The following is a 57,671-nucleotide window of genomic DNA, read 5'->3' as shown; positions in this document are numbered from 1 at the left end:
CAAGCGGAATACTGTAACTTAACGACAACGAATCCTGGCTGTCTTCGCTGTTATTAAGGTTGTTCCATGAATAATAAGCATTAAAAATATCATTAAGACCTGCGATGTCCTTTAGGGTGGCACTGCCATAATACTGCTGCCAGCCACTGGATTTTGAGCCGGAGTTATTCAAGCCTGTCGCTAAAGATAATGGAAAGACAGGTTGGGTAATAAGGTTTAAATCGGAACTGGCATTAACAACAGATGGGATCAACTGAATGTTATCCCGACCAGAGACGCGCATCAGGTTTTCAACGGCCTGGTCAATATCCTGCATATTGAGAACATTTCCTTTTGCAAAAGGATATGCGGTAAATAAACGTGTACGCTGGCGAAATCCCGGCTCTTTACCATTAGCTTTGAGCGTATCAATTTTTCCCCACAGGACGCGCAGGGTTAACGTACCTTCCTTTAAATTACCCGGCTCAATGCCAACCAGGGTAGTGACATAGCCACGTGCAATATAAAAGTTAGTCAGTTCGCGGACCAGATTAAAGATATCGGCTTTACCTAATTCTTTACCCTGATAGCGCTCAATGATGGCAACACGCTGAGGCGCATCTTCAAAAAGATCATCGTCAAGGATAACGATTTTATCAATTTTGAATTTCCACGACGACGAGTCTTCCTCTTTCGCCGGCTGCTCGCCCTGGCTTATGGTGCGTTGCTGTTGTAATCGTTGTTCTGTGCGTTTCGCATCTTCGATTAATGCCTGATTATTTTGCCTTTCAAGACGGTCAAGCTCTTGTTTATTTTGCTGTCCTGGCGGTAACTCAATAGCGTAGGCTGTTGAAATAAAGGGCAGCGCTAAAAGCAGTTTTTTATAGTGTTGAATAGACATAATTTCCTTATTATTGAATCAACATAGTATATTGGATGGCGCCGACGATATTTCCTGCGCCTAATTCTGTCTTACGATTTATTCCGCCAGGGACATAAATTTGCGCTTCGTATGTTTTAGTTAAACTGGAAGGAACGTTATATTCATAGACCTTGTCGAGAACGAGCAATGTAGAATATCCTGACAATTTCTCATAAAGCCTGATAGCAAAATTAGTGGCATAGCCATCGCCTTTTTCCACACCAATTATCCCTTTTCCGGTGCCAAAAGGTATTTTAGCAGTAGAGGTGAAGGTCAATAAAACGTCGGCAGGAGTAGGGCATGAAATAGTAATATTGAATGTTTTTTTCTCTCCTTGACTTGAGGCGCTGTTGGAAAAATAAGCCAGGTCATATGAACCCAGATCGATACTATTGCTGGATGGATAAATAGCACATGAGCGGGTCACGACCTTAATCGATGAGCCAAAATTAATTGCCATGATCTGTAATTTATCATTGGTATTGGCGGTCGGCGATACAGTAGCTTTCGCTATCTCCCCTGCCGGAATATAACTTTCACCCTGATTTAACGTTCCGGTTTGCACAAATTCAATCAGCACTGTATTTCCTGTTATGGAGCAGCCGGTTTTACACACCAGCGAAGTGGAGTTGCCGGGGATCCAGACGCCTGCGCCGTTTGCTGGCCATTTAATTCGTATGCCGATCCCAGGGATTTCAGTCGCGTATACGTTATCCTGGGCGGTGCTAATATAATTACGACTGTATGTCGAGTGCCATATTGTTGAATTATCCGTATCACAGATATATTTAACATCAGGCATCGGAAACGTTTTTGACCATAAGACTGTACCCGCCGCGCCTTTATCAGCAGGGTTAAGCGTAATGTCGTCAGCAATGTTTAAGATAGACTCTGCAGAATTAAGCCTACAGGTTGCTGCCTTTACTACTGAGCAGGCCAGCAGCATAATTAATAGTGCTGAGGATATATGTTGTAAAATCTTACTCATTTTTTAACCCCGGAGTCGTAGCATGGAATGGTGAGCGCATTGATATCGTCCTGCGCTGACTCTTCTGCTTTCTCTTTAGCTTTATATTGATAGTTCACGGTACATTGTCTTTTCTGCTTGTCTTTATTCCATTGAATAACAAAGGTATTGCTTCCATTATTTAATGGAATCATGGCCATACCACCTTGTCCGACAATGCCAATATTTTTTAATTCGGCATCATTGATCGATGCGCCAAAAGGAATAGACTCATTTTGATCATGTTGGAAATAAACCAGCATCTGCTTATTTTGTTGCGTCCCCATTTTTATTAAAACTGCCGAGCCTGCGGTTGGAACGATTTTACGGCGTGTGTCATCAACATCTACACTCATCGCTGTACCTTTCGGATCGAGGAATACATCATTATATTTGTATGGCGTCAGGTAACTGACGATGCCATAACCATTGTCTTTAATGACGGCTCTCGAATCAGGGTAGATGTGCGAACCTTCCGCTCCTTTCGCTTCAACGATACCGATAGTGTCGCTTAATAAAGGCGCAAAGTTAATCCCGCCTGGGTGCGCGACAATACCGCCATTTATATTAATGCCGCCCATAAATGAATCACGAGACTGGCTATAGGACATTCCTGTTGTCGCGCTGTCACCGGTCCATGAAAGATTCATACCAAAGTTGGTGTCAGGAGTATTTGACTGGCTGAAATAGCCACCAAAACCTAACTGTGAATACTCTCCGGCAGAGCCGTTCAGTGCCGTACGGAAATTTGCCTCATCGCTGTTATAGCTAAGATTGGCCGTCAGGTGTGCTTTCTTCTCATAACGGTGACCCAGAGGTAAGGAGACGTTGAGATAAATCGTATCATCATGTCCTCCTTCATCATTGTCCGTTCGGCTGACTGAGATCCCCCAGTTGGTGCTACCAAACTGATTGTTATAACCCAGGGTGAAGTTGGATTTATCAGTGTGAGACAGCTTCTCATTCCAGACATTACCTACGAAGCCGCTGACATAAAAACTTCCCCAACCGTCCGGCAGCATCTGGTTAATGTTGGCTTCCAGCCTTTCACGATAACGATCCGGATTAGCATCCTGTTGCCCCGATTCAATCGCCTGTTTCAGGTTGATAGCATCACTTAATGAGTAATAATTTTTGCTGGAATAGCGATAACCAATCAGGCTGAAATTGGTGCCGGTTTCCACCATATTTCGGGAAAGACTAATTCGCAGGCTCATATCGCAGAACCGGCCGCAACTTCCTGTTTCTGGCATATCGTCGAAGTCGACAAATGAACGCGTAACGTCGATACCCACCGCGCCCAGCCAGGTATTCACCGCGAGACCGCCCATCAGGGCCATATAATCGCCGTCAAAAGCGTTTTGTCCGCCTATATAGCCGGTCAGATTATTCATCAGGCCATATTGCAGGGTGCTTTCTATTAGCGATGGGTCCTCAGAAAGATTAGTATTACGAATATTACCTGCGACAAAGGAATAGCGATAATAGCCTTCACGTAATAGCTGAGGCACGCTGGAGTACGGGACAACAAACGATGTCTGTTTACCATCAGTTTCCTTAACCGTGACTTCAAGATCGCCGCTATAGCCGGTTGCGTACAGATCGCTAATGGCGAATTCACCCGGTGGCACAACTTTCTCATAAATCGTATTACCGGCTTGCTTAATGGTCACCGTGGCGTTGCTGTTTGCCATGCCGCGGACAATCGGCGCATAGTTGCGTACGGAATCAGGTAGCATACGATCGTCAGTTGACAGGCGAACGCCGCGGATGCCGGTGGTATCAAAAAAATCACCTGTGGTGCTGAGATCGCCGAGCGTTATCTGAGATTGCCAGGACGCAATCGCACGCTCCGCATAAGCCTGGATATGCTCATAATCATTTCCCTGGCCATTATTCTGCATGTGCGCGCTGTCATAGGTTGTAAAACGCCATGCGCCTAAGTCCAGAGAGGTGAGAAGGTTGCCATAGCCGTAATTAGCCGTCTCCTGCTGCGGTTCACGGTAGTGCGTGCTGGAGGCGCTTATCGAATAAGATGCGGTCAGTGCTGGAACACCGTTATCCCACAACTCCGGGCTGATATATCCTTCGGGTGTATTCAGCAGCATGGCCTGTGGGACCGTTACATCCAGCCTTTCATCTTCCTGATTGTACTTGACCGTTGCGCCCGGGATCAGGTCGGGCAGAATCAGACACGGTGTTGATTGCCAGTTTTCCGGCAATTTTGATGTGTCAACATCAAAGCGAATCACCATTTCTGGCGTTAAACACGCGTTTACCCCTTGCTCATTGTTTGCCGCAACAAAGCGAACAGGCCAGCTATCGACTTTTTTCTGGTTGCTGTAGATCTCAAGTTTGTACTGACCGGGAAGAATTTTCTCTGCGCCATCAAACTGCGAAAGATCGATGCCGCTATCGTAATAGTGCATAAAACCCTGAGAAAAAGAGACGCTTTTTTTCTCATTGGCTGCATAGCTATTTGAGTGACATAAAAGCAGGCTTATGCATTGTAAAATAACCAGACGTCGTAGCCTGGGACGACATCTTTTTTTTCCATTGGCGCTCATTTAACCATCCTGGTTGGCTATCCATCTTAGAAGTTATATGTTTTTTTAATGTATGCACCGAGGTCAGTGATGTAGTTATATTTAAAAATGCCTTTACCGCTTATCGAACCGACCTGCGGAAAGTGATAAGTCAATGTGCTATATGGAAGAACCATATTGCCTACGATTTGAACGTCTTTACCCTGTCCATCTGTTAACCATACATTAGTCATACTGACGTGGTAGGGGGAATTATTTGTACCTATAACATCATATCCCCTGGCAACTTTGCGTAATTCCCAATGTAAATTATCGGCAGCTTCTTGAGGATTACTTTTCAAACCGGCTGGGCGGTAAAAAAACTTAATCATGGTGCGAAAAGCCATTTTTAACTGGTTTTTGTCAGCACCTTCGGGCATGTCTGGCGGAATATCCAGTACGTTAAGCCACAGCAGCGTTTCCCGGTCTTTAGGATATTTACTTATTGCTCCTTTGGTCTGGAAAATACGGAATACCTTACCTTTCTGCGCATTTACCCTTGCTGCGGGTGGATTAATAAAAAAAGGTAAAGCTTCCTTTGTCATGCCATCGCTCTTTTCATCGCTGGATAACCAGACCTGAACTAATTCCGGGGCATTTCCAATATTATTTATTCTAATGGTTTGCTCTTTTTCTGCCGCATTAAAGGCGATGCGGGTTGATAATATTTGTATAGTGGCATTAGCACTGCCTATGCACATGAAAGCGCATAGCGGTATAGCTTTCAATAAATTACTTAACATATTCTTAGACTCTAAAAAGGAGGGGCGGATAACGCTCCCGCCCCGTTTTGATTACTGATATTTAATAGAATAAACAACGTCTGTATTCACTGTACCCGCCGTTGCTGCACCGCCTACGGCAACATATTGCGCCCAGTAATCGAAGCGTGCAGTATTTGATGCAACGGTAACGCTTTTGGCGGTATTGTTGGCAGTATTCAGATTCAGGATAGCCTTGTCTGAATCCAGTAAGCCAATTTGTACTTTTTCAGCGCCGCCGCTACTTTTTGCCGTGCTGTTTTTCAAATAGCCAGTGGTTGCATCAATATTGGTGCTCTGTGCCACTTCAAAAAATACGTTTGCCACTTTACCATCCGCACATTGGGTGCCGCTTAGCGTAATATGGAACGGCGTATCTCCCGCGCGCTCACCTTCTTTGCTGAGTGCGGTAGTGCTTATTGATGGTAAAGTCACAGTGAAATCTGGTGTTGTTGATTCACTGGTGCTACCACCGGTTATAACACAGGTGGCATCGCTAATTGTCCCTGTAAACGTGATGGTGCCATCTTCTGCGGCAGCGACATTCCCTGCGCTAATAAGCACAGCCAACAAGGTGGCTTTACAAATATAATTCATGCTTGTTTCCCTTTTTGTATCCGATGTGATGTAAAAATATTTAACTAATATTAAATGGGAAGTCATTATATTAAATGCGTAGATTGCTGCACATTATTATTTACTAAATATTAATTTAGTTTTATTAAAAGTATCACTAATTGAAATCGCATTATTTAAATGAATGATTATTTATAAATCATATGTTATTTGTATTTTTGTATAATTAATAGATACGGGTGATGATATTGACGTCTGAAATTACAAGGGTGAATGAAAAAAGGGGGCCGGAGAGCAGGGCACTCTCCGGCTTTAATGTCCGTACTATTTGATTCCGTCTGCGCTCATGCGATCGCGGATATGCTGGGCGCGGGCTTCAGATGCGGGGTGATCGTCGAACATTGAGCTTTGGCGGCCGGCTTCCAGTTTTGCCAGCTTCTCAAAGCTGGTGGCCAGACCCGCCGGGCTGATCCCGCGTTTGCGCAGCAAATCATAGGAATAGTCGTCCGCTTCTGATTCCTGACGCTGAGAGAATTGCGAATTAACCAGTTTTTCGCCTAAGTCGCCCAGCTGGGATTGGGAGAGGCTACCCACTATACCGCCAGCTGAAGTTGCGGCCCCACGCACGGCGTTGGTACCAAGAGCAACCTGCATTCCTTTCTTCACGTGACCCAGTGCAACGTGGCCCATTTCATGACCGATAACCGCTTCGACCTCATTATCGTTCATCATGTCCATCAGGCCGCTATAGACGCGGATACAGCCGTTTGCCATCGCAAAGGCATTGACGTCTTTAGTCTGATAAACCTTATAATTTACCGGCTGACCATTAATATTATCGCCCAGCGCATCGGCGATTTTTACCAGACGCTTGCTGTAATCGCTGCTGGATGGCGCGATAGAAGCTTTGCCGTCCATTTCTTTACAGGCTTCATCACTCAGTTGCTTTACTTGCGCGTCACTGAGGGTATAAGCCTGAAACGCCTCTGCACCCGAACTTAAAAAACCATTAGAGTCCATATTTTGACAGCCGGTCAGGGCGGTCGCGATCCCAAGAGCAAGTAAGGTTGAGCGAATTTTCATTTATTCTCTTCCACATGAGTGAGGTATTTATTCTGATAATGTACTGGTTCGATATAAATCAGTATCTGAAAATGAGTATAAAGAAAAATTTAGCTGGCAGGCGAGGAGATTGCGCAACCTGCACGGACGATCCGGAGATTTCTGAATCCATGCAAGGATGCTCCATGTACATGGCTTGTCGCTTGGGTTACATTGTTGGCACTTTTTTCCGGCGTAGCCCAAAACGCGCTGTCGTCAAGTCGTTACGGGCATGGCCTTCATTTATCCGATCTGGAGTCAAAATGTCCTCACGTAAAGAGCTTGCCAATGCTATTCGTGCGCTGAGCATGGATGCCGTACAGAAAGCCAAATCCGGTCATCCGGGTGCCCCAATGGGTATGGCTGACATTGCCGAAGTCCTGTGGCGTGATTTCATGAACCACAACCCATCTAACCCATCCTGGGCCGACCGCGACCGCTTTGTGCTGTCTAATGGTCATGGCTCCATGCTGATTTATAGCCTGTTACACCTCACAGGTTATGATCTGCCAATCGATGAACTGAAAAACTTCCGTCAGCTGCACTCGAAAACGCCGGGCCACCCGGAAGTGGGTTATACCGCAGGTGTAGAAACCACCACTGGTCCGCTGGGGCAGGGGATTGCAAACGCGGTAGGTATGGCGATTGCTGAAAAAACGCTGGCCGCCCAGTTCAACCGTCCGGGCCACGACATCGTCGACCACCATACCTATGCCTTTATGGGCGATGGCTGCATGATGGAAGGCATCTCTCACGAAGTATGCTCCCTGGCAGGCACGTTAAAGTTAGGCAAACTGGTCGCGTTCTATGACGACAACGGCATCTCCATCGACGGTCATGTTGAAGGCTGGTTCACCGATGACACCGCGAAGCGTTTTGAAGCCTACGGCTGGCACGTAGTGCGCGGTGTTGACGGTCATGATGCTGACGCGATTAAACGCGCAGTAGAAGAAGCTCGTGCGGTCACCGATAAACCGTCACTGCTGCTGTGCAAAACCATTATCGGTTTTGGTTCGCCGAATAAAGCCGGCACACACGATTCTCACGGTGCGCCGCTGGGTGATGCCGAAATCGCCCTGACCCGTGAACAGCTGGGCTGGAAGTACGCGCCGTTTGAAATCCCGTCTGAAATTTATGCGCAGTGGGATGCCAAAGAAATGGGTCAGGCTAAAGAGTCTGCGTGGAATGAGAAGTTTGCCGCGTATGCTAAAGCTTTCCCACAGGAAGCCGCTGAGTTCACCCGTCGTATGAAAGGCGACATGCCTGCCGATTTCGATGCTAAAGCCAGCGAGTTCATCGCTAAATTGCAAGCTAATCCGTCTAAGATTGCCAGCCGTAAAGCATCGCAGAATGCGATTGAAGCCTTTGGTCCGCTGCTGCCTGAATTCCTCGGTGGCTCTGCCGACCTCGCACCGTCTAACCTGACAATCTGGTCAGGCTCTAAAGCGATCAACGAAGATACCGCAGGTAATTATATTCATTACGGCGTGCGCGAATTCGGTATGACTGCGATTGCTAACGGGATCTCCCTGCACGGTGGTTTTCTGCCGTACACCTCAACCTTCCTGATGTTCGTTGAGTATGCCCGTAATGCAGTACGTATGGCGGCGCTGATGAAACAGCGTCAGGTCATGGTGTATACCCACGACTCTATTGGTCTTGGCGAAGATGGCCCGACTCACCAGCCGGTAGAGCAGGTTGCCTCCCTGCGTTTAACGCCAAACATGTCGACATGGCGTCCGTGCGATCAGGTTGAATCTGCCATCGCGTGGAAGTACGGTGTTGAGCGTCAGGACGGCCCGACGGCGCTGATCCTGTCTCGTCAGAATCTGGCGCAGCAGGAACGTAGCGAAGAACAGCTGGCAAACGTTGCGCGCGGCGGTTACGTACTGAAAGAGTGTGACGGGCAGCCGCAGCTGATCTTCATCGCAACCGGTTCTGAAGTTGAACTGGCGGTGGCAGCCTATGAAAAACTGACTGCTGAAGGCGTGAAAGCGCGCGTGGTTTCCATGCCGTCTACCGATGCATTCGACAAGCAGGATGCTGCTTACCGTGAGGCCGTACTGCCGAAAGCTGTTTCTGCACGTGTTGCTATCGAAGCAGGTATCGCTGACTACTGGTTCAAGTACGTGGGTCTGAACGGTGCTGTGGTTGGCATGACCACGTTCGGTGAGTCTGCACCGGCAGAGCTACTGTTTGAAGAGTTTGGCTTCACCGTGGACAACGTTCTGGCGAAAGCGAAAGAACTGCTGTAATTAAGATATAATTGCACGGTATCTTCTGCAACGGGTCGCGTAATGCGGCCCGTTTTTTTATCCGTAAACCACTATCACTCGTTGCTGATAAGCGACCCCTGATCCAGGCGCACCACGCGCGCAAAATGGCGGCGAGTGAATGCTGGATCGTGGCTTATCGCCAGTACGGTGGTCCCGCGCTGGCGACAGGTGATTAGCCAGCGCTCAAAAATATCCAGCCAGCGATCGTCAAAATCACGGCTGGGTTCGTCCAGCAGAATGATCGGCGGCGCCAGGGCTTCCAGCGAGGCAACGGCCACCATCCGACGCCGGGCCGTGTGTAGATCCAGCGGGTGTGCCTGCGCCACGTCTTCTAAACCACACAGCGCCAGGGCGTCAGCCGTACGCTGAGCAATTTCCGCAGCGGGTCGTTTTTGCAGATGCAAACCGAATGCGACCTCTTTCTCTACCTGGCTGTGAAAAATTTGGTTTTCTGCTTCCTGAAATAAGACTCCAATTGCGGCGGCGCGCTGTTGGTTTTTGAGGTGTGCCAGCGGGCGACCATGAAGCGTAACGCTTCCTGAGTCAGGAGTAAGCAGTCCGGCCATCAGCCGCAGCAAGGTTGATTTTCCCGCGCCATTGTCTCCCGTCAGCGCCAGCCACTCGCCCTGTTTTATCGTTAGCGATAGCGCCCGCAGGCAATCATCGTCAGCACCCGGCCAGCGATAAGAAACGTTAGTAAGCGCTAACATACTAACTCCAGCTGCCCGTCGAAAAGCTGCCATATTTGCTGACAATAATGACTAAACGGTTCATTTTTTCGCTCCAGAAGGATGACCAGCGCCTGTCTTTGCGCTGCCCAGTGTTGCAGACGTGCCAGTAACATTTGCGTAGCCTGCGTGGTCAGGCGACTAAAGGCCTCATCGAGGATCAGGATCTGCGGCTGCATCGCCAGCGCACAGGCAATGACTACGCGCTGCGTCTCACCGCCGGAAAGCGTAATCGGATGACGTTTGCGCAGAGACTGGCAGTCGGTCAGCGTTAGCGCAGCGTCAATGCGCTGAAGAATATCCGCAGGGGACAGGCAAAGATTTTCCGGACCAAAAGCGACTTCCTCCTCCACGCTGAACGTGCAGCCGGAAAGTTGCAAATAGGGTGATTGCTGGACAAGTTGGATGGTTTGCGCCTGTTCGACCAGCGAACATTGACCTATTGGCATGCCGAGCAGGCTGCCATTCCCGCTCACCGTGCCGGGAAGAAAGTCGGGATACCAGCCGGCCATCAGCTGGGCTAATGTACTTTTGCCGCTGCCGTTGCCGCCGGTGATCAACACCATGCCCGGACGGTCATAATGCCAGGTGATATAGCGCTCTGGCTGTGTGCTACCGGAAGGTCGAAAGCAAAAGCGATCTAACGTAACCATAGCCATACTCCTGCTTCAGCCACCATTGTGATGAGCATGCCGTAACGCGCCAGGCGTTGTACAACGCTGTCCGGAGGCGCCCAGAGGGTGGTGCGCCGGGGATGCAGACGGAATGCCCGCATATCAAGGGCCGCGCCGCGCACTGCTAAATCATTCAGAGCGTTATGTGTCAGCGGCACCACCAGCGCGGGGAGTGCGCTCAGCCGCTGATACCAGTGGCCATCGAGCGGCACGCCGCGCGCCCGTTGCGCCTCATGAATGGTGGTCAGCCGTTGTTTAAGCTGCTCCACCACCAGAAGCGGTCCGGCGAACAGATAAGCCATCCCCGGCGGGAGATGTGAGGCAAACAGCGCGCGAATAAAACGGTGAACCGGCACATACTGCATCCAGAATTGAGAGGTAGAGACAATTGCCATGATGCGTAGCCACAGGGTAATGGCATTTGCCCAGCGCTGCGGATCGCGCGGTTGTCCGCTCAGCCATGCGGTGATCCAGCCCCCGTGGACCAGCCACAGCCCCGCGCCCAGCGATATCATTAACCACGCGACGTAGCGCGCCCGGTGACGGGTAGCGCGACACAGCACCAGCAAGAGAAACGTGGCCGGGCTATATACCATTAGAACTATACCTGAGGGCATTAACAGCGTGGTCCAGGCCGCCAGCGCCCACAGAGTCAGCGACGTAAAAGGATGCATTTAGCGGACCGCCGTTGTTCCCGGAAAATGCCGCAGCGTCCGTTGCGGAAGCTGGCGCAGCAGCACCCAGACGACGATCGCTGTAAGGATTTTATCGACCAGATTTGCGCCCAGAACGGTAACAGCGACAGATTCAACCAGGTTTTGCCCCATCGAGTGCATCCACGCGACGAAAAGATCGGCACCGCTGCCGGTTACGCCGCCAAACAGCCAGGTGCGCAGTGGTACAGCGACTAACGTTACGGCAAGCGTAATAATCACACCGCTAGCAATGACTTTTGGCAGAGTCCGAAACCAGCCGGCTCGTGCCAGCCAGCCTGCGACCAGCCCAATGACCATGGCAACAGGGGCAAATGCGGCAGCGATAGGATCGGTCAACAGACCCCAGAGTAGATTCGTCAGCAGCCCGGTTAACATGCCGATCCACGGTCCCAGCAGAATCGCGCTAATGAATGTTCCGATTGAATCCAGAAAAATGGGCAACTTCAACATACTCGCCAGCTGCCCCCCGACCATATTGATAGCAATACACATCACGATTAGTGCCAGAGAGAGACTGGAAAAACGGCGTTGAGCCATGAAAACCTCTTATCAATAGTCTAGTTGCGTGGCGTAATAACCAGCTCGTCATAGCCAGAAATGGCGCATGGCTGGCGGCTAAACGAGAGTGATTTCAGTTCGCCAATAATCAGTTCAAGGGTGGTACGCACGGTACAGCCGGGCATCATATGTCCCCCGAGCATAACGCCGTCCGGATCGGACACCGCAAGATGCAGATGTTCGCCCGTTAGCTCCAGCGTGCCATTGAGTGAAATCACTTCATACGTCCCGGCTAATCGGGTCGTTTCTTCGCGGCCGGCATAGCGTAACGCAACATCGGTGAGGCTCCCGGTACAGCCTGCAATCCATCCGGCATGGATATGATGTGCATGAATGAAAGCATGGAGTTGAGCAAAGACTTCCTGACCAGGAAGAAGACGAAGGGCGTAAAAGTGCGCGCCAGCAGGGAGGTTTAAATGTTCCATAATAGGTTATAACTCCGGGACCCGGACGTGCGGCGGATCTTATGCGTGTAACGAGGTACGAACTCTGATTTAAATCAGTAAATGTCATTACGGACAACTAAAAAGATTCGCTATCGTTATACATAATTCCCGGTATGGAATAAAAGCCCAGACACGGTCAGGAGAAAATGTGACGCAGATCAGATAAATGTGCTTACCCATAAGGCATTCATTCCTTTTATTCCACAATTCACCTATCCTAGCTGAACCGTTTCAGTCGATTAAATGTTCGACAATTAATCAATCAGTCGCAGTTTGTGACAGGCAAGGTTTCCCTGAATGGGCTGCTGCATTATTCTGTCAGCTTCATGGAATCGGGACGTTTTGCAGGAGATCTATGACCGTACGTGTAGCGATTAATGGCTTCGGTCGCATTGGGCGCAACGTGGTTCGTGCTTTATATGAATCCGGGCGTCGGGCGGAAATGACCGTCGTGGCAATCAATGAACTGGCCGATGCAGCAGGTATCGCACATTTATTGAAATACGACACCAGCCACGGACGCTTTGCCTGGGATGTGCGCCAGGAGCGCGAGCAGCTTTTCGTCGGTGATGACGCTATCCGTCTTCTGCATGAGCGCTCAATTGAGGCGCTTCCCTGGGGTGAACTGGGTGTCGATATCGTGCTGGACTGTACCGGCGTATATGGCACTCGCGATCACGGGAACGCTCATCTGACTGCGGGAGCAAAAAAAGTTCTCTTTTCGCATCCTGGCAGTAACGATCTTGATGCGACAGTAGTCTATGGCGTTAATCATGACGCGCTACAAGCGGAAGACCGCATCGTCTCCAACGCCTCCTGTACCACAAATTGTATTATTCCGATCATTAAATTGCTGGATGATGCGTTTGCTATCGAGTCCGGCACGGTGACAACAATTCACTCTGCAATGCACGATCAACAGGTGATTGACGCTTACCATCCGGATCTGCGTCGTACACGTGCGGCGAGTCAATCCATTATCCCGGTTGATACAAAGCTGGCTGCGGGTATTGCCCGCATTCTGCCGCAGTTTGATGACTGTTTTGAAGCTATTGCCGTGCGCGTACCGACAATAAACGTGACGGCTATCGATCTTAGCGTCACCGTGAAGCAACCGGTAAAAGCCATTGAAGTCAATCAGTTGCTGCAAAAAGCAGCACGGGATGCATTTCATGGTATAGTTGACTATACGGAATTACCGTTAGTCTCAACTGATTTTAACCACGATCCGCACAGTGCTATTGTTGATGGCACACAAACGCGCGTAAGTGGTGCGCACCTGATTAAGACGCTCGTCTGGTGCGATAATGAATGGGGCTTTGCTAACCGAATGCTCGACACGACGTTAGCGATGGCAGCTATTGGTTTCAGGTAGGGCGCTTGTTGCGCCTGCAAAACTTTAAGAATCAACGAGAGGATTCACCATGTCTGTAATTAAGATGACCGATTTGGATCTTGCTGGTAAACGCGTTTTCATCCGTGCGGATTTGAACGTACCAGTTAAAGAAGGGAAAGTGACCAGCGATGCGCGTATTCGTGCTTCTCTGCCGACTATCGAACTGGCCCTGAAACAAGGTGCTAAAGTGATGGTAACTTCTCACCTGGGTCGTCCTACCGAAGGCGAGTACAATGAAGAATTCTCTCTGCTGCCGGTAGTTAACTATCTGAAAGACAAACTCTCCAGCCCGGTTCGTCTGGTAAAAGATTACCTCGACGGTGTTGAAGTGGCTGACGGCGAGCTGGTCGTTCTGGAAAATGTTCGCTTTAACAAAGGCGAGAAAAAAGACGACGAAGCACTGTCCAAAAAATATGCAGCACTGTGTGATGTATTTGTGATGGATGCTTTCGGTACGGCTCACCGTGCCCAGGCGTCAACTCACGGCATCGCAAAATTCGCTGACGTAGCCTGTGCTGGTCCGCTGCTGGCAGCTGAACTGGATGCGCTGGGTAAAGCGCTGAAAGAACCAGCTCGTCCAATGGTTGCCATTGTGGGTGGTTCTAAAGTTTCCACCAAACTGACCGTTCTGGATTCCCTGTCTAAAATCGCTGACCAGCTGATCGTGGGCGGTGGTATCGCCAACACGTTTGTGGCAGCTCAGGGCCATAACGTAGGCAAATCTCTGTACGAAGCCGATCTGGTTGATGAAGCTAAACGCCTGCTGACCACCTGCGATATCCCGGTTCCGACGGATGTTCGCGTGGCTACCGAGTTCTCTGAAACGGCAACCGCAACCCTGAAATCCGTTAGCGATATCAAAGACGAAGAGCAGATCCTCGACCTGGGTGATGCTTCCGCTGAGAAACTGGCTGAAATCCTGAAAAATGCCAAAACCATCCTGTGGAACGGCCCGGTAGGCGTGTTCGAATTTGCTAACTTCCGCAAAGGCACCGAAGTTATCGCTAACGCGATCGCTGACAGCGACGCGTTCTCTATCGCGGGCGGCGGTGACACTCTGGCGGCTATCGACCTGTTCGGTATCTCCGACAAAATTTCCTATATCTCTACTGGCGGCGGCGCGTTCCTCGAATTCGTGGAAGGTAAAGTTCTGCCAGCAGTTGCCATGCTCGAAGAGCGTGCGAAGAAGTAATCGTTACTATGGGCAGGGTTTCCTGCCCGCTGTTTTCTGGCCGCGCTGATATCGGCGCGGTAGATATTTTTCTCAGGCCCGACGATACAGGACTCCGTAACATGTCTAAAATTTTTGATTTCGTAAAACCAGGCGTCATTACTGGTGATGACGTACAGAAAGTCTTCCAGGTAGCGAAAGAAAACAACTTCGCACTGCCAGCGGTAAACTGCGTGGGTACCGACTCTATCAACGCCGTCCTTGAAGCTGCAGCGAAAGTTAAAGCCCCGGTTATTGTCCAGTTCTCTAACGGTGGTGCGCAGTTTATCGCCGGTAAAGGCGTAAAAACCGACGTTCCTCAGGGTGCTGCTATTCTTGGCGCAATCTCTGGCGCACATCATGTACATCAGATGGCTGAACACTACGGCGTGCCGGTGATCCTGCACACTGACCACTGCGCGAAAAAATTGCTGCCGTGGATTGACGGCCTGCTGGATGCGGGTGAAAAACACTTCGCTGCTACCGGCAAACCGCTGTTCTCTTCCCACATGATTGATCTGTCTGAAGAATCTCTGGAAGAAAACATCGCGCTGTGCTCTCAGTACCTGACCCGCATGGCGAAAATCGACATGACGCTGGAACTGGAACTGGGTTGCACCGGTGGTGAAGAAGATGGTGTGGACAACAGCCACATGGACGCCTCTGCGCTGTACACTCAGCCGGAAGACGTTGATTACGCGTATACCGAGCTGAGCAAAATCAGCCCGCGTTTCACCATCGCGGCGTCCTTCGGTAACGTACACGGCGTTTACAAGCCGGGTAACGTTAAACTGACCCCAACCATCCTGCGCGACTCTCAGGAATATGTTTCTAAGAAACATAACCTGCCGCACAACAGCCTGAACTTCGTATTCCACGGCGGTTCCGGTTCTACTGCTCAGGAAATCAAAGACTCCGTTAGCTATGGCGTAGTGAAAATGAACATTGATACCGATACCCAGTGGGCAACCTGGGAAGGTATCCTGAACTACTACAAAACTAACGAAGGCTATCTGCAGGGCCAGCTGGGTAACCCGAAAGGCGCAGATCAGCCGAACAAAAAATACTACGACCCGCGTGTGTGGCTGCGTGCTGCGCAGACATCCATGATTACGCGTCTGGAACAGGCTTTCAAAGAGCTGAATGCCGTAGACGTTCTGTAATTAACACGTGCTAAACGTGTCGTTTAAAGGCCCGCATCAGCGGGTCTTTTTTTATGGTTAAGCCGCATTTTTCTATTATGTATTCAACGTCCTGGTCGCCGGGTTTTGTGATCAATTTGGCATTTCTCCGCTTTGTGTTTACCCTTTACTAACTTACTTTCCCCCTTTGGGATGACCGTTCGTTTTCTTTTTGAGTAACCATAAGGATGGCTTAATGGATGATTTAAACGTCGTGGACAGTATCAATGATGCAGGCTCGTGGCTGGTAACCAATCAGGCGCTGCTGTTGAGTTATGTGGTGAATATCGTTGCGGCTATCGCGATTATCGTGGTTGGGGTGATTGTCGCGCGCGTGGTTTCAAAAGCGGTCGATCGCGTGATGATCGCCCGTCACATTGATGCCACCGTCGCGGACTTCCTCTCTGCGCTGGTACGTTACGCTATCATTGGTTTTACGCTGATCGCCGCGCTCGGCCGGGTCGGTGTCCAGACGGCGTCGGTGATTGCTGTACTGGGTGCAGCAGGTCTGGCGGTGGGTCTGGCGTTACAGGGATCGCTCTCTAACCTTGCTGCGGGCGTGCTGCTGGTCATCTTCCGCCACTTCCGCTCCGGTGAATATGTTGATTTAGGGGGCGTTGCCGGAACCGTGCTGCACGTGCAAATCTTTTCAACTACGCTGCGCTCATCCGATGGCCGCTATGTGGTTATTCCGAACGGTAAAATCATCGCCGGGAATATCATTAACTATTCGCGTGAACCGGTACGCCGTAACGAGCTGGTGATCGGCGTTTCCTATGACGCGGATATCGATCAGGTAAAAAAGATCCTGACCGATATTATCCAGTCGGACGAACGTATTATCAAAGATCGTGAAATGACGGTGCGAATGAACGAACTGGCGGCCTCCCAGGTCAACTTTGTGATCCGTATCTGGAGCCAAAGCAGCGATTTGCAGAGCGTATACTGGGATGTGCTGGAGCGCATTAAACGCGAGTTTGACGCGAAAGGTATTGAGTTCCCGTATCAGCAGATGGACGTTAACCTTAAGCGGACTAAACAAGAGAAAGAAGTCGATCTAGTGAAGCACTAAGGTGTACATGCTATTGCTCCCGTTAAAAGTGACGGGAGCAATAGCCCTATTAACGGTTTATTTCTTCAGGCATCGCGCCCACTTTTTTGCGGCATATTCCACGCCCTCGCTTTTTGCTTATCCCGCCACTGAAACTGAACCTGCGGAAGATGAATCGCCTTTTCCCAGGTGCTAATCTCTTGCTGACTCAGCACGGTCATATGCGCCGCTATGCTCCAGCGTATTAACCATCGGTGCCAGATTATTATCCAACGTAGTACTCATCGCTGGCTGCGTGATAGTAGCGGTGCTGTGTAATTATTAGATGCTCTTATAGCTTATTAAAATTTTAAATTTCCGCTAATAAAAAGGTTGATATATAGTCTGCGCCATGGGCATTCAGCATGGAATTATCAATATGTTATCTTATTATTTTCAGGGGCTTATACTAGGTGCCGCAATGATCCTGCCACTCGGGCCACAAAATGCCTTTGTGATGAATCAGGGGATCCGTCGACAGTATCACATCATGATCGCCTTTCTCTGCGCGGTAAGTGATATGGCGCTGATTTGCGCCGGCGTATTTGGCGGCAGCGCACTGCTGGTGCAATCGCCCTGGCTGCTGGCTATTGTGACCTGGGGCGGAGTGGCTTTCTTACTGTGGTACGGTTTTGGCGCACTAAAAACTGCCATGAGTCGTCATCTGGCGCTGGCCAGCGCGGAAGTTATGCGCCAGGGACGCTGGAAAATTATCGCGACCATGCTGGCAGTCACGTGGCTTAATCCGCATGTTTATCTCGACACTTTTGTCGTGCTGGGCAGTCTTGGTGGCCAGTTGGAGAGCGTGCCGCGACGCTGGTTTGCCGCGGGCACCGTCAGCGCCTCGTTCCTGTGGTTCTTTGGTCTTGCACTGCTGGCCGCATGGTTGGCCCCCCGTCTGCGCACGGCAAGGGCACAACGTACCATCAATATTGTGGTAGGCTGCGTTATGTGGTTTATCGCTTTTCAGCTGGCGAAAGAAGGCGTTAATCACATTCAGACATTGTTTAACTAAGCCTTGTCTGATGGACTTTCTGCGCGCAAAGACTAAGCTTGCTGGCATGTGCTCTCTTGGTGGGTGCTTAACGCAAATGGAGGTTCGACAGTGAAGTTTAAAGTGATGGCCCTGGCGGCACTGGTGAGTTTAGGCGCAATGTCGGCTTCGGCAAATGAACTGCCGAATGGTCCGCATATTGTCACTTCCGGCACGGCGAGCGTTGATGCTGTTCCGGATATTGCAACGCTGGCAATTGAAGTTAACATCGCGGCCAAAGATGCTGCGTCAGCCAAGAAACAAGCTGACGAGCGTGTGGCGCAATATCTCACTTTCCTTGAACAAAATGGCGTAGCGAAAAAGGACATCCGTTCCGCCAATTTGCGTACCCAGCCTGATTACGATTATCAGAACGGGAAAAGCATTCTTAAAGGGTATCAGGCGGTAAGAACGGTTGAAGTGACGCTGCGCGAGCTGGATAAGCTTAACGCCCTGTTAGACGGTGCGCTGAAAGCGGGGCTGAACGAAATTCGTTCCGTCTCGTTAGGCGTGGCAAAACCTGATACCTATAAAGATCAGGCGCGTAAAGCGGCCATTGATGATGCTGTTCGTCAGGCGCAGGAACTGGCTTCCGGCTTTAAAGGTACGCTGGGGCCGGTATATAGCGTGCGCTATCATGTTTCCAATTATCAGCCGAGCCCGATGGTGCGGATGATGAAAGCTGACGCGGCCCCGGCCTCAGCTCAGGAATCCTACGAGCAGGCAACGATTCAGTTTGACGATCAGGTCGATGTGGTATTTGAACTGCAGCCTGGACAGAACGCGAATCAGAACCAGAATGCCGCGACGCCTGAGACGGCAGAAAAAGCGCAGTAAAAGAGTCTGTGTAATGCCCCCTGTGTGCGGGGGCATATTCAAACCTGGCGCAGCACCCGGTGCCCATGTTCCAGCAGCGCATCGGTAACATTGCGCATCATCCGACTCTCTGGTGCAAAACGGTGCCAGTACAGCATTCGACGTTGATACAGACCCGGCGTCAGATCGATAAGCTCGCCACTTTTAAGCTCTTTTTCTATTTGCAGGTGCGGGATCATACAGCATGTTGTTCCCTGACGCGCCAGCTGAACGAACGCTTCCGATGAGTTAACGATGTGGCAGGGCACGCTGCCCGGCGGCAAATCAAAATTCTGCTGTAAAAATGCCTGATGCATATCATCCAGATGATCAAACGCGACGGCAGGGGCCTTTAATAGCGCCGAGCGGGTAACCCCGTTAGGAAAATATCGCGCTGCAAACTCTTTCGACGCCACAAATAGATAATCCAGCGCACCAAGGGGATCGACCAGACAGCTTGGCAGCGCCTGCGGCTGAATACTTACCGCACCCACCACTTCACCACGCCGTAAACGCTCCTGCGTACGCGTTTCATCTTCCACCTGTAGATTCAGGCGTATTGGCGAATCGACCAGAACCGGGGCCAGGGCAGGCAGCAGCCAGGTGGCCAGACTGTCGGCGTTTACCGCCAGCGACAGCAGCAGCGGGGTAGAGCCGGTCTGCTCATCGCCCAGCCATTCCTCTTCCAGCATCTCAACTTGACGTAATAATGCCAGCAGCTTTTGTCCCTGCTCGGTTGGACGTGGTGGAACAGTACGTACCAGTAGCGGTTGTCCAAACATATTTTCTAACTGTTTAATACGCTGTGAGACGGCGGACTGGGTAATGCATAGCTTCTGCGCTGCGCGTTCAAATCCACGTTCACGGATCACTGCATCCAGCGCCTGTAACGTTCTGTAGTCCGGACGTTTCATGTAATTGTGTGGCTCCCTGGTAGTTTCTGTATAGCACTATGACATAAATCCGACGCGGATACAGACGAAATTGTCTGTCTGATTCGGTCACGCGCGTGGCAGGGACATTCGGGGGGCAGATGTTCTATAATGCGCACAGGATTATCACTCCACAGGTAAATATGATGACGCAGGATGAACTGAAAAAAGCAGTAGGCTGGGCCGCCCTTCAGTATGTCGTACCGGGCACAATTGTTGGGGTAGGGACCGGTTCGACTGCCGCCCATTTTATTGATGCGCTGGGTACCATGAAAGGGCAAATTGAGGGGGCGGTATCCAGTTCCGATGCGTCTACCGCTAAACTGAAAAGTCTCGGCATCACGGTATTTGATCTCAATGAAGTGGATCGCCTGGGCATCTATGTTGATGGCGCAGACGAGATTAATGGCCAGATGCAAATGATCAAAGGCGGCGGCGCGGCGCTGACCCGGGAAAAAATTATTGCCTCGGTCGCAGATAAGTTCATCTGCATTGCCGATGCATCAAAACAGGTCGATATCCTCGGCACCTTTCCGCTGCCTGTGGAAGTGATCCCGATGGCGCGCAGCGCGGTGGCGCGTGAGCTGGTCAAGCTGGGTGGGCGCCCGGAATATCGCCAGGGTGTATTAACCGACAACGGCAACGTTATCCTTGACGTCTGGGGAATGGAGATTATCGACCCTGTTGCCACCGAAAACGCGATTAATGGCATTCCGGGTGTTGTGACGGTGGGCCTGTTTGCCAATCGTGGCGCTGATGTTGCGCTCATCGGAACTGCTGATGGCGTGAAAACTATCGTGAAATGATCTGACGGGGGATTAGCTCCCCCGTTTAAAAAAATTCCGATCGCCAAATTTAGTGACATGTATCACGTTTTGCTGTCCGCTCTGATAATTCCCCCACGCAATCTTCTTAGTCCAGCATTTTATGCTGCTATTTTCCGCAGTATGACATTCCCTCAATTTACCGACGCAAACGTTCATATTGCCGCGATAGTTTTTTTTGATATGTTGCTTAGAGAGAGTGGCGTTTAGCTCAATATCCGTTAAGACAAAGACAGGGTCGGGGAAATGGCAAAGGTATCACTGGAAAAAGATAAAATTAAGTTTCTGCTGGTTGAAGGTGTTCACCAGAAAGCGCTGGATAGCCTGCGTGCTGCGGGTTATACCAACATTGAATATCACAAAGGCGCGCTGAGCACCGAACAGCTGAAGGAATCGATCCGTGACGCCCATTTCATCGGTCTGCGTTCCCGTACAAATCTGACAGAAGAGGTGCTGGCCGCGGCTGAGAAGCTGGTGGCGGTAGGCTGCTTCTGCATCGGTACTAATCAGGTCGATCTGGATGCCGCAGCCAAACGCGGTGTGCCGGTATTTAACGCGCCGTTCTCTAATACGCGTTCCGTGGCTGAACTGGTGATCGGGGAACTGCTGCTGCTGTTGCGCGGAATACCGGAAGCCAATGCTAAAGCCCACCGCGGGATCTGGAACAAGCTGGCCTCAGGCTCGTTTGAAGCACGCGGCAAAAAGCTGGGCATTATTGGTTATGGTCATATCGGCACTCAGCTTGGCATTCTGGCGGAATCGCTGGGGATGTACGTGTATTTTTACGACATTGAAAATAAACTGCCCCTGGGCAATGCCACTCAGGTGCAACATCTTTCCGACCTGCTGAATATGAGTGACGTGGTTAGTCTGCACGTGCCGGAAAACGCCTCGACCAAAAATATGATGGGGCCGGAAGAACTGGCGCTGATGAAACCCGGTGCGTTGTTGATCAACGCCGCGCGTGGCACTGTGGTGGATATTCCTGCTCTGTGCGATGCGCTGTCACGTAAACATCTGGCCGGAGCGGCTATCGACGTCTTCCCGACTGAGCCTGCAACAAACACCGACCCGTTTACTTCGCCGCTGTGCGAGTTCGACAATGTGATACTGACGCCGCATATTGGCGGCTCCACCCAGGAAGCGCAGGAAAACATCGGCCTTGAAGTTGCTGGTAAACTGGCTAAATATTCCGACAATGGCTCTACGCTGTCAGCCGTCAACTTCCCGGAAGTGTCGCTGCCGTTACACGGCGGCCGCCGTCTGCTGCACATCCATGAAAACCGTCCTGGCGTATTAACCGCGATTAACCAAATCTTTGCCGCGCAGGGCATTAACATTGCCGCGCAGTTCTTGCAGACCTCATCAATGATGGGATATGTGGTTATTGATATTGAAGCTGAGGAAGATGTGGCCCAGCGCGCACTGCAAAGTATGAAAGCGATCCCGGGAACGATTCGCGCCCGGTTACTGTACTGAGTCTGTTGCCCGGTGGCGCTGCGCTTACCGGGCCTGCGGATGAGATGGCGCAGAAACGTGCAACGAGTACGGACAGCACCCTCTCCCTCAGGGAGAGGGCAGGGGTGAGGGTAGTTTACCACTCCCGGACAACAGACGGTGTTACCACCGCCGGTAGCGGAATATCCCACTCTTCAACCGGTATCGCGTCCACCTGCTGGCAGTCATGCGCGTAACCGACCGGCTGTAAGCGATACTGTTGCCAGTGCTGCAATGTCCGATCGTAAAATCCACCGCCCATCCCCAGACGCTGGCCCTGAGCGTCAAACGCCACCAGCGGGACGATCAGAACATCCAGCTGTGCCAGCGGCAATACCTCACGCACGTCCAGCCTGGGTTCCTGAATTTTCAGACGATTCATTACCAGCTCACTTTGCGGATGATAACGTAAAAACAGCAAATTGCCGGCGCTAAACGGATGCAAAACCGGAAGATAAACGCGTTTGCCCGCGCGCCAGAGCTGGTCGATCAGCGGTCGGGTATCAAGTTCGCCATCAAAAGAGAGAAACAGCGCCACAGAATGCGCCATGACTACGGGCGGATACGCCATCATACGGGCAGCGGCCTGCTGGGCCATATCGGTTTGTTGTTCAATCGAGAGAGAACGACGGCGCTGCCGGATAAGGCGGCGAATTTCCTGACGCTGAAGTGATGTGACGGAAGATACTGTCATGATAGTCGCAGGTAGAAGAAGGGGAATCTCCGAGATGCCGCCGCAGGCTGTAACCCTTGAACCCTTGGTTCAAGGTGAATATGTCGTCACAGTTTTAAGGCTTCTCGGACGAACCGAGCATGCTCACCAACCGTGGAGCGCCACATTCTGTTGGTATGAAATATCGGCTCAGGGGACTGGCCCGCTTGCTAACATCTCAGAGAAATTTTGTCTTCACGATAACTCTACCATAGTTAATCGCAAAGTGTTATTCAAACTTTGGCCCCGATCTTTCGGATATGCGACCTTGCTCAAGAAGTGCTTGTTCAATGGTCTGTTGCAGCATCCGAATACGTTGCTCCATGCTGGCAGCGTAATCGCGGGTTTTTGCCTTTTCCTGAGTTAACTCGTAGCTGATGTTCAACGCGGCGATGAAAACCAGCTGCTCAGTATTAGTGACTCTAGTGCGTTCTTTCAGATCTTGCAACCGCTGATTTAGATCGTCCGCAGCCTGATTCAGGGCATCCCTTTGTTCAGGCGGGCAATTCACGCGGAGTGAACGGCCAAAAATATGGATATCGACGGGTTGTGCAGACATGCCACCTTCCTGCTGAATTGACTGCGCGGCCTTCGTGCCCGAATCCGGGGCTGGCGAAGGGGCGACACTATAGCTACCCTGGTGTGCAGATACAAGCCCTTTTCTGGTATCACCAGGGTCCAAAGTGGTAGCATAACATGAATCTTCCCCTAACGATGACGAATGCGCATGTCTATAAAGAATGAAATGCCTGGTTACAACGATGTGAACCAGTTACTGAACCAACAGGGAGCAGGATTAACCCCGGCTGAAATGCACGGTTTGATTAGCGGCATTCTTTGCGGAGGCACCACAGACGCATCATGGCAACCGCTGATACACGATCTTACCAACGAAGGTCTGGCATTCGGTCATGAACTGGCGCAGGCGCTGCGCAACATGCACTCTGCCACTAGTGATTCGCTGGAAGATGACGGTTTTCTGTTCCAGCTGTATATGCCGGACGGCGATGACGTAAGCGTTTTCGACCGTGCCGACGCGCTGGCCGGCTGGGTGAATCATTTTCTGCTCGGGCTGGGCGTCACGCAGCCGAAGCTGGACAAAGTTCCTGGCGAAACCGGCGAGGCAATAGACGATCTGCGTAACATCGCTCAGCTGGGTTACGATCTGGAAGAAGATCAGGAAGAGCTGGAAATGTCGCTCGAAGAAATTATCGAGTACGTTCGCGTGGCGGCGCTGCTATGCCACGATACTTTCACGCGCCAGCAACCGACCGCGCCGGAAGTGCATAAACCGACCTTACATTAAGAATAAACTCAAGGAGGTATCATGACTCAGCAGGAGTTTCACCGTCGTCGCCAGGCACTTCTGGCTCAGATGCAACCGGGCAGTGCGGCGCTGATCTTTGCGGCACCGGAAGCGACGCGCAGTGCGGACACGGAATATCCGTATCGCCAGAGCAGTGATTTCTGGTATTTCACCGGCTTTAACGAGCCGGAAGCCGTGTTGGTGCTGATTAAAAGTGATGATACCCATAACCACAGCGTCCTGTTTAATCGCCTGCGCGATTTGACGGCAGAAGTCTGGTTTGGCCGCCGTCTGGGGCAGGATGCTGCGCCAGAGGCGCTGGGCGTTGACCGGGCGCTGGCCTTTAGTGAAATCAATACGCATCTGTACCAGCTACTGAACGGACTGGACACGGTGTGGCATGCGCAGGGCGAATATACGTATGCCGATAACATCGTCTTTAATGCGCTGGAAAAGCTGCGTAAAGGCGAGCGGCAAAATCTTGCTGCTCCCGGTAATATTGCCGACTGGCGGCCGCTGGTGCATGAGATGCGCCTGTTCAAATCCGCTGAAGAGATCGATGTGCTGCGTCGCGCCGGTGAAATCACTGCCCTTGCCCATATCCGGGCGATGGAAAAATGCCGTCCCGGCATGTTCGAGTACCAGCTTGAAGGTGAAATCCACCACGAGTTTACCCGCCACGGCGCGCGTTATCCCTCCTATAACACCATCGTTGGCGGCGGGGAAAACGGCTGCATTCTGCATTACACGGAAAACGAGAGCCTGCTGCGCGATGGCGATCTGGTTTTGATCGATGCAGGCTGCGAATACAAAGGCTATGCCGGTGACATCACGCGCACGTTCCCGGTGAACGGCAGGTTTTCCCCGGCGCAGCGTGAAATCTACGACATCGTGCTGGCGTCGCTGGAAACCGCGCTTACGCTCTATCGTCCGGGAACAACCATTCAGGACGTGACCACCGAAGTAGTGCGCATCATGATAACCAGTCTGGTAAAACTCAATATTTTGCAGGGCGATGTTGAAGAACTGATTGTCAGCAACGCGCATCGTCCGTTCTTTATGCATGGCCTGAGCCACTGGCTGGGGCTGGATGTGCATGATGTTGGCGCATATGGCACCGATCGCTCCCGACTGCTGGAGCCAGGCATGGTTTTAACCGTTGAACCGGGGCTGTATATCGCGCCTGACGCTGACGTTCCGCCACAGTACCGCGGTATTGGCATCCGCATTGAAGACGACATCGTGATTACCGCCTCAGGCAATGAAAATCTGACCGATCGGGTAGTGAAATCGGCCGATGACATTGAGGCCCTGATGGCGGCGGCGCAACACCAATGAGCGTGATTATTGTGGGCGGCGGCATGACCGGCGCAACGCTGGCGCTGGCGCTGTCACAGCTGACTCAGGGGGCGCTGGACGTACATTTAGTCGAGGCCCACGCGCCTGACGCGGCGGCCCATCCTGGGTTTGACGCACGCGCCATCGCGCTGGCTGCCGGAACCTGCGAGCAACTGGCGCGGATCGGCGTATGGCAGGCAATCGCCCCCAGTGCCACCGCGATTAATACGGTTCACGTCAGCGATCGCGGTCATGCCGGTGCAGTTATGCTGGAGGCCAAAGATTATGCTATTCCGGCCCTTGGCCAGGTCGTTGAACTTCATGACGTCGGGCAGCATCTGTTCAGGCTATTGCGTAAAGCGCCCGGCGTGACGTTGCATTGCCCGGCGAGCGTGGTTGGCGTCGAGCGCCGTCAGGAGCGGGTTAGTGTCATGCTCGATACTGGCGAAAGACTCGACGGTCAACTGCTGGTCGCCGCCGACGGCTCTCGTTCAGCGCTCGGCGCGCAGTGCGGTATCCAGTGGCAGCAGCAGCCCTACCAGCAACTGGCGGTGATTGCCAATGTCACGACCGCCGTTGCCCATCAGGGGCGTGCTTTTGAGCGCTTTACGCCGGATGGTCCTCTTGCCATGCTGCCCATGTCCGGGGGGCGCAGTTCTCTGGTCTGGTGCCATCCCCTTGCGCGTCGTGATGAGGTGATGTCGTGGTCTGACGGCCATTTTCGTGATGAGCTACAGCGGGCGTTTGGCTGGCGGCTGGGGCGTATTACCCAGATCGGTCAGCGGGCGGCCTATCCGCTTACGCTCTCCACGGCCTCAGACGTTATTTCCCATCGGCTGGCACTGGTTGGCAATGCGGCACAAACGCTGCACCCCATTGCCGGACAGGGCTTCAACCTCGGCCTGCGCGATGTCATGAGTCTGGCGGAAACCCTGGCCCGCGCGTGGGTGTCGACCGGCGACGCTGGCAGTTATGCCGCGCTGTGCCGCTATCGCGATCGCCGTCGCGCCGATAAAGCCGCAACTATAGGCGTCACCGACGGTCTGGTTCATCTGTTTGCCAATCGCTGGTGGCCGCTGGTCGTCGGGCGCAACGCAGGATTGATGGCGATGGAAACAGCGTCTCCGTTGCGTAACGCACTGGCCCGGCGCACGCTCGGCTGGGTTACGCGCTAAGCTATCTTATTCAAACCATTACGCCTGCCGAATCAGGCTTCAGGAGTAGAACTGTGCAAAGTGTTGACGTCGCGATTGTTGGCGGGGGAATGGTAGGACTGGCAATTGCCTGCGGTCTTCAGGGCAGCGGCCTGCGCGTGGCGGTACTCGAGCAAAAGACCGTCCAACCGCCGGAGGCGAATGCGCCTTACGCGCTGCGCGTCTCCGCCATTAATACCGCCAGTGAAAAACTGCTTAACCATCTCGGCGTATGGTCCGCAATCACTGAGCAACGGGCGAGCTGCTATCACGGCATGGAAGTCTGGGAGAAAGACAGCTTCGGGCATATCTCTTTTGATGACAGCAGTATGGGGCATACTCATCTCGGACATATCGTTGAAAATAACGTTATTCACCATGCGCTATGGAAAAAAGCTGAGCAGTGTCAGGATGTTACTGTTATTTCGCCAGCTGAGCTTCAGCAGGTTGCATGGGGAGAGAACGACGTCTTTCTCAATCTGAAAGACGGTACTATGATGACCGCCAGGCTGGTCATTGGCGCGGATGGGGCAAACTCATGGCTACGCGACAAAGCCGATATTCCGCTGACGTTCTGGGATTATAACCACCACGCGCTGGTGGCTACGATCCGCACTGCGGAACCGCACCAGGGCGTGGCGCGCCAGGTTTTTCATGGAGAGGGTATTTTGGCGTTCCTGCCGCTCAGCGATCCGCATTTGTGCTCTATCGTCTGGTCCCTGTCTCCGGAAGAGGCTGCACGAATGCAGCAGGCTGAAGAGGCAGAATTTAATCAGGCACTGACTGTCGCGTTCGACAATCGTCTGGGATTATGCAACGTTGAGAGCGAGCGTCAGGTCTTCCCGTTAACCGGCCGCTATGCGCGCCAGTTTGCGGCACACCGGCTGGCCCTGGTAGGCGATGCAGCCCACACTATTCATCCGCTGGCGGGGCAGGGCGTCAATCTCGGCTTTATGGATGCCGCTGAGCTTATCGGCGAACTGCGCCGTTTGAATCAGCAGGGTAAAGATATCGGACAGCATATGTACCTGCGCCGCTTTGAGCGGAGCCGCAAGCACAGTGCCGCAGTGATGCTGGCCAGTATGCAGGGTTTCCGTGAGCTGTTTGCCGGACATAACCCGGCGAAAAAGCTCCTGCGTGATATTGGCCTGAAAATGGCAGATACCTTACCCGGCGTAAAACCCCAGCTTATTCGGCAGGCCATGGGGCTTAACGATCTCCCGGACTGGTTACGTTAACTGCGTCACAGTTTTCTGCCCGGCCGCAGGGCCGGGTCAGTTTCCCTCATTTGAAAAATTCTAATTTCACCCTTCTTTTCACATTACTTTTTCTAATCCCTTCTGTTTGGCAATGAGGAAAAATCGCCGTTTTTTCCGCGTTAAATATTACTATCCTCGTAGCAGCAAGCCTGAAACATAATGTTTAGCGTGTTAAGTCGCTATTTCATGGTGCAAAATCCTGCGGCTGTTTTACGGTATTTTGGTCATAAGCTAATGTGATGACCTTCTTTAGCTTATGGTTTAGTGCCGAGTTCGGTGGTAAGTTCAGAGCTAAGAGAACGTTTGCGTCGCCACCGTTTTGCTGGCGAAGCCCGGCTTATTCAACGAGGAAAAGATGGCTCAACAAACTCCGTTGTTTGAACAACACACGCAGTGCGGCGCGCGGATGGTGGATTTTCACGGCTGGATGATGCCGCTGCATTATGGCTCCCAGATTGATGAGCACCACGCGGTTCGTAAAGATGCGGGCATGTTTGACGTTTCACATATGACCATCGTTGACCTTCACGGTATCCGTACCCGGGAATTTTTGCGCTATTTACTCGCCAACGACGTGGCAAAACTGACGACGCCGGGAAAGGCGCTTTACTCCGGTATGCTCAATGCGTCCGGCGGCGTGATTGATGACCTTATTGTTTACTATTTAACGGAAGATTTTTTTCGCCTGGTCGTAAACTCCGCTACCCGTGAAAAAGACCTCGCCTGGATCACCCAACACGCTGAACCTTATGCCATCGACATTGCAGTGCGTGATGACCTGTCGCTTATTGCCGTTCAGGGGCCGAACGCGCAGGCGAAAGCGGCTACCTTGTTGACCGACGCGCAGCGTCAGGCCGTGGCCGGGATGAAACCCTTCTTTGGCGTGCAGGCAGGCGAATTATTTATTGCTACCACCGGTTATACCGGCGAAGCGGGCTATGAAATTGCGCTGCCCGCTGAAAAAGCCGCCGGTTTCTGGCGTGAGTTGGTTGATGCCGGCGTCAAGCCTTGTGGACTGGGCGCGCGCGACACATTGCGTCTGGAAGCGGGCATGAATTTATACGGTCAGGAGATGGACGAGGGTGTTTCACCTCTGGCCGCCAACATGGGCTGGACGGTTGCGTGGGAACCTGCGGATCGTGATTTTATCGGCCGCGAGGCGCTGGAATTTCAGCGTAATAAAGGCACCGATAAGCTGGTCGGCCTGGTGATGACCGAAAAGGGCGTGCTGCGTAACGAACTGCCGGTTCACTTCACCGATGCTCAGGGTAATGCGCATGAAGGCGCGATCACCAGCGGCACATTCTCGCCTACGCTGGGCTACAGCATTGCGCTGGCGCGCGTTCCGGCAAGCATTGGCGACACGGCGATTGTGCAAATTCGTAACCGTGAAATGCCGGTTAAGGTGACCAAACCTGTTTTTGTTCGCAATGGTCATGCCGTTGCGTAATGTACTTTTTGGAGAATGAGCGATGAGCAACGTACCTGCAGAATTGAAATACAGTAAAGAACACGAGTGGCTGCGCAAAGAGGCGGACGGCACTTATACCGTCGGTATTACTGAACACGCGCAGGAGCTGCTGGGCGACATGGTATTTGTCGATCTGCCGGATGTTGGCGCAACTGTAGCCGCAGGCGATGACTGTGCCGTAGCGGAGTCGGTAAAAGCCGCTTCAGATATCTATGCGCCGATTAGCGGCGAGATCGTAGCCGTCAATGATGCGCTCAGCGACTCCCCGGAACTGGTCAACAGCGAGCCTTACACCGGCGGCTGGATTTTTAAAATCAACGCCAGCGACGATGCTGAAGTCGAGGCGCTGCTCGATGCCGCTGCCTATGACGCCTTATTAGAAGACGAATAAACCGCCCCTTTGCCGGACAGCGCCGCGGCTGTCCGGCCTGCGTCATCACAGCATCAACCCGAACACCACACCGTAGGCCCGGTAAGCATAGCGCCACCGGGCATCCGGCCAAAGACAACCACGATTCATCGAACGTTTCAGGAACTCTCGCTCATGACCCAGACGCTAAGTCAGCTTGAAAACAGCGGCGCTTTCATTGAACGCCATATTGGACCGGATGCCGCGCAGCAGCAGGCTATGTTGAACACGGTAGGTGCCGCGTCACTGGACGCGCTGATCGGCCAGATAGTGCCGAAAGACATCCAGCTTGCTACCCCGCCGCAGGTTGGCGAGGCGGCGACCGAATACGCCGCACTGGCGGAGCTGAAGAACATTGCCCGCCGTAACAAGCGCTTCACGTCTTACATCGGCATGGGATATACCGCCGTACAACTGCCGCCGGTGATCTTGCGTAATATGCTGGAAAATCCCGGCTGGTACACCGCCTATACCCCTTATCAGCCGGAAGTCTCACAGGGCCGCCTGGAGGCATTGCTAAACTTCCAGCAGGTCACGCTCGACCTCACCGGGCTGGATATGGCATCCGCTTCCCTGCTGGACGAAGCCACCGCTGCCGCAGAAGCAATGGCGATGGCAAAACGCATCAGCAAGTTGAAAAACGCCAATCGTTTTTTTGTCGCCGCCGACGTCCACCCGCAAACCCTGGACGTAGTGCGCACCCGCGCTGAAACCTTCGGTTTTGACGTTATCGTCGATGATGCTGACAAGGTTCTGGATCACCAGGACGTCTTTGGCGTGCTATTGCAACAGGTGGGTACCACCGGTGAGATCCACGATTACAGCGCGCTGACAGCCGAGCTGAAAACGCGCAAAATTGTGGTCAGCGTCGCCGCTGATTTCATGACCCTGGTTCTGCTGACCGCACCGGGCAAACAGGGCGCGGACATTGTTTTTGGTTCGGCGCAGCGCTTTGGCGTTCCGATGGGCTACGGCGGTCCTCACGCGGCATTTTTTGCGGCGAAAGATGAATTTAAGCGCTCAATGCCGGGCCGCATCATCGGCGTATCAAAAGATGCGGCGGGCAACACCGCGCTGCGCATGGCGATGCAGACCCGCGAGCAGCATATTCGTCGCGAGAAAGCGAATTCCAACATCTGTACCTCGCAGGTACTGCTGGCCAACATTGCAAGCCTGTACGCCGTTTATCACGGCCCGGTCGGCTTAAAGCGCATTGCCAGTCGCATTCATCGTCTGACCGATATCCTCGCAGCAGGCCTGCAACAGAAAGGCCTGAAACTGCGCCATGCCCACTATTTTGATACGCTCTGCGTTGATGTGGCTGACAAAGCCGCTGTCCTGGCGCGGGCTGAAGCCGCAGAAATTAACCTGCGCAGTGACATTCATAATGCCGTCGGTATGACTCTCGATGAAAGCACCACCCGCGAGAACGTGCTGGCGCTGTTTAACGTTCTTCTGGGCGACGATCACGGGCTGGACATTGACGCGCTGGACAAAGACGTAGCGCATGACAGCCGTGCGATCCCGGCTGCCATGCTGCGCGACGATGACATCCTGAGCCATCCGGTATTTAATCGCTATCACAGCGAGACCGAGATGATGCGCTATATGCATTCTCTGGAGCGCAAAGATCTGGCCCTGAACCAGGCGATGATCCCGCTTGGCTCCTGCACCATGAAGCTTAACGCGGCGGCAGAAATGATCCCCATCACCTGGCCAGAATTTGCCGAATTACACCCGTTCTGCCCGGCCGATCAGGCAGAAGGGTATCATCAGATGATCAACCAGCTTTCCGACTGGCTGGTGAAGCTGACCGGCTACGATGCGCTGTGTATGCAGCCCAACTCTGGTGCGCAGGGCGAATACGCGGGTTTGCTGGCGATCCGCCATTATCACGAAAGCCGCAATGAAGGCCATCGTGATATCTGCCTGATCCCCAGCTCCGCACACGGCACCAACCCGGCTTCTGCTCAAATGGCAGGTATGCGTGTGGTGGTAGTGTCCTGCGACAAAAATGGCAACATTGATCTTAACGATTTGCGGGCAAAAGCGGAGCATTCGAGCGAAAACCTCTCCTGCATTATGGTCACCTATCCGTCGACGCACGGGGTGTATGAAGAGACGATCCGCGAGGTTTGCGAAATCGTGCACCACTTTGGCGGTCAGGTTTATCTGGATGGCGCAAACATGAATGCGCAGGTGGGCATTACCTCACCGGGCTTTATCGGTGCGGACGTCTCCCACCTTAACCTGCACAAAACCTTTTGCATCCCGCACGGCGGCGGCGGTCCGGGCATGGGACCCATCGGCGTGAAGGCACATCTGGCCCCGTTTGTTCCGGGGCACAGCGTCGTACAAATTGAAGGGATGCTGACTCGACAGGGTGCGGTTTCCGCAGCACCCTTTGGCAGCGCATCTATTCTGCCGATTAGCTGGATGTATATCCGTATGATGGGTGCACAGGGGCTTAAGCAGGCCAGTCAGGTGGCGATCCTTAATGCCAACTATATCGCCAGCCGTCTGAAAGAGGCGTTCCCGGTGCTGTATACCGGTCGTGACGGACGCGTGGCGCACGAATGCATTCTCGACATTCGTCCGCTGAAAGAGGCAAGCGGTATTAGCGAGCTGGATATTGCCAAACGCCTGATCGACTATGGTTTCCATGCGCCGACCATGTCGTTCCCGGTAGCAGGTACATTGATGGTTGAACCGACCGAATCCGAGAGCCAGATGGAACTGGAGCGCTTTATTGAGGCTATGCTCTCCATCCGTGCGGAAATCGATCGCGTACAGAACGGCGAGTGGACGCTTGAGGATAATCCGCTGGTTAACGCTCCGCATACCCAGTATGAGCTGGCGGCGGAATGGACACACGGCTATAGCCGCGAAGAGGCCGTCTTCCCGGCAGGATCGGTGAACAAATACTGGCCGACCGTCAAGCGTCTCGACGACGTTTATGGCGACCGTAACCTGTTTTGTTCCTGCGTGCCGCTGAGCGAATATCAGTAATAACGGCTACAGTTAACCAGGCCGGGTGTGCGTCTCAGCGCTACCCGGCTTTTTTAATCCACGGGAGAAGAGATGGCTATTGCGCTGGTGACCGGCGGCAGCCGGGGAATTGGACGCGCGACTGCTTTAGCGCTGGCAACACAGGGCTTTACGGTGGCGATAAATTATCACCACAATATTCAGGCAGCGACAGAGGTGGTTGCAGCCATTACCGAACAGGGTGGACGGGCATTTTCGCTGCGCGCTGACATCAGCGATGAGTCACAGGTTATGGCCATGTTCGGGGCCATTGACCGCCAGGGCGAGCCACTGACTGCGCTGGTCAATAATGCCGGAATACTGTTTGAACAAAGCACCATTGAGACGTTAACAGCGGAGCGCATTAACCGCGTAATGGCGACCAACGTCACCGGGTATTTTCTCTGCTGCCGCGAGGCGGTGAAACGCATGGCGCACCGCCACGGCGGGCAGGGCGGGGCGATTGTTAACGTATCATCGGCCGCTGCGCGGCTGGGATCGCCCGGCGAGTATGTCGATTACGCGGCGTCGAAAGGGGCGATTGACACGCTGACGACCGGTCTGTCACTGGAGGTCGCAGCCCAGGGCATTCGGGTGAATGGTGTTCGTCCGGGATTCATTTATACCCAAATGCACGCGTCAGGCGGCGAGCCGGAACGTGTGGATCGTGTTAAATCCGCGTTGCCAATGCAGCGCGGCGGCCAGCCGGAAGAGGTCGCTCAGGCCATCGTCTGGCTACTGAGCGACAACGCATCCTATGTGACCGGCAGTTTTCTGGAGCTGGCGGGCGGAAAGTAGTCTCCGGGCGTTGGCTGGAACGGTGCGATGCACCGCTCCAGCAACCCGCGCGTCGAATGGCATTGACGCGGTTTACGGCCGGCGGCTACCCGATGTGGAAAGCAAGTCTGTCCGCAGCCGGTCAGGTCAGGCGCGCGTCCGCCATCCAGAGCCGGAGGCGCATTCCCCAGCTACTGGTCCAGCCGCTGGTTATCGACTTCACTTCGCCACGATAAATCACCACCAGCGTCGGTGTCACCTGCACATCCCATTGCCGTGAAAGCTGACCGCTGGCGTCATTGATTATTGGCAATGCTATTTTTTTATGTGCCTGCCATTTCTCCAGCGTCGCATTATCGCCGGATCGCAGCGCCACGGTAATCACATTGCCGCCATTATCGGCCAGGGTGGCCACTGTCGGCGTGGTATAACGACATACCCCGCACCACGTGGCCCAGACGTACAGCAACAGAGGGCGTTCCTGACTCATTGTCGCCAGATCGATCGTTCGGCCATCAATCGTTTGCAGTGGGGTGTTGCTGAAATTTTGCGGCAATGCGGGCGCGCGAAGATAATCCACCGCCAGGCTTATTACCGCCCCGATCAACAGCAACACGACCCCTTCGCGCAGCCAGCGCGTTACTTTACTGTGCATCCGCTTTCGCCAGCTGTTCTTTCACAAGCGCCTCCAGATCGGCTTCAGGGATCGCCCCGGCGACCATCTCATCACCGATGATAGTGGCGGGTGTCCCCTGAATATTCAGCACCTGCGATAAAATCAGGTTCATTTTCAGCGATTGCAGTGTTTTCTCATCGGTTCTCACCTGGTCAGTCCCCGTCTTCTGCTGTGCGGCGCGGATGCTGGAATCATCGTGATAGCCTTTTTTTAGCATCAGCCGCTGGTGTAGCGCCCAAAACGTATTCGGCTGCTGCTGCCAGGTGGAGAGCGCCACTTTGGCCGCGTTAACGGAACTTTCTCCCTTAAACGGCAGCAGCTTCACAATCATCAACACGTCAGGATTGTCGTGGACGATTTTCTCCAGCATCGGGTCGAACTGCTTGCAGTACGGGCAGTTGTAATCCGTAAAGGAGACGATAGTAAGTTTTGGCTGTTTGGCCCCTATCCTGGGACTTTGCGGATCATTAAAAAGCAGCTGTCCGAGCTCGTCGTCGGCAGACGATCCCGGCGCGGCCAGGCTGAATGTTGCCATGCACAGCAACAGTAATGCGGTGACGATCCTCATGATTATTGTCCTTTTGCGTCAGATAACGTGGCAAGAAGCGCTTCTCGATTTAACAGCGCGGGCAGCGTCTGGCCCTGTACCAGCGCCGGTCCGTAAATCTGATTAAACGGCACCGCAGCGCTGCCCCGAGCATTCAGAAACTGGCTAATGGTGTCCGACGGGCGGCTCCAGTCGCCGCGTAGTGCAACCACATCCGGCGCAGAAAGCGCCTCCTGGACATCGTCACGGAGCAGTACGTTGTACTTATTGGCTTTACAGGTGACACACCAGTCAGCGGTCACATCAATAAACACCCGCTGGTGCTTTGCCAGGGCATCGGTAATCGCCTGTTCGCTCAGCGGTTGCCAGTTAATACGATCGTGGCGTGTACTCTGACCTGATGGCGGCGAAACCAGTGCAACTGCCATACCCGCGACCAGTACCAGCGCCGTTGCCTGCATTGCCCTGCGCCAGTGATAGCGCCAGGCCGTCGCCAGGAGCAGTACCACAGCGAGAAGGCCGATTAGCGTCAGCACCGGCAGGCGGCCGATGTGGATCGTTAACAGACTCACCAGCCACAGCGCCGAGATAAGCATCATCAGCCCAAGCACGATCCGAACGTAATTCATCCAGCGGCCTGGTCGGGGCAGATGTCTGGCAAATCCAGGCCAGGCCACGATCAGCAGCCACGGCAGGCTCATCCCGACACCCATGGCGAAGAAGATCCCCCACAGCAGCGGCAGGGGCGCAACGAGCGCGACCGACACGGCGGTGCCGAGAAAGGGTGCAGTACACGGCGTCGCCAGAAGCGTAGCAAATGCGCCCTGCCAGAAATGGCCCATCAAACCGTTACCGCCGCGGGTAGCCAGAAAGGTACTGGTAGTTGAGGAGAGACGAAACTCAAACAGCCCCAGTAAGCTGGCGCTGAACAGCATCATTACCAGCGCCATCGCGCCAATAAACCACGGGTTCTGAAACTGGATCCCCCAGCCCAGCGCCTGATTACCCAGCCGTAGCACCGTCATCATGAGCGCCAGAGCAAGAAAAGAGACAACTATTCCGCAAACGGATGCCATGAATTGGCGTCTTATAACACCGCGCTGCTGGTCAGCACTTTGCACCAGCGTTCCCAGCTTCATGGCCAGTACCGGCAGTACGCACGGCATGACATTAAGGATCAGGCCCCCGGCGAGGGCCATCAGCAGCACCCACCACAACGATAACGCGACCGGAGCGGTGCCCGGAACAATTGCAACCTGACTCTCTTCAGCCTGACCGCCTTCGGCAAGTACCAGCGATACCGTCTTACCGCTGAGGTCTGGCGCAGCATCGCCCCAGCTATCGGTAACCGGCAGGGTGGCAGTCAGTGTATTCCCTTTGATGGTGAAAGCGGGCTTGCCAAAATCCACCTCATCCATGGTATCGATAAACAACGATGGCTGCTGCCAGCCGGCATCACGCACGGCGGTGACCGTTAACTTACCGTCGGTGTAGCTGGCGCTACGCTGCGAGGTCAGGCCATTCGCCAGCGGCAGAGTTCCCATCGCACGGGTGAAATCGTAGCCAAAGTCGCTCCCTGCGGGAGTGCGCGTATCCAGCGAGAAAGGGTAGTCGGTGAGAATACAGACGTTGCTGCACGTGGACAGCGTCAGTACCCCGCGCAGTGTGTCCGGCAACGGGCCGCGGATTTCCAGCGGGAAACTGACATTTCCGTGGTAGCCCTGAGTGGACATCCCGGCAACGTCAAAGCGCTGCGGCGTCGGCCAGTGCCAGCTGACATCAAGCGGGGTAGACCAGGCTATCGCCGGCGCAATGCCTCCTTCACCCGGCGAGCGCCAGTAGGTTTTCCAGCCCTTTTCCAGAGCGACGTCCAGCAGCAGGCGCATTTCACCGCTGCTCTCATTTTGCGCACGCAGCCTGACGCTGGCGTGTTGATTATCAGCGGCGCGCAGCCAGCCGCTGTCGGCGGCCTGACTGACGGGCAGCCATAGCCAAAGCAGGCAGACCAGCAGTCGCCTGAATACCATAAGCATAAATTTTCTCCGTAAATGAATAATTAACCTGAACCGTCAGGCCGTACTCATTCACGGAAAACGCATAATCGGAGATGCACCCGTAGCCGGGGAGGAGAGATGTCGCGGGGAGGCCAGAGTCGTTCGATACGCTCAGGTATCGCGGCCAGCACTGCCAACAGCAGGGCGATGGCAAATAACGCGCCTTCGAACAGCATCGGCGTAACCGCCATCAGAGATTTGGCGCTCAGCTCGCAGAACATTACAGGCTTATCACTGCTGCTCTGACTCTGTTGTATCGATTGAGTAGCGATAGTTGAATCCATGACAAGCGCATGTGCCCCGGCCATACGCTGCGCAGTGCATACCAGCACTACCAGACAGGCAAGGGCTACCAGAAGAATGGCGTTGCGTTGTCGCTTGATCATGTTCGCCTCAATAATTAATACAATCTATCATATCGGGGGAACGCATTTTGGCAATGTTAAAGCTGTAAAGAAATGTCGTTCGCGGGTTTTTCGCCCTCTCCCGGAGGGGAGAGGGCCGGGTATTAGCGTTTTTCACCATTGCTGGCGATAACATTTTTGTACCAGTTGAAGCTCTTCTTACGTGAGCGCGACATATCTCCGGTGCCATCATCATGTTTATTCACATAAATAAACCCGTAGCGCTTACTGTACTGCCCGGTAGTAAACGACACACAGTCAATGCAGCCCCAAGGGGTATAGCCCATCAGATCAACGCCATCATAGGTTACGGCTTCCACCATTTCGTTCACATGCGCCCGCAGATAGTCAATACGATAATCATCGTTAATGCTGCCATTTTCTTCGACTTTATCGTACGCGCCAAAGCCATTCTCGACGATAAACAGCGGCTTCTGGTAGCGTTCGTAAAGCTCGCACAACGCATAGCGCAGGCCAACCGGGTCAATCTGCCATCCCCAGTCGGAGGCCTTAACGTGCGGATTCGGCACGCTACCTTCAAACCCGGAAATCGCATCGCCGCTGCCGCCGTCGGCTTTCACCGCGTTGGTCATGTAGTAGCTAAAGCCCAGGTAAGCACAGGTGCCGTCACGCAGGATCTGCTCATCATTCGCTTCCATATGAATGGTAAATCCGCGACGTTCCCATTCGTTCAGCACGTAAGAAGGATAGTATCCACGCAGCTGCACATCGGTGAAGACATAACGCTCGCGCATGGATTCTTGCGCATACATCACATCTTCTGGCTTACAGGAGAAGGGATACAGCGGAACCATCGCTAGCATACAGCCGACCTGCATCGCCGGATTAATACGCCGCGCCGCACTCACCGCCAGGGCGCTCGCCACAAACTGATGGTGAAGCACCTGATACATGGTCTCTTCCGGGTTCTCATGTTCGGTATATACCACGCCGGAACAGCAGTAACCGAACAGCGGAGCACGCCAGTTACGCTGGTTATTGATTTCATTAAAGGTCATCCAGTATTTGACCTTGTTCTTGTAGCGCTCAAATACCACTTCAGCAAAGCGCACAAAGAAATCGACAACCTTACGGTTGGTCCAGCCGCCGTACTGCTGAACCAGATGCAGCGGCATCTCGAAGTGAGAAAGGGTGATCACCGGTTCAATATTGTATTTAAGCAACTCATCAAACACGTCGTCGTAAAACTTCAGCCCTTCTTCATTCGGCTGAGTCTCATCGCCCTGCGGGAAAATGCGTGTCCAGGCGATAGACGTACGAAAGCACTTAAAACCCATTTCAGCAAAGAGTTTGATGTCTTCTTTATAGTGGCCGTAGAAATCGACCGCTTCATGATTGGGATAGTATTTTCCCGGTACGATCTGGTCAGTGATTTCCCGCGGAACGCCGTGCGCACCACCGGTTAATACATCGCAAATGCTCGGGCCTTTGCCGCCTTTGTTCCAGCCGCCTTCAACCTGATGCGCCGCTACCGCGCCGCCCCATAAAAAGTCTTTCGGTAAGGTTAGTTTTTTCATCTGCGCTCAGTCTCAAATTAATACAATCTGATTTTGAGTCTAACAAAGGGGAAGTAAATGTCACGATATAACAAAATAGCGCTAATGTGATTTGTTACATCCGAAAAACAGACTGTTTTTTTACGCTAATTTTTTCGCCAGTTTACGGCCGATTGATTCCAGAATATAAATAACAGGAATTTGAGTAGTAATATCATAAACCCCTGCAATACGCGTTTGTGGCGCGTGCCAGGAGAGATTAAAATCCGCCAGTTTTGCCAGGCGTGACTGTTCATGGCTGGTCACGGAGAGCACTTTGCAGTTATGCAGACTAAACTGGGTGGCAAAACGCAGGATCTCTTCTGTTTCTCCGGACACGGAAAGCACAATTGCCAGGGCATTTCTGGCCATGTCATTAGTGACCGGAAAATAGGGGTCGTCGATGTGATTACTAAATTTTCCAACATTTGAGAAAAAACGCGCGCCATATTTTGCCAGCGCGCCAGATGTTCCCGCGCCAACGAATATTATGCGCTCTGAGGATAAAATAATATCAACAGCACGATCGAGTAGTTTGTCAAATTCGTCGTTATTTACACCTTTAAAAAAACTAATAATTTCACTGGCGCCGAAATTAGCCTGTTGCGGTTCTTCCTGCTCTAAATATAATTTAAAACGCAGACGAAACTCTGAATAACCTTCACACTTCAGTTTGCGACAAAAACGCAGCACGGTAGTTGTCGACACGTCCACGGCATCAGCCAGCTCGCGAATGGTCATGTACATGACTTTGTCACGGTTCTTAATCACATAGTGATAGACCAGCATCTCAAGATTGTTGAGACTGGCGACAGCGGCGTGGGAGAACATACTCACAATGGCAAAACTCACTCATCAGACTTCATCCAGGGAGAATAATAACATGCAGGCCAATGACATCACTTTTTTTCAGCGCTTTCAGCCGGACATTCTGGCCGGGCGAAAAACGATTACGCTCCGTGATGCGTCCGAATCTCATTTTAAAACGGGCGATATCCTGCGGGTCGGGCGCTTTGAAGACGATGTGTATTTCTGCACTATTCAGGTTGTCGGCACTTCAACCGTGACATTAGACACGCTGACTGAAGATCACGCCCGTCAGGAAAATATGACGCTTGATGAGCTTAGAAAGGTGATTGTCGGGATCTACCCAAATCAGACACAGTTTTATGTGATTGATTTTAAATGTGTTTGATTTAATGCTTACAAATGTTAGCTGAATAATTATGATTAATTTATTGAATTTAAAGGATTTATGTATTTAATCTAATTATTTTAGCTAACAGGTGTTCACTGGAACTATTCTCAGTTACGCTAAAAGCGCAATCACGAGCGTGTTCGCTTTTACGGAGAATTCTATGGTTCAAAAGGCAATAACCCCTCAGGGATACACACTGGCAGAGGAAATCGCCAACAGTATCAGCCACGGTATTGGGCTGGTATTTGGCATTGTCGGGCTGGTGCTACTGCTGGTTCAGGCCGTAGATAGCCATGCCGGACCTATGGCGATTACCAGCTACAGCCTGTACGGCGGCAGCATGATCCTGCTGTTTTTGGCCTCAACGCTGTATCACGCGATCCCGCATCCGCGGGCTAAGACCTGGCTGAAAAAATTTGATCACTGTGCGATTTACTTATTAATTGCCGGAACCTACACGCCTTTTTTGCTGGTTGGCCTGAATTCTCCGCTGGCGCACGGCCTGATGGTGGTTATCTGGAGTCTTGCCCTGCTGGGGATCGTCTTTAAGCTGACGATTGCCCACCGGTTCGAGATGCTGTCGGTGATAACCTATCTGACCATGGGCTGGCTATCGCTGGTGGTTATTTATGAAATGGCCGTCAAGCTGGCGGCGGGAAGCGTGGTACTGCTGGCAATTGGCGGGCTGGTCTATTCGCTGGGGGTTATTTTTTACGTTTGCGAGCGCATTCCCTGGAATCATGCTATCTGGCACGGCTTTGTTCTGGGTGGCAGCATCTGTCATTTTCTGGCGATTTATCTGTACATTGCCAGCGTCTGAACGTCCCGGCGGCGTTGCGCCGGCCGGGATGCTTTTATTCCCGTGAAGCGTTAACTTTCTTCCAGCGAATAGGGCAGCGGCTCAATGTGCAGGGTGTTTGCGTCATCGCGTACGCGGAAAACGCTGTCCGGCTCCATATCGTTATTCATGACCGCCTGAACCCGCAGACTGCCGTCATCAAGCTGCACGGCTGCCAGAATGGTGCCGGTACGACGCCAGTTCTCACCCATTTGCAGTTCCAGATCTTCTCCAGCTTCCGGTACACGACTGGCCTGGCCTGCCAGCGACCACAGCGCGCGTTTGTTAGCACCGCGGAACTTGGCGCGCGCCACCATCTCCTGCCCGGTATAGCAGCCTTTTTTAAAGCTGATACCACCCAGCGCCTGTAAATTGGTGGCCTGCGGAATAAACTGCCCGCTGTTTACCGCGTCGATAACCGGCAGACCCGCTTCAATATTCAGCGCCAGCCACTGCTGGCTATTATTCAACTGCGCTTCACCGCGCAGGGCGTCGGTCACGCGCTGCGCGGTGGCGGCATCGGTTACCAGCAGAAAGCGCTCGCCGGGGTGGGCAAACCACAGCACCGAGGTGTCGCCTTCTTTAACCATCTGCTTTTCGGCATCCGGCAGTTCGCTAAATAAATTCGCCAGCGCCGCGCGCGCCTGAAATCCGGCCACGCCGAGTAGAACGGACTCGTCGTCAGCAGCAATGGCCACTTTGGAGAAGACCGCGTACTTTTTCAGCTCGTTAAGCTGCGCATCGCGCAGGCTGCGGCGCTCAATCCAGGCGAAGCCACCGGCGTGATGAAAAATGCGCATGTTGCTCCACATCTTCCCTTTGGCATCACAATGTGCCGCCAGCAGGTGCTGATGCTCCGTAAGCGCAGCCACATCGGCGGTCACCTGGCCCTGTAAATATTTTTCACTGTCCGCGCCGGTAATGGTCGACAGCGCCCAGTCGTCAAGCGTCATAAGCGTCAGCGGCAAACGTGCAGAAGCGGAAGGCTGGCGCGGAGGAAACGGAGTAAATGACATAGTAGTGTCCTGGTTGCATAACGCGAAGTAACAATATCTCTCATGGTAAAAGAGCCTGTTGCCATTGCAAGCGCTTTTAACACGCCTTTTGTGCCGTTTCTGATGGCTGTCATGTTGCGTCATATCAGAGAAATGATTAATTTTGCAGGATTTTAAGTGGAATCCAGCTCGCAGACCGCAAGAATCCTGTAAGGTAAGTCGTCAAAACGCGTTACACTCATTGCGATATAGCGACGCAGGATTGAAAACATGGATATTACTAACAAAGCCCGTATCCACTGGGCGTGCCGCCGCGGTATGCGCGAACTCGATATTTCCATCATGCCTTTCTTCGAATACGAGTACGACACGCTGAGTGACAATGACAAACAACTGTTTATTCGTCTTTTAGAATGCGACGACCCAGACCTGTTCAACTGGTTGATGAATCACGGAAAACCCGCTGACGCTGAGCTACACCGCATGGTGCAATTAATTCAAACACGGAATCGGGAACGTGGTCCTGTGGCAATCTGATTTACGCGTCTCATGGCGCTCACAGTGGCTATCGCTTCTGCTTCATGGTGTGGTCGCCGCTTTTGTTTTACTGATGCCCTGGCCGTTAAGTTACATGCCATTATGGCTGCTGATGTTATCGCTGGTCGTGTTTGATTGCGTGCGCAGCCAACGGCGCATTAACGCACGTCAGGGTGAGATTAAACTCATGACCCGTTCCCGTTTGCGCTGGCAGGGTCAGGAGTGGGAAATTATTGGCACGCCGTGGATGCTGAAAAGCGGCATGATGCTGCGGTTGAGAAAACCCGGCGGCAGGCGGCAGCAGCATTTATGGCTGGCGGTCGATAGTATGGATCGCGGGGAGTGGCGCGATTTACGCCGGTTAATAATGCAACAACCGGCGTAACGCAAAGTCAGGCTCAGGAGAAATGCTCTGCCATTTCGATAAGGATCTGTTCGCACCACGTCTCAATGCGCTCATCGCTCAGATCATACTGGTTGGTTTCATCCAGCGCGAGACCGACAAACAGCTTACCGTCGGCAATAACCGGGATTTTGCTGGTAAATTCATAGCCGTCGGTAGGCCAGTAGCCAATAAATTTGACCTCATGGGTCGCCAGGCGATCGTGCAGCATGCCGAGTGCGTCAAGAAACCACTCGCCATAGCCCAGCTGATCGCCCATCCCATACAGGGCCACCAGTTTGCCCTTCAGATTGAGCGTGCTCAACTGATCCCAGACGGCTTCCCAGTCTTCCTGAATTTCGCCGAAATCCCAGGTAGGAATGCCCAGAATAAGGACATCATACTGCTCCATTAGCGAAGGAGAATCGTCCTTCAGGTTGTGTAACGTAATCAGTTCCGGCCCGATAATGTCGCGAATTTTCTCCGCGGCCATCTCGGTATAGCAGGTGCTGGAACCGTAAAAAAGACCGATATTCATGGCGTAAATGTCTCAATTCTTCTCATGACGTTGCGCTCAGTGTACCAGAAACGCGAATTAATCAGGCATAATGCAGCAGCAGAAGGGGGAAAGAGGCACAGATGGAAAAGGATCTCGCACGTATAGAGCAGTTTCTTGATGCGCTCTGGCTTGAACGTAACCTCGCGGAGAATACGCTTAGCGCCTATCGTCGCGATCTGACCATGCTGGTGGAGTGGTTACATCACCGGCAGTTGTCTCTTGCCCAGGTGCAGCATGACGATCTCCAGGCGCTGCTGGCCGAACGGCTGGCGGGGGGGTATAAAGCGACCAGCTCCGCCCGGCTGCTAAGCGCGATACGGCGTTTTTTCCAGCACCTGTATCGGGAAAAGGTGCGTGCGGACGACCCCAGCGCGCTGCTGGCGTCACCAAAACTGCCGCAGCGGCTGCCTAAAGATTTATCCGAGCAGCAGATTGAACGTCTGCTGCAGGCGCCGGTGACCGATCGGCCGCTGGAACTGCGCGACAAAGCGATGCTGGAAGTGCTTTATGCCACCGGCCTGCGCGTCTCTGAACTGGTCGGATTGACAATGAGTGATGTCAGCCTGCGTCAGGGCGTAGTGCGGGTGATCGGCAAAGGGAACAAAGAACGGCTGGTGCCGCTGGGAGAAGAGGCGGTCTACTGGCTGGAAACGTACCTTGAGCACGGGCGACCGTGGTTGCTAAACGGCGTCTCGATTGACGTCCTGTTTCCCAGCCAGCGCGCGCAGCAGATGACCCGCCAGACCTTCTGGCATCGCATAAAACATTACGCTCTGCTTGCCGGGATCGATAGCGAGAAGCTGTCGCCGCACGTACTGCGTCATGCTTTTGCCACTCACTTACTGAATCACGGTGCGGATTTACGCGTCGTGCAAATGCTACTGGGCCACAGCGATCTTTCCACGACGCAAATTTACACCCATGTCGCCACTGAACGTTTAAGACAATTACATCAGCAGCATCATCCGCGCGCGTAATTGCCTACTCTAAAAGGATATTGTATGAAAAAAGGTTTGTTGTTCCTCTCGCTGATGACCCCGGTATTTACCGGTCTGGCCCACGCGGACGACGCTGCCATCCAGCAGGCGCTGGCAAAACTGGGCGTGCAAAGCTCAGACATTCAGCCTGCACCTGTCGCCGGAATGAAAACCGTGCTGACCAACAGCGGCGTGCTCTATGTCTCCGACGACGGCAAGCATATGATCCAGGGGCCGCTGTATGACGTTAGCGGCGCTCAGCCGGTCAACGTGACCAATCAGATGCTAATGAAGCACCTGAATGCGCTGGAAAAAGAGATGATTATCTATAAAGCGCCGCAGCAAAAATACGTTATCACGGTCTTCACCGACATCACGTGCGGCTACTGCCACAAGCTGCACGAAGAGATGAGCGATTACAATGCGCTGGGCATCACCGTGCGCTATCTGGCCTTCCCGCGCGCGGGCCTGCAAAGCCAGCCGGAAAAAGATATGAAGGCGATCTGGTGTGCGAAAGATCGTAACAAAGCCTTTGACGATGCCATGAACAGCAAGGGCATTAAGCCAGCATCCTGTGATATCGACATTGCCAACCACTACGCGCTTGGCGTGCAGTTCGGCGTCAACGGCACACCTGCCATCGTGCTTAGCGACGGCAACGTCGTGCCAGGTTATCAGGGGCCAAAAGAGATGAAAGCCTTTCTTGACGAGCATCAGAAACAGACTGGCGGTAAATAATTCGCGTGAAACAACCGATACAACTACGCCGCCGCGAGGTGGATGATACTGCAGAGCTTCCAGCCGACCTGCCCGATTTATTACGGCGTTTGTACGCGGGCCGCGGCGTGAAAAGCGCGAAAGATCTGGAGCGTGGCGTCAAAGGGATGCTGACGTGGCAGCAACTGACCGGCATTGATAAAGCGGTCGGGATGCTCTACAACGCGCTGCGTGAAGGGCTGCGGATTGTGGTCGTCGGTGATTTTGACGCCGACGGTGCAACCAGTACCGCGCTTAGCGTACTGGCACTGCGGGCGCTGGGTTGCGAAAGCGTGGCGTATCTGGTGCCCAACCGATTTGAAGATGGCTACGGCTTAAGCCCGGAAGTGGTCGATCAGGCCCACGCCCGCGGCGCGCAGATGATCATGACCGTGGATAACGGCATCTCGTCGATTACCGGCGTTGAGCGGGCGCACGCGCTGGGGCTTCCGGTGCTGGTGACCGATCACCATCTGCCCGGTGACACGCTGCCGGATGCCGACGCGATTGTGAATCCAAATTTACGCGACTGTGATTTTCCGTCCAAGTCGCTGGCCGGCGTGGGTGTCGCATTTTATTTAATGCTGGCGTTGCGCAGTCATCTCCAGCAGCAAGGCTGGTTTGAAACCCGCGGTATTGCGCCGCCTAAACTGGCCGAGCTACTGGATTTAGTGGCGCTCGGCACGGTGGCCGATGTCGTACCGCTGGATGCTAACAACCGTATTCTCACCTGGCAGGGGCTAAACCGTATTCGGGCGGGCCAGTGCCGCCCCGGTATTAAGGCGCTGCTGGAGATCTCGCGTCGGGAGCCGCACCGTCTTGCTGCCAGCGATCTGGGTTTTGCGCTGGGCCCCCGGCTGAACGCAGCCGGACGACTGGATGACATGTCGGTGGGCGTTGCGCTGCTGCTGTGTGACAACATTGCCGAAGCCCGGGTGCTGGCCAGTGAACTTGATGCGCTAAATCAGACGCGTAAAGAGATCGAGCAGGGAATGCAAATCGAGGCGCTGGCGCTGTGTGAAAAACTGGAGCGCAGTCGTGAGGCGCTGCCCGGCGGGCTGGCGATGTACCATCCGGAATGGCATCAGGGCGTAGTGGGTATTCTGGCATCCAGAATCAAAGAGCGTTTTCACCGTCCGGTGATTGCCTTTGCGCCCGCAGGAGACGGCACGTTGAAAGGCTCTGGTCGTTCTATCGCCGGGCTGCATATGCGTGACGCGCTGGAGCGGCTGGACACGCTGTACCCGGATCTGATCATTAAATTCGGCGGTCATGCGATGGCGGCGGGGCTTTCGCTGGAGGCGTCGCGCTTCGACGAATTCCAGCAGCGCTTTGGCGAGCTAATCACTGACTGGCTCGATCCCGCTCTGCTACAAGGCGAAGTGGTTTCTGACGGTCCGCTCTCTCCTGGCGATATGACCATTGAAACTGCCGAAATGCTGCGTGACGCCGGTCCCTGGGGGCAAATGTTCCCTGAACCGTTATTTGACGGCCGCTTCCGCCTGCTGCAACAACGCATCGTCGGTGAACGCCATCTGAAAGTGATGGTCGAGCCGGTTGGCGGCGGTCCTCTGCTGGACGGTATTGCATTTAATGTCGATACCAGCTGCTGGCCGGATAACGGCGTACGGGAGGTGGAGCTGGCGTATAAACTTGATATTAATGAGTTTCGCGGCAACCGCAATTTGCAGATTATTATTGACCATATCTGGCCCGTATAGCGTTTTAAAATGCCGCCGTCCCGGCGGCATTTTTCACTGCTGGTTATTTCACTCCCGGCAGACGTTGCCAGTACATCCCGACTAATTTTGTGTGTATAAAAAAAGCCGTAAATTGGGTACAATCTCACCCTTATAACTGTATTTTGATACGTTCAATAAAAGAAACCTGACTATGTTTGAAATTAACCCGGTAAAGAACCGCATTCAGGATCTCACAGATCGCTCCGGCGTTCTTAGGGGGTATCTTTGACTATGATGCGAAGAAAGAGCGTCTCGAAGAAGTAAACGCCGAGCTGGAACAGCCGGACGTGTGGAACGAACCTGAACGTGCTCAGGCGCTGGGTAAAGAACGTTCCTCTCTCGAAGCTATTGTTGAAACCCTCGATCAAATGTCTCAGGGACTGGAAGATGTCTCCGGGCTGCTGGATCTGGCTGTCGAAGCCGAAGACGAAGAGACCTTCAACGAAGCCGTTGCAGAACTCGATGTGCTGGAAGAAAAACTGGCCCAGCTGGAGTTTCGTCGCATGTTCTCTGGCGAATATGATAGCGCCGACTGCTACCTCGATATTCAGGCCGGTTCTGGCGGTACAGAAGCGCAGGACTGGGCCAGTATGCTCACGCGCATGTATCTGCGCTGGGCCGAAGCTCGTGGTTTTAAAACCGAGATTATTGAAGAGTCTGAAGGTGAAGTCGCCGGCATCAAATCCGTGACCATCAAGATTATCGGAGATTACGCTTACGGCTGGTTGCGTACCGAAACCGGCGTTCACCGCCTGGTGCGTAAAAGCCCGTTCGACTCCGGCGGACGCCGTCATACCTCGTTCAGCTCTGCGTTTGTGTACCCGGAAGTTGACGAAGATATTGATATCGACATTAACCCGGCGGATCTGCGCATCGACGTTTATCGCGCCTCGGGTGCGGGTGGTCAGCACGTTAACCGTACCGAATCTGCGGTGCGTATTACCCACATTCCGACCAACACGGTCACCCAGTGTCAGAATGACCGTTCCCAGCATAAAAACAAAGACCAGGCCATGAAGCAGATGAAAGCGAAGCTTTATGAACTGGAAATGCAGAAGAAAAACGCTGAGAAACAGGCGATGGAAGATAACAAGTCTGACATCGGCTGGGGTAGCCAAATCCGTTCTTATGTCCTTGATGACTCCCGCATTAAAGACCTGCGCACCGGGGTTGAAACCCGCAATACGCAGGCCGTGCTGGACGGCAGCCTGGATCAATTCATCGAAGCAAGTTTGAAAGCAGGGTTATGAGGAACCAACATGTCTGAACAAAACGTACAGAGCGCTGACGCGGCGGCCGATCTTAATAATGAGCTAAAAGCGCGTCGCGAGAAGCTTGTTAGCCTGCGTGAGCAGGGCATTGCTTTTCCGAACGATTTTCGTCGCGATCGCACCTCAGACCAACTGCATGCTGAATTTGATGCGAAAGAGAATGAAGAATTAGAGGCGCTGAACATTGAGGTCTGCGTTGCCGGTCGTATGATGACCCGCCGCATTATGGGTAAAGCCTCTTTTGTCACGCTTCAGGACGTTGGCGGCCGCATTCAGCTTTATGTTTCTCGTGACGATCTGCCGGAAGGCATCTACAACGAGCAGTTCAAAAAATGGGATCTCGGCGATATCCTCGGCGCGAAAGGTAAACTGTTCAAAACCAAAACCGGTGAACTGTCTATCCATTGCACCGAGCTGCGTCTGTTAACCAAAGCGCTGCGTCCGCTGCCAGACAAATTCCATGGCTTGCAGGATCAGGAAGCACGTTACCGTCAGCGTTATCTGGATCTCATCTCTAATGATGAATCGCGTAACACATTTAAAGTGCGTTCACAGATAATGGCCGGCATTCGTCAGTTCATGGTTGGTCGCGGCTTTATGGAAGTCGAAACCCCGATGATGCAGGTGATCCCGGGTGGCGCAGCGGCACGTCCGTTTATTACCCATCACAATGCGCTGGATCTGGACATGTACCTGCGTATCGCGCCGGAACTGTACCTGAAACGTCTGGTCGTGGGCGGCTTCGAACGTGTATTCGAAATCAACCGTAACTTCCGTAACGAAGGCATTTCCGTACGCCATAACCCAGAGTTCACCATGATGGAACTCTATATGGCGTACGCAGATTATAAAGATCTGATCGAGCTGACCGAATCGCTATTCCGCACCCTGGCGCAGGACGTCCTGGGCAAAACCGAAGTGCCTTACGGCGACAACGTGTTTGATTTCGGCAAACCGTTTGAAAAACTGACCATGCGTGAAGCAATCAAAAAATACCGTCCGGAAACGGACATGGCCGAGCTGGATAACTTTGACTCTGCCAAAACGATTGCGGGATCTCTCGGCATCAAGGTTGAGAAGAGCTGGGGTCTGGGTCGCCTGGTCACTGAGATTTTTGAAGAAGTGGCGGAAGCGCATCTGATCCAGCCAACATTCATTACCGAATACCCGGCAGAAGTGTCTCCGCTGGCGCGCCGCAACGATGAAAATCCGGAAATTACCGATCGCTTTGAATTCTTTATCGGCGGTCGTGAAATCGGTAACGGCTTTAGCGAGCTGAACGACGCTGAAGATCAGGCCCAGCGCTTCCAGGATCAGGTTGACGCGAAAGCGGCTGGCGATGACGAAGCGATGTTCTTCGACGAAGACTACGTGACCGCGCTGGAACACGGTCTGCCGCCGACGGCGGGTCTGGGTATTGGTATCGACCGTATGGTAATGCTGTTCACCAACAGCCATACCATTCGTGACGTGATCCTGTTCCCGGCAATGCGCCCGGTTAAGTAAGTCATGCTATGCCGGATGAGGCTTCTTATCCGGCATTTCCTCAACGCAGACTGTATTCTTGCAGTAATATACGCATAGAATCGTTAGCCGATTGCTGCACCATCCACGGACTGAACGCCCACGGCGTCGCGGCAAGCGCGCTGAATAACGCATCCAGCGTGACCCACTGGTAATCCATTACCTCATCAGCATTGACGTTGATATCACTGGCGACCTGCGCGGCATAAACCGGGCACACCTCATTTTCGATAATACCGGACGGATCGGTTTCACAGTAACGAAAGGTGGGATGAACCGGAACCAGATGGGTAATTTCAAGGCCCAGCTCAAAGTGACAACGGCGAGAAATCGCCTGCTCAAACGTCTCTCCCTGCTGAGGATGACCACAAACTGAGTTGGTCCACACGCCGGGCCAGGCTTTCTTCGCCAGGGCGCGACGCGTAACCAGTAGCCGCCCCTCGGTATTAAACAACCATGAAGAAAAGGCGAGATGCAATGGCGTTGAAGTGGTGTGTGCAGCATACTTTTCCAGCGTGCCGGCGGGGTTTCCCTGCGCATCCAGTAAAATGACGTGTTCCCTGAACATAACTGCTCCTGACGATAAAAATAACCCGTTTGTTTCTGCGGGCCACTGTTTCTTCAGACACCAAGGGTAGCGCATCAGTAAGAGAAAGGCATTATCAAAATAAGCCTGACGCCGATCGAATCCAGGAAAATCCTTATGAACATATGCCGCTGGCAGCGGCTGTTTGTGCCAGATATAGTTACCGGCAATGATGCAGAGAATAGCGCGGGATATCCTTTCCCGGTGCAATAGATTGGGCATATGGCTTAGGACTGCTATGATAAAGCGTCTTACAATACCGCGAGGATCTGTTTTGAGAGCAGGACGCCTGAATAAGAAATGTTTACGTATGGCGATGTTGCTGTGCGCAGGTCTGCTGCTGGCGGGCTGTTCGAGCCAGTCTGATTCAGACGGCAACGTATATACCGTTAAGCGCGGCGATACGCTTTCCCGCATTGCACGTCTGACCGGAACCAGCGTGCAGGATCTGGCGCGAATGAACGACATCTCTCCGCCCTATACCATTGAAATTGGGCAGAAGCTTAAGTTTAACAGCCGTGCCACCGCCGGGAAAAAAGCGACCAGAAGCACAAAGACCGCTTCCCGTCCGTCATTGCCACCCGTTTCCTGGCCGCCCGTGGGCGACCGCTGCTGGCGCTGGCCGACCAGCGGCACCGTCATTCTGCCCTACTCATCGTCAGATGGCGGCAATAAGGGAATTGATATCACCGCCCCACGCGGTCAACCGATCTATGCCGCAGGCGCCGGAAAAGTGGTATACGTGGGCAACCAGCTGCGCGGTTATGGCAATCTGATTATGATCAAGCACGGTGAAAACTACATCACCGCTTACGCGCATAACGAAACGTTGATGGTCAACAACGGACAAAATGTGAAGATTGGTCAGCAAATAGCGACCATGGGCAGCTCGGATACCAATTCCGTACGCCTGCACTTCCAGATCCGCTACAAGGCTACGGCCATTGATCCTGTCCGCTATCTGCCGCCGCAGGGCAGTAAACCAAAATGCTAACGGCGAATTAATCGCCAGTCAGCGCGCGGGTCCCTTGTCAGATGGTGCGTAAAGTTTATAATGCTTCACGCACCTCAACGCGGGCGTAGTTCAATGGTAGAACGAGAGCTTCCCAAGCTCTATACGAGGGTTCGATTCCCTTCGCCCGCTCCAGTCTCAAGCCTCCTGACGTCTGGCAAACTCAATTTCCCATTGATAAATCAGCAGTTATAGCATTCTGTTAGCCTGTTGAACGCAATGGCACTCCCCAGGGTCAGGCTCAACGTAAACCGCATGTATTTAACGTTAGTTAGTAAGGCAAAGTAGTTTTGAAAGCCTCTGGTTGCGGAGGATTGCGAGCGTTTTTCAGCAGGTAATGTTTCGGGTAACCAGAATAAAGACATCAGCATTAATATTCCGATAATCGCCAGCAGCCAGAAAATGGCATGCCACGAGGTGACTTTAATCATCTGCCCGCCGATCAGGGGCCCGGCAATCGGCGCGATGGCCATGATGATCATCAGTGTCGAAAGCATGTGTGCTGCACGAGTACGGCTAAACAAGTCGCGGATCATTGCTCGAGCCAGCATCCGGCCGGTACAGGCATCCAACGCCCATAACGAGCGCTAATCGGTCCCCATAACAGTTGTGCGATGCAAAAGCCGATAAGGAACCCTGTGATTGTCAGCTCTGCATCTCCCTGCAAATCGTTGTCCATCATGGGCATAGCGGTCAGATGAATATCGGTTGATAAAGAGGTGACAGCCATCAGGGCGCTCAGAATGAGTTGAAATGAGAGACCGATTTTTGTAGCTGACTGTGTACGTGCCTGTTGATTAAGCATGATGATCCGTTAAGCATGAGGAGAGAAGGATATGTTAACGAGTTTGTGCTTATTAATAATCACAGCGGGAAGGATAGAGACTATGAAGAGTATTCATTAATCATTTTGTATCAGAGACAGGACGCAATGAGAAAAATAGGCACAGTGCAACTACCTTTGATTGGCGCGGGATATTCCTGTTTCAGATACGCCATCATCAGGTGAATAAATCAGCCGCGCAATTTTTCACTATAAATCACCACTGATGAGCCAGACACTTCCGGAGCATTGAGAATAGTCATTCTCGTATTCTGTCTGTGGTATTTGAATACCCGGATAATGTCCTTTGCTATCCGGAAGTGCAGTGGCCCGGCAATAATTTTGCGTGAGAACAGATCAATAACCACGTTGGTTATTTACAGGTAATGGTGTCCTGTGCAATAAGTATTATATCTGAGCTAAAAATATATTCCATGAAGGATAAACATTAATAAATCCTACGCCCGTAGTCCATGGCATACAGCAATCATCATCCTGTCTCATATCATTGCTGGTTCCTTCTGGCTAAGATCGCTGTCGAGTTTCAATTTATCCCGGTGTTGAGCGACGTCTGTTTTATTTTATTGTGGGCGCGAGTAGCACCAAAATAACCTCTCATCAGCATCTAAGGCTACGTTTATGAATAAGAGTGTTTCTACGTATTATAATGAAAATGACGATGTCTACGCTTCCGTTGATTTAGCGAACTCGTTGCCCGCCTCAGTATTTCCTGAAAATGAGCGCAACGCCCGAAATGTCTTCAATGCTATTCGCGATGAATTAATGCTTGACGGTAATTCCCGGCAAAACCTGGCGACTTTTTGTCAGACCTGGGTGGATGATGAGATCAGGGAATTAATGGATCTCTCCATCGAAAAAAACATGATTGATAAAGATGAGTATCCGCAGACTGCCGAAATTGAAGCTCGCTGCGTCAGAATGCTTGCCGATCTCTGGCATTCCCCATCCCCGGAAACGACCCTCGGCTGTTCGACAATTGGCTCCTCCGAAGCTGCCATGCTGGGCGGACTGGCACTGAAATGGCAATGGCGAAAAAAACGTGCGATGCAGGGGCTGGCGACGGACAAACCTAATCTGGTATGTGGACCGGTACAGATCTGCTGGCACAAGTTTGCCCGTTATTTTGATGTAGAACTGCGCGAGATTCCGCTGGAAGGCGATCGTCTGATCATGAGCCCGGAAGAGGTGCTTAAGCGCGTGGATGAAAACACCATTGGTGTGATGCCAACCCTCGGTGTGACCTTTACCTGCCAGTACGAGCCGGTTAAAGCAGTCAGCGATGCGCTGGACAAATTGCAACAGGAAACCGGACTGGATATTCCAATGCATATTGACGGCGCAAGCGGAGGATTTCTGGCACCGTTCTGCGCCCCGGAGCTGGAGTGGGATTTCCGTTTACCGCGCGTGAAATCTATTAACGCCTCGGGCCATAAGTTTGGCCTCGCCCCTCTTGGCGCAGGGTGGGTTATCTGGCGCGAAGCGGCAGACCTGCCGCAAGAGCTGATTTTCAATGTGAACTATCTGGGCGGCAACATGCCTACCTTCGCCCTTAACTTTTCACGTCCTGGCGGCCAGATTGTTGCGCAGTACTACAACTTTTTGCGTCTGGGCCGCGAGGGATACACCAAAATACACCAGGCCTGCTATAACACGGCGCAGTTCCTGGCCACTGAGATCGGCAAGCTTGGTCCGTTCGAGATCCTGTTTGACGGCGATAGCCATAAAGGCATTCCGGCCCTGGCCTGGACGTTGAAAAAGGACGGTAATATTGGTGGGTATACCCTCTACGATCTGGCCGACAGGCTGCGCTCACGCGGCTGGCAGGTCCCTGCGTATTCAATGCCCGCGCATCGCGAAGATTTAGTCATTCAGCGTATTCTGGTGCGTCACGGCGTAAGCTATGACCTGGCCTGTCTGCTGCTCAACGACATTAAGCGTGCGCTTGATTACTTTAACCAGCACCCCGTGACTCATTCCCTGACCGAAGCGGAAGCCAGCGGTTTTAACCACGCCTGATATTAACGACGGGGCGTCCGCCCCGTCATCTGAACGAATAATTTACTAAGAAGAACATACTTTCTTCAGGAGACTATTATGGCGAGCTCACAGGCCAGCGCCGCGCCAAAGCAATTAACACTTTTTGGTTTTTTTGCCATTACAGCCTCAATGGTGATGGCCGTTTATGAATATCCGACTTTTGCCACCTCCGGCTTTTCACTCATATTTTTCTTGCTGTTAGGCGGACTGCTCTGGTTTATTCCAGTAGGTTTGTGCGCGGCCGAAATGGCCACCGTCGAAGGCTGGCAGGAAGGTGGGGTATTTACCTGGGTGTCGAAGACGCTGGGGGAAAAATGGGGATTTGCCGCCATTTCGTTCGGGTATTTGCAAATAGCGATTGGTTTTATTCCCATGCTCTATTTTGTGCTGGGCGCGCTCTCCTATATTTTGCAATGGCCGGCGTTGAACCACGATCCGCTGGTCAAAACGGTGGCCGGATTAGTGATCTTATGGGGGCTGGCGTTTACCCAGTTTGGCGGCACGAAATATACTGCGCGTATCGCTAAAGTCGGTTTCTTCGCCGGGATCTTATTACCGGCGGCAATTCTGGTGATCCTTGCCATCTGCTATCTGCATATGGGTGGCACAGTAGCCATTAAAATGGATGCGGCGACCTTCTTCCCGGATTTCACCCAGATAGGTACCCTGGTAGTTTCCGTAGCCTTTATCCTCAGTTACATGGGGGTGGAAGCATCAGCTACCCACGTTAACGAGATGAAAAACCCGGGCCGTGATTATCCCCTGGCGATGCTGCTGCTGATGGTGGCGGCGATTGCTCTCAGCTCGGTGGGAGGGCTTTCGATTGCAGCCGTTATCCCGGTAGCGCAAATCAACCTGTCGGCAGGCGTGATGCAGACCTTTACGGTGTTAATAAACCATCTGGGAACCGGCTTAGGCTGGGCGGTGCGCATCATCGCCGCGCTGTTGCTCCTTGGCGTACTGGCAGAGATTTCTGCGTGGATCGTTGGGCCATCTCGCGGCATGCTGGTGACCGCGCAGAAAGGTATTCTCTCTGCCCGTTTCGCGAAGATGAACAAAAACGGCGTACCGGTAGTGCTGGTAATTTCCCAACTGGTGATCACGTCTATAGCGCTGATCGTGCTGACCAATACAGGGGGCGGGAATAACATGTCATTCCTGATCGCCCTGGCGCTCACCGTGGTGATTTACCTTTGCAGCTACTTTATGCTTTTCACCGGGTACATCCAGCTGGTGCGTAAGCAGCCGGAAAAGCGCCGCACCTTTAATATTCCGGGGGGAAATGCGGTGAAAATTACGGTAGCTGTAGTAGGGCTGCTGACCTCCGCGCTGGCCTTTGTCGTTTCTTTCTTCCCACCTGTCGGGCTGCCTGGCGGTGAGGCGAATGAGATCTATTCAGGATTACTGGTGGTCTCCTTCCTGGTGGTGTTGTCGATTCCTTTTATCATCTACGGTCTGCATGATAAACGGCAAAAAGCGACCTGTCTGAAACTGAAGCCGCTGACCGTGGAGTCTGCTCCGGTGGGCCATTTCTGTATCCATCCGCGGGGAGCTGAGACCCACCATGTGATCGTGAATGGTAAAAAACTAAGCTAGCCCTACAGCACGCCTCCCGGCCATCCGGGAGGCGTATGCCGTAACGTATTTATCTACTGGAGATAGCATGATGGAAAGCACTTAACTGATTTTAATATCATCCATGTTAAGTTCTTCCTCTTCATGATCGTTATTGATAATAACATCGCGTGGCACATCTTTTTTGATGACGGCATAAACCGTGGCCGTAACCAGTATATTAACCAGCAATGCCATAATGCCCGCCATAGGGTTTGACATAGTTGGGAGCATAAAAATGCCACCAAATGGCACAGTTGCATCGGCACCATAGACCATGGTGATCGCGCCACCGCACGCGCCGCCAATGGCAGCAGCAGTAATACCGCGAACAATATCATTCATCACTATTGGAATAGATCCTTCAACGATATTTACCACGCCCATGGGTACCGCTGATTTTAACATTTCAATTTCTTCGTTATTATAAATATTCTTGCGAAGAAGTTTGGCGATAAAAAAGGCAAGGCCAAAACCGACAGGCGTTGCAGTATTTACCAACTGTAATGCAGTAATTGGCTCATTTATGCCCTGGGCCTGAAGTGTTAAGACAAATGCAAAGCACGTTTTATTGATCGGCCCGCCGAAGTCAATGATACACAGCGCGCCAATAACAGCGCCTAATACCAGGTTAGATGAGGTCCCCATATTTCTCAGGAAAGATGTCAGGACTTCTGTAAACACGCCAATAGGTTTACCCACGATATAGACCATAATCAGGGCGCTGATGATAGAGGCAAAAAAGGGCACAATTAATGTTGGCATCAGGCCCCTGGCCCAGGCCGGAACTCTGACATTTTTTATTATGGCCAGCGCGATATACCCGGAAATATAGCCCCCGATCATGCCGCCGATGAAACCTGCCCCAATGGCATTCGCGGCCAGACCGGTAACAAAACCGGGCGCAATACCAGGCTTGCCCGCGATCGAGCCGGAAATTCCGATGGCAATCACTACAGGCAAAAGGCCTAGAGCTTTAGCCCCCATCGTTGCCAGGGCCTGCCACACATCAAACTGCCCCGGCACCAGGGTATCCAGTACCGTACCGCCAGCCGCCAAACCGATAGCAATGATAAACCCGGCACCGCAAACAACCGGGATCAGGAATGAAATAGCCGTTAACAGATGCCCTTTAGGGTTCGCGGCTTTCCATACTTCTTTCATATTCATACGTTACGCCCTTCACTTTATACAGGATACGCACAGATAAAAGTTATGAATTGACCAATTCGCTCAGCTTCTCAATGAGCTTATTAGGGGATTTAACCGCCATTTCGGTAGGAACCCTGACGACTTTTTTCCCGGCAAATCGTTCTTCTCCGGAAACGTTGACATCAGCGGCTAATAAAACGATATCGGCCTGGGCAATTTCCTCGGCGGTTAATGCGTTCTCAATACCGATAGTCCCCTGAGTTTCAATTTTTACATTATGTCCGGCTTTCTTTGCGGCTATTTCAATTTTCTTTTGTGCGATATAGGTGTGGGCAATGCCGACGGTACAGGCAGTAATTCCGACGATGTTCATGATTTTTCCTGTTATTTAATTTTTTTGCCAGATAGTGGCAGCGGAAATGAATAGATTAAGCGTTAGCGCCTTCAGCGTTAAACAGTTCAATGACTTTTTGCGGATCGTTTTCTTGCAATAATTTAGCGATGATATCTTCATCAGCCAGTGAACCTGAAACGTGCGATAATAAACGAATATGCGCATCATTCTGATCGAC

56 protein-coding genes, 1 tRNA gene, 1 other RNA gene and 1 pseudogene (2 of these 59 running past the window's edge) are annotated in these 57,671 nt (G+C 52.6%); 30 read left to right on the top strand and 29 right to left on the bottom strand.

Annotated features, from left to right (window positions below):
• From AC791_RS01505 to AC791_RS01480, 6 genes are all read right to left on the bottom strand, one after another.
• Positions 1-880: the 5' portion of a ShlB/FhaC/HecB family hemolysin secretion/activation protein gene (locus tag AC791_RS01505; RefSeq protein WP_049838719.1), read on the bottom strand. 854 nt of this gene lie to the left of the window's left edge; 880 of the gene's 1,734 nt are visible here — the first part of the coding sequence; it begins with the start codon at positions 878-880; the stop codon falls past the left edge of the window.
• A 10-nt stretch (positions 881-890) separates the two neighbouring features.
• Entirely contained in the window at positions 891-1,889 is a 999-nt protein-coding gene (locus tag AC791_RS01500; protein WP_049838718.1) for a fimbrial protein, read from the bottom strand.
• The gene (locus tag AC791_RS01495; protein WP_049838717.1) at positions 1,886-4,474 is read right to left on the bottom strand and encodes a fimbria/pilus outer membrane usher protein; all 2,589 of its coding nucleotides are present in this window, start codon (positions 4,472-4,474) and stop codon (positions 1,886-1,888) included. Before AC791_RS01495 ends, AC791_RS01500 begins: the two co-directional genes overlap by 4 nt.
• Positions 4,475-4,500: 26 nt before the next feature.
• A complete protein-coding gene (locus AC791_RS01490; RefSeq protein ID WP_049838716.1) occupies positions 4,501-5,235 on the bottom strand; it encodes a molecular chaperone in 735 nt (244 codons plus the stop codon).
• Between the two features lie 51 nt (positions 5,236-5,286).
• Positions 5,287-5,850: a fimbrial protein gene (locus tag AC791_RS01485; RefSeq protein WP_049838715.1), complete on the bottom strand. Its 564-nt coding sequence runs from the start codon at positions 5,848-5,850 to the stop codon at positions 5,287-5,289.
• Between the two features lie 303 nt (positions 5,851-6,153).
• On the bottom strand, positions 6,154-6,912 hold the full coding sequence (locus AC791_RS01480; protein ID WP_049838714.1) for a M48 family metallopeptidase: 759 nt from the start codon (positions 6,910-6,912) through the stop codon (positions 6,154-6,156).
• Between the two features lie 281 nt (positions 6,913-7,193).
• On the opposite strand from AC791_RS01480, the gene tkt reads away from it, so the two are divergent.
• Positions 7,194-9,185, top strand: a complete 1,992-nt coding sequence (gene tkt, locus AC791_RS01475; protein ID WP_049838713.1) for a transketolase — start codon at positions 7,194-7,196, stop codon at positions 9,183-9,185.
• Positions 9,186-9,259: 74 nt separating this feature from the next.
• Here the strand turns inward: tkt and AC791_RS01470 are convergent, their stop codons facing one another.
• The 5 genes from AC791_RS01470 to AC791_RS01450 are packed head-to-tail and all read right to left on the bottom strand — an operon-like array spanning position 9,260 to position 12,307.
• Positions 9,260-9,916, bottom strand: a complete 657-nt coding sequence (locus tag AC791_RS01470) for an ABC transporter ATP-binding protein (protein ID WP_049838712.1) — start codon at positions 9,914-9,916, stop codon at positions 9,260-9,262.
• The gene (locus AC791_RS01465) at positions 9,910-10,587 is read right to left on the bottom strand and encodes an ABC transporter ATP-binding protein (protein ID WP_049838711.1); all 678 of its coding nucleotides are present in this window, start codon (positions 10,585-10,587) and stop codon (positions 9,910-9,912) included. Before AC791_RS01465 ends, AC791_RS01470 begins: the two co-directional genes overlap by 7 nt.
• Positions 10,575-11,282 (bottom strand): energy-coupling factor transporter transmembrane component T, encoded by a 708-nt coding sequence (locus tag AC791_RS01460; protein ID WP_049838710.1) that lies wholly within the window; start codon positions 11,280-11,282, stop codon positions 10,575-10,577. The genes AC791_RS01465 and AC791_RS01460 overlap by 13 nt, the downstream gene beginning before the upstream one ends.
• Positions 11,283-11,861, bottom strand: coding sequence for an ECF transporter S component (locus tag AC791_RS01455; protein ID WP_049838709.1), 579 nt, complete (start codon positions 11,859-11,861; stop codon positions 11,283-11,285). It lies immediately after the preceding gene.
• Between the two features lie 20 nt (positions 11,862-11,881).
• Positions 11,882-12,307 carry a PPC domain-containing DNA-binding protein gene (locus tag AC791_RS01450; RefSeq protein ID WP_049838708.1) on the bottom strand — a complete coding sequence of 142 codons (426 nt, stop codon included), beginning with the start codon at positions 12,305-12,307 and terminating at the stop codon, positions 11,882-11,884.
• 376 nt (positions 12,308-12,683) lie between these two features.
• Here AC791_RS01450 and epd point away from each other — a divergent pair, with 376 nt between their 5' ends.
• The 4 genes from epd to mscS all read left to right on the top strand — a co-directional run bounded on the left by epd (position 12,684) and on the right by mscS (position 17,187).
• The gene (epd, locus tag AC791_RS01445; protein ID WP_049838707.1) at positions 12,684-13,703 is read left to right on the top strand and encodes an erythrose-4-phosphate dehydrogenase; all 1,020 of its coding nucleotides are present in this window, start codon (positions 12,684-12,686) and stop codon (positions 13,701-13,703) included.
• 49 nt (positions 13,704-13,752) lie between these two features.
• Positions 13,753-14,916, top strand: coding sequence for a phosphoglycerate kinase (pgk, locus tag AC791_RS01440; protein WP_049838706.1), 1,164 nt, complete (start codon positions 13,753-13,755; stop codon positions 14,914-14,916).
• A gap of 101 nt (positions 14,917-15,017) precedes the next feature.
• Entirely contained in the window at positions 15,018-16,097 is a 1,080-nt protein-coding gene (fbaA, locus tag AC791_RS01435; protein ID WP_049839048.1) for a class II fructose-bisphosphate aldolase, read from the top strand.
• A 214-nt stretch (positions 16,098-16,311) separates the two neighbouring features.
• Complete coding sequence (gene mscS, locus AC791_RS01430; RefSeq protein WP_049838705.1) at positions 16,312-17,187, top strand: small-conductance mechanosensitive channel MscS; 876 nt, start codon at positions 16,312-16,314, stop codon at positions 17,185-17,187.
• 65 nt (positions 17,188-17,252) lie between these two features.
• On the opposite strand, the gene AC791_RS20845 is transcribed toward mscS, so the two are convergent.
• Positions 17,253-17,387: a hypothetical protein gene (locus AC791_RS20845; RefSeq protein ID WP_265597043.1), complete on the bottom strand. Its 135-nt coding sequence runs from the start codon at positions 17,385-17,387 to the stop codon at positions 17,253-17,255.
• Between the two features lie 197 nt (positions 17,388-17,584).
• Here AC791_RS20845 and argO point away from each other — a divergent pair, with 197 nt between their 5' ends.
• On the top strand, positions 17,585-18,220 hold the full coding sequence (argO, locus tag AC791_RS01425; RefSeq protein WP_049839047.1) for an arginine exporter ArgO: 636 nt from the start codon (positions 17,585-17,587) through the stop codon (positions 18,218-18,220).
• Positions 18,221-18,310: 90 nt separating this feature from the next.
• On the top strand, positions 18,311-19,075 hold the full coding sequence (locus AC791_RS01420; protein ID WP_049838704.1) for an oxidative stress defense protein: 765 nt from the start codon (positions 18,311-18,313) through the stop codon (positions 19,073-19,075).
• A gap of 38 nt (positions 19,076-19,113) precedes the next feature.
• Here AC791_RS01420 and argP read toward each other — a convergent pair whose 3' ends face one another.
• A complete protein-coding gene (argP, locus tag AC791_RS01415; protein WP_049838703.1) occupies positions 19,114-20,007 on the bottom strand; it encodes a DNA-binding transcriptional regulator ArgP in 894 nt (297 codons plus the stop codon).
• Positions 20,008-20,171: 164 nt separating this feature from the next.
• On the opposite strand from argP, the gene rpiA reads away from it, so the two are divergent.
• A complete protein-coding gene (gene rpiA, locus AC791_RS01410; RefSeq protein ID WP_049838702.1) occupies positions 20,172-20,831 on the top strand; it encodes a ribose-5-phosphate isomerase RpiA in 660 nt (219 codons plus the stop codon).
• Between the two features lie 264 nt (positions 20,832-21,095).
• The gene (serA, locus tag AC791_RS01405) at positions 21,096-22,328 is read left to right on the top strand and encodes a phosphoglycerate dehydrogenase (protein WP_049838701.1); all 1,233 of its coding nucleotides are present in this window, start codon (positions 21,096-21,098) and stop codon (positions 22,326-22,328) included.
• Positions 22,329-22,443: 115 nt separating this feature from the next.
• Here the strand turns inward: serA and AC791_RS01400 are convergent, their stop codons facing one another.
• The 3 genes from AC791_RS01400 to zapA form a co-directional block, all read right to left on the bottom strand.
• Positions 22,444-23,040: a 5-formyltetrahydrofolate cyclo-ligase gene (locus tag AC791_RS01400; protein ID WP_049838700.1), complete on the bottom strand. Its 597-nt coding sequence runs from the start codon at positions 23,038-23,040 to the stop codon at positions 22,444-22,446.
• 22 nt (positions 23,041-23,062) lie between these two features.
• A non-coding RNA gene (gene ssrS / locus AC791_RS19475) (6S RNA) lies at positions 23,063-23,246 on the bottom strand.
• A 41-nt stretch (positions 23,247-23,287) separates the two neighbouring features.
• Positions 23,288-23,617 carry a cell division protein ZapA gene (gene zapA, locus AC791_RS01395; protein WP_049838699.1) on the bottom strand — a complete coding sequence of 110 codons (330 nt, stop codon included), beginning with the start codon at positions 23,615-23,617 and terminating at the stop codon, positions 23,288-23,290.
• Positions 23,618-23,785: 168 nt separating this feature from the next.
• On the opposite strand from zapA, the gene AC791_RS01390 reads away from it, so the two are divergent.
• From AC791_RS01390 to AC791_RS01355, 8 genes are all read left to right on the top strand, one after another.
• Entirely contained in the window at positions 23,786-24,364 is a 579-nt protein-coding gene (locus AC791_RS01390) for a YecA family protein (protein WP_148677734.1), read from the top strand.
• Positions 24,365-24,385: 21 nt separating this feature from the next.
• A complete protein-coding gene (pepP, locus tag AC791_RS01385; RefSeq protein ID WP_049838697.1) occupies positions 24,386-25,702 on the top strand; it encodes a Xaa-Pro aminopeptidase in 1,317 nt (438 codons plus the stop codon).
• Entirely contained in the window at positions 25,699-26,877 is a 1,179-nt protein-coding gene (gene ubiH, locus AC791_RS01380) for a 2-octaprenyl-6-methoxyphenyl hydroxylase (protein WP_049838696.1), read from the top strand. Before pepP ends, ubiH begins: the two co-directional genes overlap by 4 nt.
• Before the next feature lie 53 nt (positions 26,878-26,930).
• Positions 26,931-28,133, top strand: coding sequence for an FAD-dependent 2-octaprenylphenol hydroxylase (gene ubiI / locus AC791_RS01375; protein WP_049838695.1), 1,203 nt, complete (start codon positions 26,931-26,933; stop codon positions 28,131-28,133).
• A 376-nt stretch (positions 28,134-28,509) separates the two neighbouring features.
• Positions 28,510-29,604: a glycine cleavage system aminomethyltransferase GcvT gene (gene gcvT / locus AC791_RS01370; RefSeq protein WP_049838694.1), complete on the top strand. Its 1,095-nt coding sequence runs from the start codon at positions 28,510-28,512 to the stop codon at positions 29,602-29,604.
• Positions 29,605-29,626: 22 nt separating this feature from the next.
• Entirely contained in the window at positions 29,627-30,016 is a 390-nt protein-coding gene (gcvH, locus tag AC791_RS01365) for a glycine cleavage system protein GcvH (RefSeq protein WP_049838693.1), read from the top strand.
• A gap of 153 nt (positions 30,017-30,169) precedes the next feature.
• Positions 30,170-33,043, top strand: a complete 2,874-nt coding sequence (gcvP, locus tag AC791_RS01360) for an aminomethyl-transferring glycine dehydrogenase (RefSeq protein WP_049838692.1) — start codon at positions 30,170-30,172, stop codon at positions 33,041-33,043.
• A gap of 72 nt (positions 33,044-33,115) precedes the next feature.
• Positions 33,116-33,859, top strand: a complete 744-nt coding sequence (locus tag AC791_RS01355) for an SDR family oxidoreductase (protein WP_049838691.1) — start codon at positions 33,116-33,118, stop codon at positions 33,857-33,859.
• Between the two features lie 121 nt (positions 33,860-33,980).
• On the opposite strand, the gene AC791_RS01350 is transcribed toward AC791_RS01355, so the two are convergent.
• The 6 genes from AC791_RS01350 to AC791_RS01325 all read right to left on the bottom strand — a co-directional run bounded on the left by AC791_RS01350 (position 33,981) and on the right by AC791_RS01325 (position 39,906).
• Complete coding sequence (locus AC791_RS01350) at positions 33,981-34,493, bottom strand: protein disulfide oxidoreductase (RefSeq protein ID WP_049838690.1); 513 nt, start codon at positions 34,491-34,493, stop codon at positions 33,981-33,983.
• Positions 34,483-35,082: a DsbA family protein gene (locus AC791_RS01345; protein ID WP_049838689.1), complete on the bottom strand. Its 600-nt coding sequence runs from the start codon at positions 35,080-35,082 to the stop codon at positions 34,483-34,485. Before AC791_RS01345 ends, AC791_RS01350 begins: the two co-directional genes overlap by 11 nt.
• Positions 35,083-35,084: 2 nt before the next feature.
• The gene (locus AC791_RS01340; protein ID WP_049838688.1) at positions 35,085-37,094 is read right to left on the bottom strand and encodes a protein-disulfide reductase DsbD family protein; all 2,010 of its coding nucleotides are present in this window, start codon (positions 37,092-37,094) and stop codon (positions 35,085-35,087) included.
• 47 nt (positions 37,095-37,141) lie between these two features.
• A complete protein-coding gene (locus AC791_RS01335) occupies positions 37,142-37,501 on the bottom strand; it encodes a hypothetical protein (RefSeq protein ID WP_049838687.1) in 360 nt (119 codons plus the stop codon).
• Positions 37,502-37,623: 122 nt separating this feature from the next.
• On the bottom strand, positions 37,624-39,057 hold the full coding sequence (locus tag AC791_RS01330) for a 6-phospho-beta-glucosidase (protein ID WP_049838686.1): 1,434 nt from the start codon (positions 39,055-39,057) through the stop codon (positions 37,624-37,626).
• Between the two features lie 120 nt (positions 39,058-39,177).
• Positions 39,178-39,906: a MurR/RpiR family transcriptional regulator gene (locus tag AC791_RS01325; protein WP_049838685.1), complete on the bottom strand. Its 729-nt coding sequence runs from the start codon at positions 39,904-39,906 to the stop codon at positions 39,178-39,180.
• 52 nt (positions 39,907-39,958) lie between these two features.
• On the opposite strand from AC791_RS01325, the gene yqfB reads away from it, so the two are divergent.
• Both yqfB and trhA read left to right on the top strand, forming a co-directional pair.
• Positions 39,959-40,270 (top strand): N(4)-acetylcytidine aminohydrolase, encoded by a 312-nt coding sequence (gene yqfB, locus AC791_RS01320; protein ID WP_049838684.1) that lies wholly within the window; start codon positions 39,959-39,961, stop codon positions 40,268-40,270.
• Between the two features lie 163 nt (positions 40,271-40,433).
• Positions 40,434-41,093, top strand: a complete 660-nt coding sequence (trhA, locus tag AC791_RS01315; protein ID WP_049838683.1) for a PAQR family membrane homeostasis protein TrhA — start codon at positions 40,434-40,436, stop codon at positions 41,091-41,093.
• A 50-nt stretch (positions 41,094-41,143) separates the two neighbouring features.
• Here trhA and ygfZ read toward each other — a convergent pair whose 3' ends face one another.
• Positions 41,144-42,127 carry a tRNA-modifying protein YgfZ gene (gene ygfZ, locus AC791_RS01310; RefSeq protein ID WP_049838682.1) on the bottom strand — a complete coding sequence of 328 codons (984 nt, stop codon included), beginning with the start codon at positions 42,125-42,127 and terminating at the stop codon, positions 41,144-41,146.
• Positions 42,128-42,376: 249 nt separating this feature from the next.
• Between ygfZ and sdhE the strand changes: the two genes are divergently transcribed.
• Positions 42,377-42,643: an FAD assembly factor SdhE gene (sdhE, locus tag AC791_RS01305; RefSeq protein WP_049838681.1), complete on the top strand. Its 267-nt coding sequence runs from the start codon at positions 42,377-42,379 to the stop codon at positions 42,641-42,643.
• Positions 42,624-43,028: a protein YgfX gene (locus tag AC791_RS01300; protein WP_049838680.1), complete on the top strand. Its 405-nt coding sequence runs from the start codon at positions 42,624-42,626 to the stop codon at positions 43,026-43,028. Before sdhE ends, AC791_RS01300 begins: the two co-directional genes overlap by 20 nt.
• Positions 43,029-43,041: 13 nt before the next feature.
• Here the strand turns inward: AC791_RS01300 and fldB are convergent, their stop codons facing one another.
• A complete protein-coding gene (gene fldB / locus AC791_RS01295; protein ID WP_049838679.1) occupies positions 43,042-43,563 on the bottom strand; it encodes a flavodoxin FldB in 522 nt (173 codons plus the stop codon).
• Positions 43,564-43,664: 101 nt separating this feature from the next.
• Here fldB and xerD point away from each other — a divergent pair, with 101 nt between their 5' ends.
• From xerD to lysS, 5 genes are all read left to right on the top strand, one after another.
• Positions 43,665-44,561, top strand: coding sequence for a site-specific tyrosine recombinase XerD (gene xerD, locus AC791_RS01290; RefSeq protein ID WP_049838678.1), 897 nt, complete (start codon positions 43,665-43,667; stop codon positions 44,559-44,561).
• 24 nt (positions 44,562-44,585) lie between these two features.
• Complete coding sequence (gene dsbC / locus AC791_RS01285; protein ID WP_049838677.1) at positions 44,586-45,299, top strand: bifunctional protein-disulfide isomerase/oxidoreductase DsbC; 714 nt, start codon at positions 44,586-44,588, stop codon at positions 45,297-45,299.
• Between the two features lie 5 nt (positions 45,300-45,304).
• The gene (recJ, locus tag AC791_RS01280) at positions 45,305-47,038 is read left to right on the top strand and encodes a single-stranded-DNA-specific exonuclease RecJ (RefSeq protein WP_049838676.1); all 1,734 of its coding nucleotides are present in this window, start codon (positions 45,305-45,307) and stop codon (positions 47,036-47,038) included.
• A gap of 172 nt (positions 47,039-47,210) precedes the next feature.
• A protein-coding gene (gene prfB / locus AC791_RS01275; RefSeq protein WP_148677733.1) for a peptide chain release factor 2 occupies positions 47,211-48,309 on the top strand; the annotation gives its coding sequence in 2 pieces (ribosomal slippage) (positions 47,211-47,285 and positions 47,287-48,309; 1,098 coding nt in all).
• A gap of 9 nt (positions 48,310-48,318) precedes the next feature.
• Positions 48,319-49,836, top strand: coding sequence for a lysine--tRNA ligase (gene lysS / locus AC791_RS01270; RefSeq protein ID WP_049838675.1), 1,518 nt, complete (start codon positions 48,319-48,321; stop codon positions 49,834-49,836).
• A 40-nt stretch (positions 49,837-49,876) separates the two neighbouring features.
• On the opposite strand, the gene idi is transcribed toward lysS, so the two are convergent.
• Positions 49,877-50,422, bottom strand: a complete 546-nt coding sequence (idi, locus tag AC791_RS01265) for an isopentenyl-diphosphate Delta-isomerase (RefSeq protein ID WP_049838674.1) — start codon at positions 50,420-50,422, stop codon at positions 49,877-49,879.
• A gap of 292 nt (positions 50,423-50,714) precedes the next feature.
• Here idi and actS point away from each other — a divergent pair, with 292 nt between their 5' ends.
• Together actS and AC791_RS01255 are read left to right on the top strand one after the other, a co-directional pair.
• Positions 50,715-51,434 (top strand): amidase activator ActS, encoded by a 720-nt coding sequence (actS, locus tag AC791_RS01260; RefSeq protein ID WP_072094270.1) that lies wholly within the window; start codon positions 50,715-50,717, stop codon positions 51,432-51,434.
• A 79-nt stretch (positions 51,435-51,513) separates the two neighbouring features.
• Positions 51,514-51,587 (top strand) — tRNA-Gly (locus AC791_RS01255).
• A 65-nt stretch (positions 51,588-51,652) separates the two neighbouring features.
• Here the strand turns inward: AC791_RS01255 and AC791_RS01250 are convergent.
• A pseudogene (locus AC791_RS01250) lies at positions 51,653-52,257 on the bottom strand (MFS transporter); the annotation flags it as partial.
• Between the two features lie 657 nt (positions 52,258-52,914).
• Here AC791_RS01250 and AC791_RS01245 point away from each other — a divergent pair.
• Together AC791_RS01245 and gadC are read left to right on the top strand one after the other, a co-directional pair.
• On the top strand, positions 52,915-54,312 hold the full coding sequence (locus tag AC791_RS01245) for a glutamate decarboxylase (RefSeq protein ID WP_049838672.1): 1,398 nt from the start codon (positions 52,915-52,917) through the stop codon (positions 54,310-54,312).
• Between the two features lie 78 nt (positions 54,313-54,390).
• Complete coding sequence (gene gadC, locus AC791_RS01240) at positions 54,391-55,929, top strand: glutamate:gamma-aminobutyrate antiporter (RefSeq protein WP_049838671.1); 1,539 nt, start codon at positions 54,391-54,393, stop codon at positions 55,927-55,929.
• Between the two features lie 81 nt (positions 55,930-56,010).
• On the opposite strand, the gene AC791_RS01235 is transcribed toward gadC, so the two are convergent.
• The 3 genes in view from AC791_RS01235 to AC791_RS01225 are tightly spaced (at most 55 nt apart) and all read right to left on the bottom strand, a layout consistent with a single transcriptional unit that may run on beyond the window.
• Positions 56,011-57,117, bottom strand: coding sequence for a PTS fructose transporter subunit IIC (locus AC791_RS01235; RefSeq protein ID WP_049838670.1), 1,107 nt, complete (start codon positions 57,115-57,117; stop codon positions 56,011-56,013).
• 43 nt (positions 57,118-57,160) lie between these two features.
• A complete protein-coding gene (locus AC791_RS01230; RefSeq protein ID WP_049838669.1) occupies positions 57,161-57,472 on the bottom strand; it encodes a PTS fructose transporter subunit IIB in 312 nt (103 codons plus the stop codon).
• A 55-nt stretch (positions 57,473-57,527) separates the two neighbouring features.
• Positions 57,528-57,671, bottom strand: partial view of a PTS sugar transporter subunit IIA gene (locus tag AC791_RS01225; RefSeq protein WP_049838668.1) — the 3' portion only. The gene runs 321 nt beyond the window's last position; 144 of the gene's 465 nt are visible here — the last part of the coding sequence; its start codon lies beyond the right edge, outside the window — the gene reads right to left on this strand; it ends in the stop codon at positions 57,528-57,530.

The sequence above is a fragment of the Klebsiella sp. RIT-PI-d genome, assembly GCF_001187865.1.
Classification (GTDB): domain Bacteria; phylum Pseudomonadota; class Gammaproteobacteria; order Enterobacterales; family Enterobacteriaceae; genus Superficieibacter.
The sequence above is the reverse complement of the archived record's forward strand: the minus strand, read 5'-3'. Positions and strand labels throughout refer to the sequence as shown.

Bases quoted from the DNA above. Each gene is read 5' to 3' on its own strand.
- AC791_RS01500 (WP_049838718.1), bottom strand. From the start codon at position 1,889: ATGAGTAAGATTTTACAACATATATCCTCAGCACTATTAATTATGCTG.
- AC791_RS01495 (WP_049838717.1), bottom strand. From the start codon at position 4,474: ATGAGCGCCAATGGAAAAAAAAGATGTCGTCCCAGGCTACGACGTCTG.
- AC791_RS01490 (WP_049838716.1), bottom strand. From the start codon at position 5,235: ATGTTAAGTAATTTATTGAAAGCTATACCGCTATGCGCTTTCATGTGC.
- AC791_RS01485 (WP_049838715.1), bottom strand. From the start codon at position 5,850: ATGAATTATATTTGTAAAGCCACCTTGTTGGCTGTGCTTATTAGCGCA.
- AC791_RS01480 (WP_049838714.1), bottom strand. From the start codon at position 6,912: ATGAAAATTCGCTCAACCTTACTTGCTCTTGGGATCGCGACCGCCCTG.
- tkt (WP_049838713.1), top strand. From the start codon at position 7,194: ATGTCCTCACGTAAAGAGCTTGCCAATGCTATTCGTGCGCTGAGCATG.
- AC791_RS01470 (WP_049838712.1), bottom strand. From the start codon at position 9,916: ATGTTAGCGCTTACTAACGTTTCTTATCGCTGGCCGGGTGCTGACGAT.
- AC791_RS01465 (WP_049838711.1), bottom strand. From the start codon at position 10,587: ATGGTTACGTTAGATCGCTTTTGCTTTCGACCTTCCGGTAGCACACAG.
- AC791_RS01460 (WP_049838710.1), bottom strand. From the start codon at position 11,282: ATGCATCCTTTTACGTCGCTGACTCTGTGGGCGCTGGCGGCCTGGACC.
- AC791_RS01455 (WP_049838709.1), bottom strand. From the start codon at position 11,861: ATGGCTCAACGCCGTTTTTCCAGTCTCTCTCTGGCACTAATCGTGATG.
- AC791_RS01450 (WP_049838708.1), bottom strand. From the start codon at position 12,307: ATGGAACATTTAAACCTCCCTGCTGGCGCGCACTTTTACGCCCTTCGT.
- epd (WP_049838707.1), top strand. From the start codon at position 12,684: ATGACCGTACGTGTAGCGATTAATGGCTTCGGTCGCATTGGGCGCAAC.
- pgk (WP_049838706.1), top strand. From the start codon at position 13,753: ATGTCTGTAATTAAGATGACCGATTTGGATCTTGCTGGTAAACGCGTT.
- fbaA (WP_049839048.1), top strand. From the start codon at position 15,018: ATGTCTAAAATTTTTGATTTCGTAAAACCAGGCGTCATTACTGGTGAT.
- mscS (WP_049838705.1), top strand. From the start codon at position 16,312: ATGGATGATTTAAACGTCGTGGACAGTATCAATGATGCAGGCTCGTGG.
- AC791_RS20845 (WP_265597043.1), bottom strand. From the start codon at position 17,387: ATGACCGTGCTGAGTCAGCAAGAGATTAGCACCTGGGAAAAGGCGATT.
- argO (WP_049839047.1), top strand. From the start codon at position 17,585: ATGTTATCTTATTATTTTCAGGGGCTTATACTAGGTGCCGCAATGATC.
- argP (WP_049838703.1), bottom strand. From the start codon at position 20,007: ATGAAACGTCCGGACTACAGAACGTTACAGGCGCTGGATGCAGTGATC.
- rpiA (WP_049838702.1), top strand. From the start codon at position 20,172: ATGACGCAGGATGAACTGAAAAAAGCAGTAGGCTGGGCCGCCCTTCAG.
- serA (WP_049838701.1), top strand. From the start codon at position 21,096: ATGGCAAAGGTATCACTGGAAAAAGATAAAATTAAGTTTCTGCTGGTT.
- AC791_RS01400 (WP_049838700.1), bottom strand. From the start codon at position 23,040: ATGACAGTATCTTCCGTCACATCACTTCAGCGTCAGGAAATTCGCCGC.
- zapA (WP_049838699.1), bottom strand. From the start codon at position 23,617: ATGTCTGCACAACCCGTCGATATCCATATTTTTGGCCGTTCACTCCGC.
- AC791_RS01390 (WP_148677734.1), top strand. From the start codon at position 23,786: ATGTCTATAAAGAATGAAATGCCTGGTTACAACGATGTGAACCAGTTA.
- pepP (WP_049838697.1), top strand. From the start codon at position 24,386: ATGACTCAGCAGGAGTTTCACCGTCGTCGCCAGGCACTTCTGGCTCAG.
- ubiH (WP_049838696.1), top strand. From the start codon at position 25,699: ATGAGCGTGATTATTGTGGGCGGCGGCATGACCGGCGCAACGCTGGCG.
- gcvT (WP_049838694.1), top strand. From the start codon at position 28,510: ATGGCTCAACAAACTCCGTTGTTTGAACAACACACGCAGTGCGGCGCG.
- gcvH (WP_049838693.1), top strand. From the start codon at position 29,627: ATGAGCAACGTACCTGCAGAATTGAAATACAGTAAAGAACACGAGTGG.
- gcvP (WP_049838692.1), top strand. From the start codon at position 30,170: ATGACCCAGACGCTAAGTCAGCTTGAAAACAGCGGCGCTTTCATTGAA.
- AC791_RS01355 (WP_049838691.1), top strand. From the start codon at position 33,116: ATGGCTATTGCGCTGGTGACCGGCGGCAGCCGGGGAATTGGACGCGCG.
- AC791_RS01350 (WP_049838690.1), bottom strand. From the start codon at position 34,493: ATGCACAGTAAAGTAACGCGCTGGCTGCGCGAAGGGGTCGTGTTGCTG.
- AC791_RS01345 (WP_049838689.1), bottom strand. From the start codon at position 35,082: ATGAGGATCGTCACCGCATTACTGTTGCTGTGCATGGCAACATTCAGC.
- AC791_RS01340 (WP_049838688.1), bottom strand. From the start codon at position 37,094: ATGCTTATGGTATTCAGGCGACTGCTGGTCTGCCTGCTTTGGCTATGG.
- AC791_RS01335 (WP_049838687.1), bottom strand. From the start codon at position 37,501: ATGATCAAGCGACAACGCAACGCCATTCTTCTGGTAGCCCTTGCCTGT.
- AC791_RS01330 (WP_049838686.1), bottom strand. From the start codon at position 39,057: ATGAAAAAACTAACCTTACCGAAAGACTTTTTATGGGGCGGCGCGGTA.
- AC791_RS01325 (WP_049838685.1), bottom strand. From the start codon at position 39,906: ATGTTCTCCCACGCCGCTGTCGCCAGTCTCAACAATCTTGAGATGCTG.
- yqfB (WP_049838684.1), top strand. From the start codon at position 39,959: ATGCAGGCCAATGACATCACTTTTTTTCAGCGCTTTCAGCCGGACATT.
- trhA (WP_049838683.1), top strand. From the start codon at position 40,434: ATGGTTCAAAAGGCAATAACCCCTCAGGGATACACACTGGCAGAGGAA.
- ygfZ (WP_049838682.1), bottom strand. From the start codon at position 42,127: ATGTCATTTACTCCGTTTCCTCCGCGCCAGCCTTCCGCTTCTGCACGT.
- sdhE (WP_049838681.1), top strand. From the start codon at position 42,377: ATGGATATTACTAACAAAGCCCGTATCCACTGGGCGTGCCGCCGCGGT.
- fldB (WP_049838679.1), bottom strand. From the start codon at position 43,563: ATGAATATCGGTCTTTTTTACGGTTCCAGCACCTGCTATACCGAGATG.
- xerD (WP_049838678.1), top strand. From the start codon at position 43,665: ATGGAAAAGGATCTCGCACGTATAGAGCAGTTTCTTGATGCGCTCTGG.
- dsbC (WP_049838677.1), top strand. From the start codon at position 44,586: ATGAAAAAAGGTTTGTTGTTCCTCTCGCTGATGACCCCGGTATTTACC.
- lysS (WP_049838675.1), top strand. From the start codon at position 48,319: ATGTCTGAACAAAACGTACAGAGCGCTGACGCGGCGGCCGATCTTAAT.
- idi (WP_049838674.1), bottom strand. From the start codon at position 50,422: ATGTTCAGGGAACACGTCATTTTACTGGATGCGCAGGGAAACCCCGCC.
- AC791_RS01245 (WP_049838672.1), top strand. From the start codon at position 52,915: ATGAATAAGAGTGTTTCTACGTATTATAATGAAAATGACGATGTCTAC.
- gadC (WP_049838671.1), top strand. From the start codon at position 54,391: ATGGCGAGCTCACAGGCCAGCGCCGCGCCAAAGCAATTAACACTTTTT.
- AC791_RS01235 (WP_049838670.1), bottom strand. From the start codon at position 57,117: ATGAATATGAAAGAAGTATGGAAAGCCGCGAACCCTAAAGGGCATCTG.
- AC791_RS01230 (WP_049838669.1), bottom strand. From the start codon at position 57,472: ATGAACATCGTCGGAATTACTGCCTGTACCGTCGGCATTGCCCACACC.